We start from the raw sequence: 57,382 nt of genomic DNA, 5'->3' as shown, positions 1-57,382 counted from the left end.
AGGTCGAGCGACTGTCCGCCCCTTGCGGACGCAACAGCAGTAGCGGTGGCCGAACCTACAGTCCCCGGGGCTGTCGTAGTGCCGCTTGTGCTGGTCTCGCTGTCGTCCGCCGACGAACTGGAGCCGCCGGGATCGTCGCCAGTCCCTTTGTGCGAGCCGCCCTGGTTGCCGCCGGCGTCATGACCTCCGCCGCCCCCATGGCCACCAGAACCATGGCCGCCGTTGCCATGCCCTCCGCCTTGCTGACCACCGGTTGCAGCTCCTGCGCAAACTACCGCGATCGAGCAAGCTAAGACGAAATACGCACAGGTGAATCCACGCGATTGACGCAAGACGACCTCCATGGATGCGTCGGTCCAACCGTCTTTCCGCGGCGTGCAGTCAGAACGGCGCGAACCGCCGCTGCCCCCGAGGCAACCTCGCGATTGCCGCGCCCCCGAAAGAACTAGGGGATCAATCCGGTGTATCAAGCATACTTGGCCGGTAAGCACCGATGAGAGATCGCTTGGCTGGCGAGTGCCGTATCATTCGTGTCGAGGCCGACCGTCTGGATGACGCCACAGACGCCTTCATGACCCAATGACCGGAGTCCGAGGAGTGGCCTGGCCGAGGCCCCGGCGAATGCAGAGATCAGCGAATACGCTTACCGCGCCCAGGTCAGCGCACCTCCTCCGAGCCATCGGCGACACCCAGGCGATGTCGGTGGGATGGCCTCCAAAAGGCCCCCGGAGGCACGAAAAAGCTTCGCTTGAGCACTCGCCGCGATGGCGCGGCCAGACGGATCACCCCGCTTCAGCCGACCCGCACGACAAAATGCTTCGTCACCGGCTCGATGATCTTCCAGGTTCCCTTGAAATCCGCTTCCACGACGAAGGCATCGCCGGGGCCGACCTCGACCGGCGTGCCGCCGTCCGGCGTGATGATGATGCGGCCGGCGATCATGTGCACGAACTCATAGTCGGTATAGGTGGCGTGATAGGTGCCGGGTGTCGCCCGCCAGGTGCCCGACAACACCTTGCCGTCCTCGGTCGTGTGCTGGACGGCGGTTTGCATGGTCGGCCTGCCCTCGACGACGATCCAGCCAGCCAGATCGCCTGCGTCCGCGTGTTCGACGGTGCCGAATTTGAGGATTGTCTCGCGTGTCATGTGCTGAACTCCGTTTGGGGATTGCGTGGCGCTGTTTGCCTGGCCGGTCAGATAACCGATGCACCTGCCGCGAGCAATGCCGCCGCCATACGGCCGGCACCTTGGCTGACGGTGCATCAAACAAAAACCCGCCTGTGCGGCGGGTCACTGGCGCAAATCAGCACCATAGGCAAAAATGTACCATAGCTGAGGTCACCGAGTCAAGAAAAAATTCCTATCGCGAAAAAGCTGGCGGCGCAAAAGCTGCCAGCACTGGCTGCCATAAGGCCGTTTGTTGATTTGAAGTCAGAGCCCTGCCATGCGGCGCACGCCGCGCCCTCTCGACGGGCGGGTCAGGGTTTGTGGCGCGCCGAAACGAGTTCCGCCTTGCGCCTTGCCGTCTCCAGCCCGAGCCCGATGAAGGCGCGCGCGTGCTTGGCCAGCGCCATGTTGTCCGTCCACAGATTGCGCCAGATGGCGGTCTTCTTCGACAGGTGCTCATCGACGATTTCCGAAGAGAAGGATTCGAAGCTGAGATCGTCGCTGTAGCCGATCGCCGTCAGCGCATCGAAGATCGCGGCGAAATCGATATTGCCGGTGCCGAGGAAGCCGCGATGGCTTTCGCCGATATGGACATAGCCGATCTTGTCCGCGGCTTGATGGATGGCCAGCCCGACATCGGCCTCCTCGATGTTCATGTGGAACGTGTCGAGATGCAGGAAGATGTTGTCCGAGCCAGTGTCCTCGATGAAGGCCAGTCCTTGCGCGGCGGTGTTGAGCAGATTGCTTTCGAAGCGGTTGACGATCTCGAGGTTGAGCGTGACGCCGGCCGCCTTGGCTGTTTCGGCAACCTTGGCCAGCGTGCCGGCACTGCGCTGCCATTGATCGCGCGTCGGCGCCTCGACCTGCAATCCGTGGCTGGTCGAGAGAATGCCGGCGACCTTCCGGCCGCCGAGGTCACGCGTCAGCGCGATGGTATCGTTGAGGATTTCGACGCCGCGCGCGGCAATCGCCCTGTCGGCGCTCGAAATATCGCCGTCAACAGGCAATCCGATGCTGATCGCCACGCCGAGGCCAAGATCGGCGATGCGCCTGGCGAGCCCGCCGATGTCGACATCGGCGGGGTCGAGATAGGAGAATTCGATGAGATCGAAGCCGGCCTCCCTGGTGTTGGCCAGCGTGCGCTCCAGATCGGCCTGAGCCGAGCTCGCCGACCAGACGAAAGAATGGATTCCAATACGCGACATCATCGTCTCCGGTGCTGACAAGGTGCGGCCGGGTCATCCCGGCCGCACCGGTCTTGGAAGAATTTAGCGGGCTGCGGTCCAGCCCTTGTAGTCCTTCAGGTTCTCGGCCGTGATCAGCTTCGGGTCGAGCAGAACGGTCGGCTCCGCCGGCTTCTTGCCGGCCAGCAGCTCGGCCGCCATCGTCAGTGACTGGCCGGCCATCACATAGGGATCCTGCGAGGCCGAGGCCTTGATCATCGAGGTGCCGGAAGAGAGTTCCTTCTCGATATCGGGCGCGCCGTCGACGGCGGTGAAGATGAACTCCGAACGGTTGAGCTGCTTGGCAGCGAGCTGGGCGCCGATCGCCGTCGGGTCATTGATGGCAAACACCGCATCGATCTTGTCGAAGCGGGTGAGCAGCGACTGGAACACCTTCAGGCCGCCGTCGCGCGAGCCTTCGGCATTCTGGTCGTCGGAGAGGATCTTGATGTCGGGATGCTGCGAAAGCACGTTCTTGCAGCCCTTCACCCGCTCCAGGATCGACGACGATGCCGGTCCGTTGAGGATGACGTAGTCGCCCTTGCCGCCGGTGTGGTCGACCAGGTACTGGCAGGCCTCTTCGCCGGCCTTGACGTTGTTGGTCATCACGGTGACGTCGGCGCCCGGCGCCGAAACGTCGAAGGCGGCAACGACGATACCTGCGGCTTGTGCCTTCTTCACCGCCGGCGCGATCGCCTTGGCGTCGACGGCATTGAGCATGATCACGTCGACACCGGCGGCGATGAACGAATCGACCTGCGAGACCTGCTTGTTCAGGTCATAGTCGGCCGATACCGAGGTCACCTCGACCTTCGGGTTGATCTTCTTGGCCGCGTCCTCGATGCCCTTGATGGTGGCGACGAAGAAGGGATTGCCGAGCAGGCCGACCGAGATACCGACCTTGTTGAGGTCCTTGGCCGAAGCAGGCGCGATGGCGAGCGACGCGAGTGCGACGCCGCAGAGCAGTTTGGCGATGGTCTTCATTGCTTTCCTCCGATTGCCCCGCGCCTCTCACGGTGCGTTACACAAACCGGTCGTTGACGCCGGCGACTAAGGTCAATCACGTTCTTGCTCCTGCCTGGAGCCTGTAGCGGTCGAGGGCGACCGCCACGATGATGACCAATCCCTTGATGATGTACTGCCAGATGTCCGAGACACCGGCCAAGATGAGCCCGTTGGAGAGCACCGCGATGATCAGGCCGCCGATCAGCGTTCCCCAGATCGAGCCGACGCCGCCGACGAAGCTGGTGCCGCCGAGAATGACCGCGGCAATGGCGTCGAGTTCGTAGGACTGGCCCAGCTGCAAGCCGTTGGCGGCGTAGAGCCGGGCCGCCGACATGGCGCCGCCGAGGCCGGCCAGCAGGCCGGAAACGCCATAGACGAAGAGCAGCACCAGCGGCACCTTGATACCGGTCAGCCGCGCCGCTTCGGCATTGCCGCCGACGGCGTAGATCCAGGTGCCGAGCACGGTGCGCTTGAGCACCAGCCAGGACAGCACCACCACCGACAGTGCGATGATGACCAGCCACGGGATGCCGAACAGCGAACCGTTGCCGATGAAATCGAACGGCAGGTCCGAATTGAACACCGTGGTGTCCTGGCCGAGCAGGCGGGCGACACCGCGCACCGCGGTCAGCGAACCCAGCGTGACGATGAAGGGCGGCAGCTTGATGTAGGCGATGAGCAGCCCGTTGATGAGGCCGAAGCCGAGGCCGACCAGAATGGCCGCCGGCACGCCGAGCAAACCCCAGTCCGGCACCAGCGATACGATCACCGCCACCATCGCCGATGCGGCGAGGATGGCGCCGACGGACAGGTCGATGCCGCCGGTGAGGATGACGAAGGTCATGCCGGCCGCCAGCACGATGTTGATCGACGACTGCTGGGTGACGATCAACAGGTTGGTCTCGGTCAGGAAGCGCGGGTTCAGGAACTGGAAGCCGGCCGCCAGCAGGATCAGCACCGGCAGCATGCCAAGGGCAGCGAAAGCCGTGCGCAACCGTCGGCTCGTGCCGGTGGCCTGGCCGCCTGCGCTGATCTCGGTCGCCTTGTCGGTCATTGCTGAGCCGCTCCCGTTGCAAGTTCCATGATTTCCTCCTGGCTTAGCGGTTCGCCTTGCGATGCCGTCACCTCGCCCGATATCTTTCCGTCGCGCATCACCAGCACGCGATCGGCGACGCCGATCACCTCGGGCAGTTCGCTGGAGATCATCAGGATGGCGATGCCCTGCTTGGCGAGATTGTCGATCAGCCGGTAGATTTCCGATTTCGCTCCGACATCGACGCCGCGGGTCGGCTCGTCGAGGATGACGACCTTCGGCTCGGTCTCGAGCAGGCGGGCGAGCAGCACCTTCTGCTGGTTGCCGCCCGACAGCGAGCCGGCATTGGCCTGCACCGAACTGGTGCGGATGGAGAGATCGGCAACGGCCTTGGAAGCACGCCTTTCGGCGGCCGCGAAGTCGCGCAAGCCGCCGGCGCGCGAATCCCGCGCCAGCACGCCCATGCTGATATTGTCGGAGATCGACATGTCGAGGAACAGGCCGAGTTCCTTGCGGTCCTCGGTCAGATAGGCGATGCCGGCATCGAGCGCCTCGCGCGGCGAGCCGATGGTTACAGGTTTGCCGTCGAGTTCCAGCGTGCCTGAAATGTGCCTGTCGGCGCCGAAGATCAGCCGCGCAAGCTCTGTGCGGCCGGAACCGACCAGACCCGCCAGCGCCAGCACCTCGCCCTTGTGCAGGTCGAACGAACAGTTTTTCAGGAGACGGCCGTCGGACATGGCGCGCACCGAGAGCGCCACCGCGCGCTTTTCATCCGGCGGCCGATGATCCTTCTTGTAGAAAGCCGACAAATCGCGGCCGACCATCATCGAGACGAGGCGCGAGGCACTGAGGTCGGCACGCTCGAGCGTGCCGACATAACCGCTGTCGCGCAGCACGCTGACGCGGTCGGCAAGCTGGTAGACCTCTTCCATGCGGTGGCTGATGTAGATGATGGCGATGCCTTGCGATTTCAGCGTCGCGATGACCTCGAACAGCCGGTCGGTCTCGCGCGAGGTCAGCGACGTGGTCGGCTCGTCCATGACGATGATGCGCGCATTGGTCGATAGCGCGCGGGCGATCTCGACCAGCTGGCGCTCGCCGAGCGACAGGCTGGAGACCATGTCGCGGGCCGAAAAGGAAACGCCGAGCCGCTTGATGATCTCGCTGGCGCGCCGGGTGCACTGGTCGCGATCGACGATGCCGAAGCGTCGCGGCTCGTTGCCGAGGAAGATGTTCTGCGCCACCGTCAGATTGGGCGCCAGCGACAGCTCCTGATAGATCACCGCGACGCCGCTGGCGCGCGCCTTGATCGGATCGCCGGTCGCAGCCGGCATGCCGTCGATCAGGATCTCGCCGCCGGCATCCGGCCGATAGGCGCCTGAAAGCACTTTCATCAATGTCGACTTGCCGGCGCCGTTCTCGCCCATCAGGGCGTGCAGCTCCCCGGCATGGACGCTGAGCGAGACATCGTGCAAGGCACGGATCGCGCCGAACGTCTTGGAGATGTGGCGCATCTCCAGCACCGGCTGGCGCGCCGTCTCAGCCTGGGCAATCGCACTCATCGCGCGCCTCCCACTGCCGCACCGGCGACGCTCTGGTCCATCGTGGCGTCACGCCAGTTGCTGCGATAGCCTGCCAACCCGGTGAAACGCGACGCGTGCACCGGCTCTGGAACTTCGGCGGCGAATTCGCGCCCGACGCTCTCGAAGGCGAGCGCCGCTGCACCCGTGGCGCTGCCCTCCAGCGTGGCGCCCTGCAGGAAAGCCTGGCCGGGACGCAACTGCGCCAGCAGTCCGGCCAACACACCGCCTGTGTTCAGCCCGCCATCGACGATCACCGTGTTGTTCGAATGGATGAGGTCGAGCGACAGATCGACCATCAGCGCGACGTAGAGCAGCGCGGTGGCCGCGCGTTCCCCGGCATCGGGCATGCGCCCCACCAGCCGGCCGGACTGACTGGGCATCGGCCCGCCTGGCGCGAAGCTCGGCAGCGCCATGATGCCGGCATCGATCACCCGCTGCACCACCGGACCGGCGATCTCGCCTTGCCAGCCGCCGCTGATGGTTGCGAATTCGCGTCCGCCCATGAAGCGAATGGTCGGCACCGGGCCGCCGCCGACATCGACATTGACCAGCATGTCGCGATCCCGGTCGAGCGTGTCGAGCGGGCAATCCGGATTGAGCACGACGACCCAGGTGCCGGTCGAAACGACGGTGACCGGGCCAAGCTCCTGCCGGCGATAGGCATAGAGCGCCGCATTCGAATCATGGACGCCGTTGTGGATGGCGATCGGTCGCGCCGCAGCGCCGAGGCGGTGCTCGCCGATAACGGTGCCGGCGCGCTCGAAGCCAGGCATCCGGTCACGCCAGCCCTGCGCGTCGACCAGCGAGGAAAAGTCCTGGCTCCGCGGCGCCCACAGATGCGAATGGCAGCCGAGATAGGACACTTCCGAGACCGCCCGCCCGCCAAGGCGCCAGCTCCAGTATTGCGGATAGCCGAGGATCGATTTCGACGTAGCGAACGCGTCGGGATCGACCTCCTGCAGCCACAGCATGTGGCGGCCGTAGTTGAAGCCGAGCGGCAGCCGCGGCGAAAAGGTCTCCGAAAAGTCCGGAATGCGGCGATCGATCCGCGCGGCAATCTCGGCCGGCGGCTCTTGCTCGTAGTCGAGGATCGGATGCGTCAGCGCCGCTTCGTCGACCAAGGCAAAGGTGCAGCCATGGCCCGACACCATGACCCCTTCCACTCCATGACCGTCGACCGTATCGGCAACGGCGCTGAGCGCCCAATGGTGGAGCGCCGCCTCGTCGAGCACGCTGAAGCCGCCTTGGCGCATCCATTTCGGCTGTGTCCGGCGCTCGTCGATGATCCGCCCGTCCTGGCCGAAGACGAACAGCTTCGAATTGGTCTTGCCGAAATCGAGGACAGCCACCTTCACTGGATGGCTCCCGAGGCTATCCGCACCATGACGCCGGCGTCCTCCAGCATGCGCGCATCGGCGTCGGAGAGACCGTCGTCGGTGACCAGCGTGCCGATGCGGGAAAGCGGCAGCGCGACATTGCGCGCGTGGATCGACAGTTTGCGGCTGTCGGCCAGCACCACGATCTGGTCGGCGCAAAGGCTGAGATCGACGATCGAGCGTACCAGCAGCGGGTGCGATTCCATCACGCCTTCCTGGCCAAGGCCTTGCGCGCCGAGAAAGAACTTGGAGGCATAGAAGGGCACGGCCTGGCTGAGCGAATGGATGATGCCGGGTTCGCGATGCAGATCACCGCCCGCAACCGTCAGGCTGCAATGGCCGTGGTCGCTGAGATAGGCCGCCAGCGGCATCGAGTTGGTGTAGAGGCGGATGTTGCGCTCGGCGAGCTTGACGCCCAGATGGAAGCAGGTCGAGCCGCCATGCACGATGACGGCGTCGCCGTCGCGCACCATGGTCGCCGCGAGAGCGGCGATCTGCCGCTTGGCCTCGACCGCAAGGTCGCGGTTCTCGTCGTAGGGCCTGGCGTAGGCAACACCGGCCTGGGAAGCGCCGTCGAGCGCCGAGATGCCGCCATAGACCTTCCGCGCTTCGCCGGCCTCGTCGATCCTGTCGATATCGCGCCTGACCGTCGCGGCTGAAACGCCAAGCCGCTCCTGCAACTCGCGCACCGAAGCGAACGGACGATCCCGCAACAGTTCGACGATCTGACGCTGACGGCCGGAGTCGCTCAATTCTTTCCTCCCGGATGCCATTTTCCATGGCAATTGGCGTAACTTACTCAACATTAGTCGGATTGCAAGCGTGTTTGATGACAGTAGATCACTATTGACGTAGATCACTCGTTTCTGCGATATCAGCGCCAATTCGATCCCGGCAACGGGATTTCGCGCAGGACACGGCCGAGCCGTTGGAGGAAAAGCGCCATGGCGACCGAAGCTGACGCGCAGGAACTGGCGGCCTTGCGGGCGCTTTCGGCCAGCATAGGGCGGAGCCCGCATCTCACCCAGGCGGCAGGCGGCAACACCTCGCTGAAAGCCGGCGACACGCTGTGGATCAAGGCCTCCGGCACCTGGCTGAAAGACGCGCTCGTCGATGACATCATGGTGCCGGTGGCGATGGCGCCGCTGCTGAAAGCCGTCGAACAGCGCGATCGCGCCGCCGACCAGCCGCAGGGTTTCACCATTGCAGCGCTCAACCCGCGCGGCCTGCGGCCATCGATCGAGACCACGGTGCACGCTTTGATGCCGCAGCGCGTCGTTCTGCATGTCCATTGCGTCGACACCATCTCGCTTGCCGTGCAGGCCGATGGCGAGGCCGAGGTCGCCAAGCGGCTCGATGGCATCGAATGGGCCTATGTGCCCTATTTCCGGCCCGGCCTGCCGCTTGCACGCGGCATTGCCGAAAAACTGCGGCCTGGTGTCGACGTGCTGATCCTTGGCAATCACGGGCTGGTCGTCGCTGCCGAAACCGTCGCCGGGGCGGAGCTTCTGCTGCGCCGTATCAGGTCATTGCTGGCCCGGCCGGCGCGCGCGACCGCCGCACCCGACCTCGACGCCTTGGCCGCGCTTGCCGGCGACAGCGGCTACAGATTGCCGGCCGATGTCGAAGCGCATGCGGTTGCGCTCGACGCTGAGAGCCGCCGCATGGCGCAGGCCGGCAGCCTCTATCCGGACCACGTCATCTTCCTCGGCCAGGGCTCCGTCGTGGCGAAGCCAGGCGAGGCCGTGGCAGATGTCGTTGCACGACTGGGCACGTCGCCTGCGGCGATCCTGTTTCCCGGCGCAGGCGTGCTGATGCGCGGCGACGCCAGTGCCGGCGCCGATGCCATGCAACGCTGCCTCGCCGACGTGACGGCGCGCATCGATATCGCCGCGCGGCTGAACTATCTCACCGCTTCCGAGAATGACGAGCTGGTCAACTGGGACGCCGAGCAGTATCGCCAGAAGCTCAACGCGGCTGGCGGCTAGCATGGACATGATGCCACTTGTCATCGGCATCGACATTGGCACATCAGGTGCGCGCGCCGTCGCCATGCGCCCTGATTTTTCCATAGCCGGGCATTCGGCCGTTCCACTCGACAGGTTTGGCGGCGATGGCCGAGCCCCCACGGCGTGGTGGCAAGCGGTCAAGGCGGCGCTGACGGAGCTGCTTTCCGGCATCGACCGCACGGCGGTCCGCGCCATCGCCGTCGACGGCACCTCCGGCACGCTGCTGCCGGTCGACGCCGCCGGGCTGCCGCTGGCCGAACCGCTGATGTACAACGACAAGGTCGATGACGACGACATCCTGGCCGCGATCGCCCGCACCGCGCCGGCTGCAAGTGCAGCGCACGGAGCGACATCCGGCCTCGCCAAGGCCCTGCGCTTCCAGCATCTACCGGGCATTGCGGCAGTGCTGCATCAGGCCGACTGGATTGCCGGAAACTTCTCCGGCCGCTTCGACGTCAGCGACGAGAACAATGCCCTGAAGACAGGTTATGATGTCGAGGCCCGCCGCTGGCCGGAATGGATCGCGGCGACCGGAATGCGCATGGAGTTGCTGCCGCGCGTGATCGTGCCGGGCGAGGTCACGGGCGCCCTCACCGCGGAAGCCGGGGAACTGTTCGGCTTGCCGCGCGATGTGGCCGTCGTCGCCGGCACCACGGATGGCTGCGCCTCGTTCCTGGCGACCGGTGCCGCCGCGATCGGCGACGGGGTCACTGCGCTGGGATCCTCGCTGACCATCAAGATCCTGTCCGACCGGCCGATTTCGGCGCCGCGCTTCGGCATCTACAGCCACCGGCTCGGCAACGCCTGGCTGGCGGGCGGTGCCTCGAACTCAGGCGGCAAGGTGCTGGCCCAGCACTTTCCGCTCGCCCGTATCATCGAACTCAGCGCGACAATCGACCCGGAGACGGGCACCGGCCTCGATTACTATCCGCTTCCCGCCACGGGCGAACGGTTTCCGATCGCCGATCCGGCGCTGCCGCCTCGCCTTGCGCCGCGGCCGGCGGACGACGCCGATTATCTGAAAGCGATGTTCGAAGGCATCGCCGCGATCGAAGCGCTCGGCTATGACAGGCTTGCCGAGCTCGGCGCGCCCACGCTGATATCGGTCAGGAGCGTCGGAGGCGGGGCAGCGAACCCGGCCTGGACGGCAATCCGGCGTCGCAGGCTCGGCGTCGATTTCCTGCCCGCGCTTTCCGACGAGGCCGCCGCCGGCACGGCGCGGCTGGCGCTGATGGGTGCAAGCCGGGCAGGACTCCTATGAGCGCGAAAACGATCGAACGTCTCGACGGCCTCGGGCCGCTGGCGGAGCGCTATAATGTGTTCCTGCTCGACCAGTTCGGCGTGCTGCACGACGGCACGCGGCCCTATCCAGGCGCGGCGGCAGCGCTATCGGCGCTGAAACGCGCCGGCAAGACCGTGGTGCTGGTTTCGAACTCCGGCAGGCGGGCTCAACCCAATGAAAGCCGGCTCATGAAACTCGGCTTCGAACCGGGAAGCTGGGATCATTTCGTTTCTTCCGGCGAGGTGGCGTGGCGATCCTTTGGGGAGATGGCGGCGTCGGGAAAGCTGCGCCCGGGGACAAAATGCCTGCTGATCAGCCGCGACAATGACCGCTCCGCGATCGAAGGCCTGCCATTTGCGCTGACCGGGTCCGGCGATGAGGCCGAGCTGGTGCTGATCGCGGCCAGCGAGGGTGACCGCTTTGACCTTGACCATTATCGCAGGCTGTTCGCGCCGGCGGCGGAGCGGCGGGTGCCGTGTTTCTGCACCAATCCCGACATCATCATGCTGACGGCCGTTGGCCCTCGCTTCGGCGCCGGCCGGCTGGCCGATCTCTACGAAAGCCTGGGCGGCAGCGTTACCCGCATCGGCAAGCCCGACACGGCGATTTTCGACGCCGCGCTGGCGCTGGCCGGCGAGCCGGACCGTGGCACCGTGGTCTGCGTCGGCGACAGCGTCGAACACGACATATCGGGGGGAAACAGCACCGGCATCGCCACCGCGCTGGTGCTGAGCGGAATACTGGCGGACACACCGGATCTCGCCGCTGTTTTCGACGAACAGCAGGCCTGGCCGGACTACATCATGGACAGCTTCAGCTTCCGCTGACCGCTTCCAGCATGCGCCGCGCGCTCTCCTCGTCGGTGATCAGGATGGTTGGGGCGATGAGGGTCATGGCGCCGAGCAGCGCTTCGGTTTTCTCCTCGCCACCGGAGGTGAGGATGCGGATCGGTGCCTTGCGCAGACGGTCGACATCCACCGACATCACGTGGCTGTTGACGGGGTGGTCGACCAGATCGCCGTTGCGGTCGAAGAAATGGAACAGGAGGTCACCCACGGCGCCACGCGCAAGCAGGGCCTCCCGATCCGCCTCCTTGAGGAAGCCACCACGAGAGAAGGTGGTGGCCGAGGCGATCCCGCCGACGCTCAGCAGAACGGCATCGAGCACGTCGGCCATTTCGAAAATCTCCTGCAGGCCGCAGCGCTCGATCAGGGCGATCTTGGTCTCGACGCTGTCGACCACGGCTGGTGTCGGCATCAGATAGCCGTCGCCCTGGAATATCTGAGCGAAGCGCCAGGCGAACTCGGCTGGGTTGACCCGGCGCACGACGCCGACACCGCCAAGCAGCGAAATCACCTTGAAGTCGGTGAGCGACTTGGCGCTGATGAAAGGCAGGCTCGAGAACAGCGTCTGCCCCCAGCCGACACCGACCCGCATGCCGGACTTCATCGTGTCCGACAGGAAGCTGCCGGTTTTGGCACTGATCGCTGGTATGGGATCGGCATCGGCTGCCGAAAGCGGCGCCACCAGCGCCTGCTGCAGCCCGAACGTCTTCTCCAATGCGCGCTCAAGCCGCACGATTTCCGACAATTCGCTCTCGATGGTGATCTTCACTTCGTTGCGCGCCCGGGCATCCGCCAGCATGCGCACGATGGTGACGCGACCGACGCCGAGCACGTCGGCGATCTCGTTCTGCGTCATCTGTTCGACGAAATACATCCAGGCGGCGCGAATCCTGAGGCGATCCGTCCGGCTTTCGCTGGCGACCTGCTCGGTTGCCTCGCCTCGACCGTCTTCGCTTTCGCCCTGTCGTCGTCTGCCCAAGTCTGTCTCTCCCCCTGCGGCGACGGACGAGGGCGCCGCCGCCGATTCTGCATGCTGGTCTAGTATCGCCTATTGATCTACCTATCGATAGGAACAATGTAGAGAGTGGCGGCTGCCCCGGTCGGCTATCCGCAGCAAATTTCAAGGCGATCCGCGATGCTCCGACAAATCTCCGAAGATGTCCGCGTCAATCTGAAGGACCGGCTGCGGGAAGTCCGCGAAATCATCCGCCAGAGCCGCCATGACGGCAGCGGCGATGCCAGCATCCTGCGCGAAGCAACCAGCCATCTGCCGCCGTTTCCAGGCAAGGGCATCGAAGGCCTGCTCAGCCATGCCGCGAGTGCCGTCGACGAAGCACTGTCGATCGCCGAAGCTTTCGTCCCGCATGAGCGCCCGATCAAGGTGGACGGCACCACGGTGAAGGGCCTCGGCACCTATTTCCCGGTCGGCAACGAGGATCGCCAACTGGACGCCGAGCGCCTGTTCCGGCGCGATATGTATTATCTGACCAAAGCGGTGCTTGCCGGCCTGAACATCGACAATGCCCGCATCCACGAAGCCGATTTCGCGGCCGTCCATGCCACGATGCGCAAGCGGCATGGCGATCTCCTGGCCGCATTGGCCGCGCCGGGTGCCGGACTGCAGGCAATCGCGGCCACCTGCTCGGCGCTGCTGGTCGAGTGCCTCAATCAGCGTCCCGTTCGCTTTGCCGAGACCGTGCCGGGAACGCCGGCGGGCGGCCGGGCGCTCGACATAAGCTGCCTGGCGCCGCTCGCTTTGGCCTGCGGCCTGGCGACCACCGGCAGCGACGGCGCGCCGGAGCCGGACATGCTGGAGATCGCGATCCTGGCGGCGGATATTCGCCACGATCGCATCGTTCAGGCTTGCGCCAAGGCAAACCCGATCGCTGAGCTGACACCGGTCTTCGCCACCTTGCTTGCCCATCTGCCGTAGTCAGCCGGCCTGGGCTAGCCTTCAGCGGCCATGGCCATGATCGCTTTCTTGGCGCGCTGGATCGAAGCCGGGCTCATCGAGAGTTCGGTCAGCCCCATCTTCACGAAGGTCGCAATCAGATCCGGACGGCCGGCCGCCTCACCGCACATGCCGACCATGATACCGGCGGCGACGCCGGCTTTTGCCGTCATTTCGATCGCCGATATGACGGCCGGATTGGTGACATCGTTGAGCTTGGCGACGGTCGGATTGAGCCGGTCGGCGGCCATGATGTACTGGGTCAGATCGTTGGTGCCGATCGAGAAGAAAGCGACCTCCTTGGCCAGCGCCGGGGCGATGAGCACGGCGGCCGGGGTTTCGATCATGACGCCGAGATCGAATGATGCGTGCGGCACGCCTTCGGCTTTCAGCTCGGCCGTGCATTCGTCGACCAGCACGCGCGTCTGCCTGACCTCCGAGAGGTCGGACACCATCGGCAGCATCACCTTGATGTTGCCGTGCACGGCTGCGCGCAGCAGCGCCCGCAGTTGGCGCTTGAAGATGTCGGGCCGGTCGAGACACATGCGGATGCCGCGCCAGCCGAGGAAGGGATTCTCCTCGTCGGGAAATTCGATGCCGGCAATCGGCTTGTCACCGCCGATGTCGAGCGTGCGCACAATGACCGGATAAGGCGCAAAAGCCTTGGCCAGCGCCGCATAGGTCTCGGCCTGCATGTCTTCCGAGGGCAGATGCATATGGCGCATGAACAAAAGCTCGGTGCGGAACAGGCCGATGCCCATGGCACCAGCCTCTTGCGCCGCTTCGATTTCCTCGAGTGAGCCGATATTGGCCGCCACCTCGATGATCCTGCCGTCGGCGAGCTTCGGCGTCACCGTCTTGAAGACGGTCAGCCCGGCGCGCTCCTTTGCCGCCGCTTCGACGCGGCCGGCGAAATCGGCACGGGTCGCCTCGTCGGGGTCGATGATCACATGGCCGGCATTGCCGTCGAGCGCGACGTCTCGCGCGGTACGCAAGGCATTGACCTGGTCGCCGAGGCCGAGCACTGCCGGAATGCCGTGCGAGCGCGCGATGATGGCGATGTGCGAGGTGGCGCCGCCATGGCCGCACACCACGCCGCCGATACGCTTCAGCGGCGCGCGTGCCAGATCCCAGGCGCCGATGTCGTCGGCGATCAGGATAGCCCCTTCGGGGATGTTTTCGAGGCTGACATCGTCTTGGCCCAGCAACACCAGGCAAATCTGCCGCCCAACGGCGTGGACATCATCTGCCCGCGCGTTGAGATAGTGATCGTCGACGGCGCTGAATTCGGCGGCAATGGTGGAGGCGGCGGTGATGACGGCGGAAACCGCGTCGTTGCCGCCCTTGATCAGGCCCTCGGCCTCACCAGTCAGGCTGTCGTCGGCGGCGATATCGCGCAGCGCGGCGACGATGCCGCGGTCTCCAGCCGACAGGCTGTCCTGCGCCAACGCATGATCCATGCGGGCCTGGACCGCGCCGACAGCCGTGCGGAACCTGTCGATCTCGCCTTTTATCTCCTCGGCCCGCAACATGCGGCCCTGTCCGGCGATATCGGGTGGGAAATGCGCAAAGGCCGGGCCGATGGCGAAACCTTCGCTGGCGGCCACGCCACGCAAGCGGTTTGCCCCGCCAGGTGCCGCCGGCACGGATCCCGGCGCGGGTGCCGCTTCCTGCCCGGCATCGTTGGCTGGGCTCTGCGCTTCCGCTTCATCATCGAGGCCGGCCCGCGGATTCTCGAGATAGCCGATCAGCGCCTCGAGCGCCTCGATGGCATCGGCGCCATTCGCCCGCACCGTGACTTCCTGGTTCTCCTTGACCGCCAGCAGCATCAGCTTGACCGAACTCTTGGCGCTGACCGCCTTGCCGTCCTTGATCAGTTCGACGTCGGATTCGAAGCCCTTGGCGAGCTTCACGAACCGCGTCGCGGGACGGGCGTGCAAACCTTCATGCACTCTGACGATGGTCGAGCGTTCCATGGCAAATACTCTGGTTTTGGGCGCCGCTCCCAACATGGGCCGCGGCGCGAATGCTGTCAGGCGGCGATGGTGATGATCGCGCCGGTCTTCAGGGCGGCCACGAGCGCTTGCGGATCGACTTGCGACGCACAGATCTCGCCCGGTCTCTCGGCCTCGGTAGCGCCGTTGAACGAAATGACGACATGACCCATTTCCAGCACCTTGCTCCACGCGCTGGAGCCGACCGCTGTGATAACAGCGGCAACCGGGCCGAGGGTGATCGAAGCGCCCTTGGCGGGCGCTCCGTCACTTGGTCCCTGCTCCGCCTTGTGGAGCACCGAAACCTCGGCAAGCTCCGGCGGCGAGCCATCCGCAAACAGGATGACCACGCCCCCTTCGGCAAGGTCCGCCACTTCGGGGCCGATGGCAGTGACCCGTGTTCTCAAAAGAACCGTCATATGGCGAACCTCATTTTCTCAAACTTTCCCTAGAGCGGTGAACCGCTCTATCTCTTTGTTTTGACGCAGTTTCCAAGGGAAAGCATTGTGCGCTTTTCCCGGAATTGCCTTAGAACACGATCAGGCTGACGACCCAGGCGATCAGCACCGAGACCGGACCCATGATCTGGCGGCTGATGAGCACCGCCGGAACGCCGATTTCGATCGTCTTAGGCTTGGCCTCGCCGAGCGCCAGGCCGACGGGGACGAAGTCGCAGCCCACCTGGGTATTGTAGGCAAACAGCGCCGGCAGTGCCATTGCCGGCGAAATCGTGCCGTTGGCGATCTGCGGGCCGATGATGGCGACGCCGATGACCTGCGCGATGACAGCGCCTGGCCCGAGGATGGGCGACAGGAACGGCAGGCCGCAGATCGCCGAGATGATCAGCAGGCCGACGATGTTGTTGGCCAGCGGACCCATCGGCTGCGCCAGCACATCGCCGATGCCGGTATACAGGATCAGACCGATGAGCATGGTCACGAAGGCCATGAACGGCAGCACGTTGCGGATGACCTGGTCGATGGTGCGGCGGCCGGCATTGAAGAAGATGCCGACGATACGTCCCATGACGCGGCCGATCGTGCTGATGAGGCCGATCAGCCCACCTTCGCTCGGCAGCGGCTGTGGTGCCGCGGTCGCATTGTTGTTTGAACTCATCGCTGCTGCTCCCCCTGCAGTCGTGATCGTTTCGGATCCGTCCGCCATTGTGATGTTGGCCGGCTTCACGCCCGAAACGTAGATGTCCTCGGTGATGAACTGGGCCAGCGGCCCGGATTGACCGACCGGCGTCAGATTGACGGTCGGGATACGTTTGCGCGGATAGACGCCGCATCGTGCGGTGCCGCCGCAATCGACGACGACAACCGCCATCTCGCTTTCGATCGGCGGTGCCCTGAAGCCGTCGACGGCCTCGGCGCCGGTCATGTCGGCGATGAGCTGCGCCACCGGGTGAATGCCACCACCGGTGACGGAAACCACCTTGCTGCGCTGTTCGGTCGGCTCGATGATGAGCGGGCCACCCCAGCCGGTTTTGCCCTGGGAGATTTTTACGGCTTTATATGTCTTGGCCATGATGTCCTCCCCGCCCTTACAGCTCGACGCCTTGGCGGCGTGCCATGATCGCGGTGATGCGTTCGGTCAGCATGCCCTTGAGCAGGATGACGACGAGGCCGACGATGGCGTACCAGATCGCCACCTTGACGTGGTAGCCGGCGACGACGACGCCCTTCTTTTCCAGCTCCAGCAGCGCGACGAGAATGCCACCCCAGACGAAATACTCGCCGGGATTGATGTGCGGGAACAGGCCGAGCGGCGGGTGCACATAGGACACGGCCGCGTCATAGAAGGCTGGCTTGTGCTTTTCTTCCAGGAACGATCCGAACGTATAGGCCATCGGATTGGTGAGGAAGAACACCGCCAGCAGCGGCAAAAGCGTGTAGCGCGTCAGCGCGATCCGGCCGGCGCCGCGCGCCAGGCCATGCACGCGCTCTTCACCGACCAGTTCGGTGACGGCATAGAAGGCCGTCATCAGCACGACCAGCGTCGGAATGATGCCGGTGACGAAGCCGGCGAAGACCTCGCCGCCCTTCTGGAAGATGCCGATGAAGTACTTGCCGATGGCGGTCAGCCAGCCGAGCTGCTCTTCCTGCTGGACGTCCTTCAGCTTTTCCTTGAACTGATCGACGGTGATCGGTCCGCTGTCCGCTTGTGCGAGGACAACGAGATGGTCGGAGGCATGCTCGACAGCGAGCTTGCCATGCAATGCGGCATCCGAAACCATGGCACCTGCGACATGCAGATTGTGCACGGCCATGTCGGCATGCTGCGCCAACAACGAAAATACAGACATTTCTCCTCCTTATGCCACCCGCCGGTTGATCCCAGTCGGTGCGCGGCGTCCTCTATCCCTTTGATTTAGAGCCCGAAATCATCCGGCTCTAAGCCCTTGCTACGTTCAAACCGGACAGGCCCGGCTTCTTCCCCGGCTCCGACCGTGTCTTGTCGATCTGCTCGATCGCCCGTTTCACGGCCTCGGCCACACCGGGTTCCCCCTCCCCCATGATTGCAGGGTTGGACCGGAGTCGATCGAGGGGAACACCCTCGAATTCTTCATGTCTCTTGAACTTGGTGAAGACGGAACGGCCGCTCATCACCATCAGGCGGCGCACGACCAGATCGGGCGTCACCACCACGAGCGCGATGGTGCCCTTGGCCAACCGGCCGCGAAAATTGCCGGCTCCGACGAAGCCGTCCTTGTACTGGTCGGTGACGCCCCTGAAGACATCCGAATAATGCCGCATCTGCAGCCAGACGCCGAGCGACTGCAGCGCCCACACGATAACCAGCAGAAGCAGTCCCCACTGCCAAATCGCCATTCGGTTCTCCTCCCGAAGCCTCAGTTGAATCGCACCTTGGACCGGCGCGTGACAACAGCAAAGTGAGAACATTTGTTTCCGAGAATGTCAATATGTATGATATTGGCCTCTGAAGCGGTCATCCACAGGGCCGCTGACAGATTTCGGCGGCGGCGCGCTTGTGCTAGGCTGACCGGGAAACAGGATACGAGGAAACATGGACCTGCCCTTCAGGGACGAACTGGCCTTGATGCCCGATCTTCGCCATCGGCTGCGGCAGTTGCGCTGGTTCCGCGCCACCTTTCGCGGCAGCGCCAAGGTGGTCTCGGACACGTTCGGCGTGCGCTTCGAGATCGACGAGGCCAAGCTCACCAGGGCCTTTCTCGACTGGGTCGAGATCATGGAGGGGCAGAAGCGCTTCGCCGCGATCGACCGCGCCGACTTCATCGTCTTTGCCGCCGGCCTCGTGCTGCGTGAGCTGATAAAACAGGCGCCGGCCAGGGAAATCTCCGGCCTCACGCAGCTGATCGAGACGGAAACGAACGCCGGCACGCTGGAAATCGTCCGCTTCTGGCCGGAGGGTTTCCTCTACACCAACTACTGCGTCTCGGTGATTTCGGCGATCCACGAGCAGGAATTCGGCACGACACCCGGGATCGACAAATGCGCCGACGATTTGCGCACCTGGTGGTCCTATCGCGAGAATGTGACCGAGATGCCGGCCTATGCGGTGGCTTTCCTCGACCGCTTTCTCGGCGCCGAACCGAACTGGATCACCCCGGATCGCGCGCAGTCCCGGCAAGCCATGCAACGGGCGCTCGTGTCTTCCCGTGCGAGCGATGCGTTGCGCCAGCTTTGAGCCCGCTCTTCGCGCCCCCAAAACCGCACGTGCTATTGAACATTTGACTTTTTGCCGATAGCGATGTGCGAAAATTGACTCGAGAGGGAAACGCGTGGCGCGACCAAGGCCTATTATTTTCGATTGCGACGGCGTTCTTGTCGACAGCGAGCCTCTGGCCGCCCGCGCCTATGAGCGCGTCTACGAAAAGCACGGCATGCCCGGCGTCAACACCAGCGTCATCGCCCAATGCATCGGCATGAAGCAGTCCGATATCATCGCCAGGATCAAAGATTTGACCGGCCACCAGTTTCCGGCGGCGGCGGACGGCGACATCTGGGCCGAGACCAAGGTGCTGTTCTCGCAGGAATTGAAGCCGACACCGGGAATCACTGCCTTTCTGGAGGCGCTTGCAGGCGACCGCTGTGTCGCCTCGTCCTCCTCCGTCGAGCGCATAAACCACAGCCTTGCGGTGACCGGGCTGGCGCGTTTCTTCGGCGATGCGATCTACAGTTCCTCGATGGTCAAGAACGGCAAACCCGCGCCGGACATCTTCCTCTTCGCGGCGGACAAGATCGGCGCCAATCCCGTTGACTGCATCGTCATCGAGGACTCGCCCTTCGGCATCCAGGGCGCGATCGCCGCCGGCATGACGGCGATCGGCTACACCGGTGGCGGCCATACCTATGCCGAGCACGCCGCGCGGCTGACGGCTGCCGGTGCCGATTTCGTCTGCGCCGACTGGCAAGAAGTTAGCCGGCAATTGGCTAGGTTTGGTGTGCCGGCCTAGTTTAGACGATACTTTGTGAATCCACGGCTGGCCCATTCGCCAGGCGGCACGAGTGAGCCCACACGGAAGTTGAAGGACAGGACCCTCGTCGCATCGGCGTCGACTTCGCATCGGAAATTTAGGTTGTACCAAGCGTTTCTGGTGCTGAAGGCGGCCTGCGGAGGATTGAGAACATTGCCTTTGTCCAGCGTAATGGTTGGCACCCATTTGACCGTATAGTCGGCACTTTGCAGTTCCCGGCTCAGAACGTTGCCGCAAAGGGTGGCCACCCGCTGACCGCGCGGCACATTCTCCATGGAGCTTGTAGCGAACGCATTGCCGGTTGCCCCTTGCGAGTAAAGCTTTCTGACGCCCGGAAGGCCGGAATAGATTGGTGATCCTGCAACGTCGTCGTTGGTGGGATTTGACCTTCCAGCATTCCCGATCGGCGCTTTGAAAGCTCTTGCGGGTTTGAACGTCATTGTCTTGGCAGGTTTGGACTTTGCCTTTCCAGTCGAAGCTGGAGGCGCCGGCTTGTCACCGGTCTCAGCCGTCAATGGCTTTGGCGTCACGACGGCTTGCTTTTCGTCAGGTTGCGGTGCGAGTTCTTGTTTGTCCGGCTGCTGTTTGTCGGTGTCCTCGGTCGCCTGCTTTTCCTCGCTTTGCGCGGGCTTTTCGTCCGGCGCAACGGTGGCCGGCTTCTCGTCAGGCTTGCTGGGGTCTGCCTTCTGCTGTGGCGTTGCAGCCGGGGCGGGCTCCGTCGGCACGGGTGTCGGCGCGACAGGCGGCTTTGCAGCCTCATCCTTGGCCGGCGACGGCGTGTTGGGTTTAGCGCTGCTTCCGTCGAGCGATTTCTCCGGCCCGGTATCTTTCTGGCCGTACTGGAAAACGCGCTTCAGAACCTGGTCGTCTGGCGGTTTCGGCGGCGGCGGCTTTTGTTCAGGCGGCTTTTCAGCCTTCTTTTCAGGTGTCGGTTCCGGCGGCTTTGGAGCAGGTTTCGGCTTGGGCTTCTCGGGCGGCGGCACGATCGCGACATTGACGGGCTGTTCCTGCTGAACCGGCTGCTGCTCGGGTCTCGGCAGGCCATAGATCAGAAACGCCGCGATGAGCGCATGCAGGATCAGCGATGCGGGCAAAGCCCACAGCAAATGCCGCCGCCGTTCTCCTGTTTCGCCCTTCATCCGCACCGATGTGGAATGAAATAGCGGCGGCTTCAAGCATAGGTAGTGGATTGGCTTGATTTAACCGCTGACAGGTTGGTGATCGGATGACGACGCGCAGACCTCAGGTCAGCCAGTTTGCCGCTGGCGCGGGATCCCGTCCAGAAACCGTTCGTCCAGCCGCGTCTCGCCAAGCCAGTTCAGCCGGTTGATGCTGATGAAGCCGGCATCGATCGCGTCGTTCTCGTCGCCCGGCTGGCTGTCGTGAGCCCGCCCGCGCGGCACGGTGATGACCGTGCGGTCGCCGTCGCTCTCCACGATCTCGGCCTTGCGGGCGATCTTGTCGCGACCGATGCGCGGCTGGCGGATTTCGGCCGGCAGCGAGGTCGGCAGGTTGATGCTCAGCCAATGACCCTCAGCGGCCCAGTCGGCGCGCGATTGCCACAGGGACACGATCAGCGCGCCAAGCCATTGGTCGTCGCCATCGGTGAAATCAGGATTTTTCACGCGTGAGAAGCCAATGGCCGGAACGCCCCAGAAAGTGGCCTCCCGCGCAATGCCGAGCGTGCCGGAATAGGCAAGGTCCTCGGCAACGTTGCGGCCATCGTTGACACCCGACAGCACCAGATCTGGCTTCTTCGTATCGGCGAACAACCAGGTCATGGCGCTTACCACGCAATCGGCCGGGGTGCCGGAACAGGCGTACCAGTTCGGTTTGAGGCGCCGCATGGTCAACGGCCTGGCAATCGTCAATGACGAGCCGGCGGCGGTGCGCTTGCCGTCGGGCGCGACCACCCAGACATCGCCGCTCAACGCGCTGGCGGCCGCGACCAGACGGGCAAGCCCCGGCGCTTCGATGCCGTCATCGTTGCAGATCAGAATTCTCATCGTTTTCTTGCCTCCGACACCACTATGCGCTGGCCGGTGCGGCATTGCGTGCGCAGCGAGGGGATGTGGGATTGCAGGTCGCCGAGAAGATCCGGCGTGCAGGAATGGCCGAGTGCCGCGGGACGGCCGGCCTTCTCCCAGATATCGACATTGCCCGACAGCGTCGGATGGGTCGGCATGCGTACCCAGTCCGCCCGACCGGCCTTGTGCAACACATCGCCCGGCGAACCTGACGGCAGATGCCCGGTAAGCAGCACCGGAAAACCGGAATGGTCGGCACGCGGCAAGAGGCGCGACGATGGGCCGGCTTCACCCATGCCGTCATCCGCCAGCAGCGGCATGGACGGCAGGGGATCGGCATCGGTCCAGTCGGCTGCGTCTTGCAGGCGGCGGCGCAGCAACGTTGAAACGCCCGGCAACAGGGCTGCCGTGGCGCCGATCTGCGCTTCCAGGGACGAGCGCATGCCGGCATGGATGGCGAACGGCCCTGGCAAGGCCGCGATCAGCTCCAGCGACCGACCCGAGAGCGGCGTCGGCAAAAGACACCCGCCCGAATGCCTCGCAACCCATTGCGAGATTTCGCGCGCACGCGCCGCCCCCGGCACCGGATCGGCGCCGTAGGAAGCATCGAGGACAAGCAGGTCGCAGTGCGGGATCGTGTCCATGACGAAGACATTGCTGTCCGGCACCACATCGGCGGAATAGGCGACGCGGCTCTCGCCATCGTCCACGGCAAACCAGACGCCGCCCACGACATGCCCGGAGCGTCCCGTCCGGATCGTGAAATTGCCGCTGTTCAACGTGTCGCCGGGTTCGAACAATTCGAGGCGATCTTCGGGAAAAGGGAACCGCCTGAAATCCTCGGGCTCAGCATAGCCGGCGAGCGTGGCAGGCGCCTCGTCGCGGGTCTCGGCGGTCATGAAGATCGGACCGGCATAACCGCGCGACAGCAGCCAGCTCAGCGCGCCGATATGATCCTCATGCGCATGCGAGACGAACAGCGCATCGATGTCGGCGACCGAGCCGTTCAGCGCCGGATAGTAGTCCGCCCCCGAGGCGCCGACCTTGATGCCGACGTCGAGCAGGATGCGATCCTTGCCGCTGCAGACAGCAAGGCTGGTGCGGCCCTTTTCGCCAAAGCCGCCGAGCAGGTCGAGCATCATCACGATGCCGCCCCCGCCGCCGGGATCAGCCAGCCGGAGCGTATCCGCAGGCGTGCCTGGGCTCCGCTCTCCAGCGCGACTGGATCGGGCTGTTCGAAATGCAAGGTGAGGTCGGGATTGGTCGAAGGCGTGAATTCGATGCGCGCCGAGCCACCCTGGTAGATCACCCGCTTGACCAGACCATCGAAGCCGGGACCGTCCGGCGACACGTCGAGATCGGCCGACCGGCAGCAGACCTTTGCCCCGGTTCGCGGCCGCTCGCCTGGCCGGCAGCGGACAACCAGTTCCGCGCCGAGAACGCGGACCTTGCAGTGCCCTCTTTCTTCCGCGCTCAACACATCCGCAGGCAGCAAAATGCCCTGCGAAATGAAGGAAGCCACCATTTCATTTGCCGGCTCATGATAGAGTTCGCGTGGCGTCGCCAGCTGGGCAAGACGCCCGCCATCCATCACCGCGATCCGATCGGCCAGCGCCATCGCCTCGGCCTGGTCATGGGTGATGTAGACGATCGTCGTGCCCGTGCGCTTGTGGAAGGACGCGAACTCGTCCTCCATCGAAGCCCTCAGATGCACGTCGAGATTGGCCAGCGGCTCGTCGAACAGAACCAACGAGGGCGCGGCGACAAGGCAGCGCGCCAATGCCACGCGCTGGCGTTGGCCGCCGGACAGATTGGCCGGCCGACGCTCGCCCAGCCCTTGCAGATTGACCAGGGCGAGTGCGTCTTCAACCTTCTGGCGCGCGACGGCCTTGTCGAGCTGCGCCACCTTCAGCGAATAGCCGATGTTTTCGGCGACCGTCATGTGCGGCCACAGCGCGTAGTTCTGGAAGACGATGCCGACGCGCCGCTTTTCCGGCGCGACGCTGCCGCCCTTGCCCGACACGACCTCGCTGCCGATACGGATCTCGCCTGACGTCACCTTCTCGAATCCGGCAACGAGCCGCAGCAGCGTGGTCTTGCCGCAGCCGGACGGCCCGAGCACTGCCAGGAACTCGCCGTCGCCGACATCGATCGATACGTCCTTGACGGCATCGAAATTGGCGAAGCTCTTGGTCACATTGTCCAGGCTCAATCGCGCCATGGCAGCACTCCGGTCGGAAGGTAGGGGGCAAGCAGATTGGTCACCAGCATCAACAGGAAAGTGACCGCCACAGTGATGACGGACATCGCCGCCGCATAGTTGGAATCGCCGCCCTGCTCGAAGGAAAACATCACGACACCGATCGTCTCCGACCCGGACGACCACAGCAGCGCCGAGACGGTAAGTTCGCTGAGCGCCGTCATGAAGATCAGTAGTCCGCCGGCGATCGCCGCCGGTGCCACCAGGGGAAAGATGATCGTGCGCATGCGCGTGAACAGCCCGGCGCCCGCTACTTGCGCCGCCTCCTCCAGCGCCCGGTCGATCTGGTGATAGCCGCTGATGGTCGGCCGCAGCGCCAGCACCAGGAAACGGGCGAGATAGGCGTAGAGGATGATCCAGACGGTGTTGTAGAGCTGGATGCCGGTGAGCGGGATCGGCCGCAGGAACATGAGCAGCGAGGCGATCGCCAGCACCACGCCGGGCAAAGCATAGGGCAGCTCGACCGACAGATTGAGCAGCCGCACCCAGCGCTGCTTGCCCCATGCGATCAGATAGCCGATCGGCACTGCGACCAGGACCGCGAAGAAGGCCGCCGCGATCGACAGCCAGAAGCTGTTGAAGAAGGCGCGGCTGGCCGCGTCATGCTCGAACAGCACGAAGCGATAATTGTCGAGCGTTGCCGTCTTGGCGGTGAGCGCGATGCCGTAGCCCGGCACCAGCGATGTCAGAACCAGCCCGAACAGCGGCAGGAACAGCACCACGATGATCAGCAGCCACATGCCGGCCTGGACCGTAGGCCGCCAGCGACCGAGTTCATAGGGTTCGGCCGAAAGCGACGTGGAGCTGATGCGATAGTCGCGGCGGCGGCTCATGATCTCCTGGGCAAGGATACCCGCCATGGCGATGATGCCGATCAGCACCGATAGGAATGCGGTTTCGCCGAGCACGGCGGGGCCGCCGCCGGCCAGCTTCTGATAGATCAGCGTCGGCAGCACGAGATAGTTGGCGGGAATGCCGAGAAAGGCCGGAATGCCGAAATTGCCGACGCATGAGACGAAGGCAAGGGCAGCGGCCGCCATGATCGACGGCGTCATCAAGGGCAGCACGATGGTGACCAGCACGGTGAACCAGCCGGCACCGCCCGCCCGCGCGGCTTCGACCAGCTCGCGCGGCAGCTTGCGCAGCCCGGCGCGCACCAACAGGAAAACCAGCGGGCCATACTGCACGCCGAGCAGCAGGATGATGCCCGATGTCGAATAGAGCGGGTTCCTGGTACCGAGCGGCGGTGCCGCCCCGAACAGCTTGAGGAACGGGCTTGCCGGGCCGAACAATTGCAGCCAGGCCAGCGCCGTCACCTGCGGCGCGATCATCAAGGGCATGACGTAACAGAGCACCATGGCGCTGCGAGCGCGGATATCGGTCAGAGTGACGAGGACGGCCACCAGCGTTCCAGACAGCACCGCAAGCAGGGTGCCGCCGATACCGACGACCAGTGTGTGCCAGGTGGCGATCCAGGTCGCCGGACTGGCGAGCCCCGCCTTTATCGCGACGGTCGACAGCGTGCCGCCGGGCGCCACGATCTCCTTGATCAGGCGCAGCATCGGCAGCAGGGAAAGCAGGACGATGACGATGGCTACCGCCGCCGTCAGGACCATTTCCTGGCCCCGGCTTTCCCTGATCCGTGTTGACATGATTGCGTTTCCTGGGGTCGATCAGCCGATGCGATCGGGGTTTTGCCCGTCAGGGATACCGCTGGGACGGCACCCCTGACTGGATTGCCGGCTCAGCCCCCGAACAATTCCGAGAACTTCGCCTTGTCGGCGTCGGTTTTGGCGACGATTGCCTTGGTGTCGAACGGCATCACCTTGACCTTGACGCCTTCCGGCAGCCATTCGGGGCGGCCGACCGAGGCGCGCGCCGGCAGATAGCCCATCGAAAGCGCAAGCTTCTGGCCGTCATCGGAAAGAATGAAGTCGACGAACTTCTTGGCGCCGTCGACATTCCTGGCGGTCTTCATGATGGCGACCGGTTCGGTCACTGCCGGCACACCTTCCGAGGGGAACACGAACTCGACCGGGGAACCCTTCTTCTTGGCGTTCATCGCCATGAAGTCGACCAGGATGCCATAGGGCTTTTCGCCCGATGCCACCGCCTTCAGCACCGCACCATTGCCGCGCACGCTGACGGTGTTGTTGGTCTTCAGCTTCTGGAAGAAATCCCAGCCATAATTGGCGTCGCCGACGAAGCCCGAAAGCAGGTAGGCGGCGGCACCCGAATAGAGCGGGCTCGGCATGACCAGGCCATCGGCATAGGCGGGCTTGGCAAGATCGGCCCAATGCTGCGGCTTCTCGGCCGCGGCGGTGTTGTAAACGATGCCGGTGGTGATCAGCTTGCTGCCGAAATAGGTCTTGTCGGCGTCATAGGCATCCGCCTCGATGCCATCGAGCTTTGCCTCGGGATAGGGCAGTAGCCGGTCGTCCTTCTTCAACAGCTCCATCGAGACCGCATCGGCGATCAGAAGCACGTCGGGCTGCGGGCTGCCGGCGGCAAACTCGGCCGCCATCTTGGTGAGGATGTCGCTCGTTCCGGAGCGATAGATATTCACATCGATACCCGGCTGCGCCTTCTTGAAGGCATCCACGGTCTTGGCCGCGTCGGCTTCCGGCTGGGACGTGTAGAGCGTCAGTATTTCGGCGTTTGCCACGCCGGCAAACAAAGTTGCCGCGAGCGCCAGCTGGCTGGCCAGCAGCTTGATGAAGTGCGTCTTCAATGAGACCTCCTGTCTTTCTGTGCATGACCGGTCCGGCTCTGGCCGGCTCCCCGTCTCTTCCTCCCTGCACGGCGCATATGACTGGTGGATGACACAGCGCGTGAAACCCACAAAATATGTTCATATGTACGATGTCAATTACAAATGAACAGAAATGTGCGACAATCGACACGCCGCAGATCCGGCATCAGTTGACATCCGGCCGGTATTTCCTTGATGAGCACCGGTCAGGCCACGGCTCATGAGGGACAGGAACCGATGACCACAGAAAAACCCAGACAGGCTCGCCTGCCGATGGTCTCGTCGGACCTTACCGTCAAGACGGCATGGCTCTACTATGTCGAAGGTTTCACCCAGGAACAGATTGCCGAAAAGCTCGATGTCTCCAGGGTGAAGGTCATGCGTACGCTGGCCTCCTGCACCGCCGAGGGCATTGTCGTCACCATGATCAACGCGCCGACCGCCGGGCAGGTGGCGCTCGAGCGGGGACTGGAAAAGCGCTGGGGTCTGAATGCCGCCGTCGTCATCCCGACGCCTTCGGCGCATGACCATCTGGAGAAAGCCATCGGCCATGCCGTCGCGGCCTATCTCGGCGAGCAGATGCAGGACGGCATGACGCTCGCCATCGGTGGCGGCGCGACCCTGCATGCCAGCCTCGGCTTCCTTGCCCGCCGGCAGTTGAAGCGTGCCTGTGTGGTGGCGCTCGTCGGCAGCCTGCCGCACTCGCAATGGATCAATCCGTCCATCGTTGCCGCCAAGGTAGCCGATGTCTTCGAGGTCGACAGCTACCAGATCACCGCGCCGGTCACGGTCGACAATTCCTCGCTGCGCGATCTCCTCTGGGCGCAGCCGACCCTGCAGGATGTACGCCAACGCGCGGCCGCCGCCGACATCGCGCTGCTCACCGTCGGCGACATGTCGCCGGACGCCACCATCTTCCGGCATGGCATCGTTCCGTCATCGCTGATCGCTCCGTTGAAAGCGAAGGGCGCGGTCGCCAACATGCTGTGCTATTTCGTCGATGCCAATGGCCGTTTGGTGGACCACGAGGTAAACGGGCGTGTCATGGCCATCGATCTCGATGTGGTCGGCAAGGTGCCGAATGTGGTTCTCGCCGCGGGCGGCAAGCGCAAGGTCGCGGCGATCCTCGCCGCACTGAAAGCCGTCGACACCAATGTGCTGATCACTGACAGCGATACCGCCACGGCGCTGCTTGCCAAGGGCGGTTAGATCAGCCCGCGCTCGCGCAAAAAATCCTCGACGCCGACATGGGTCATGGATTCGAATTCGGCGATCGCCTCGGCCACCCGCTTGCGCTGCGCCGCCAACAGTGTGAACACCTGCTTCATCTCGCCGGAAACACCAAAACGGCTCCACCGCTCGGCGATATGCGTGGGCAGACCGATGTCGGCGCAGAACGCGTCCAGACTGTCATAGCCGAGGCTGGCGACGAGCTGCCTGGTCTCCTCCGCCGACATGCGAGGCTCGAAGGCGTGGTCGTGCAGGCGCTGCGCCACCAGCTTGATGTCGGATGGCGACGCACCCATGACCTTGCCGAACAGGGTTTTGACGTCAGATGGGTCGAATGCAGGCATATTTGGCCTCCCTGGATCGCAATCCAGATAGAACATGGGTCAAGGGTCAGCGCCTGACAAGTCGTTTCTGTCGCAAGCCGGCGCATCAGTCGGCGCCGGCTTCTGCTTGGTGGATCAGACCAGCAGGCCCATCGGATTTTCAAGGAGGTTCTTGAAGGCGACCAGCAGTTCGGCACCCAGCGCACCGTCCACGGCGCGGTGGTCGGTCGACAGCGTCACCGACATCACGGTGGCTATTCTGATCTCGCCGTTCTTGACCACTGCCCGCTCCTCGCCGGCGCCGACTGCCAGGATGGTCGCGTGCGGCGGGTTGATGACCGCGGCAAAATCCTTGATGCCGAACATGCCGAGATTGGACACCGCCGTGGTGCCACCCTGATACTCTTCCGGCTTCAGCTTGCGGCTGCGGGCGCGACTGGCGAGGTCCTTCATCTCGTTGGAGATGGTGGACAGCGTCTTTTCGTCGGCTTTGCGGATGATCGGTGTGATCAGCCCGCCGGGGATCGACACGGCAACGCCGACATCGGCGTGCTTGTGCTTGACCATGGCGCTTTCGGTCCACGAGGCATTGGCATCGGGCACCGCCTTCAGCGCCATCGCCATCGCCTTGATCACCATATCGTTGACCGACAGCTTATAGGCCGGAGCATCACCCTTGTCGGTCTTCTTCACCGGGGCTGCCGCATTGATCTGCGTGCGCAGCGCCAGCAGCGCATCGAGCTCGCAGTCGAGCGTCAGGTAGAAATGCGGAATGGTGGTCTTGGCCTCGACCAGGCGGCGCGCAATGGTCTTGCGCATACTGTCATGCGGGACAAGGTCGTAGGAGCCCTGTTCGAACAGTTTCAGGACCTGATCGTCCGACATCGCCTTTACCGGCGCGGCAGGAGCAGCAGCCGGCACGCCAGCCGGAGCCTTGGCGGCAGGCGCCGTCTGGGCGCCGCCACCGGCAATGGCCGCGTCGACATCGGCCCTCACCACCCGGCCATACGGGCCGGTGCCAGATACGGTCGAGAGGTTCAGGCCGGCCTCACGGGCCAGGCGCCGGGCAAGCGGTGTTGCACGGCCGGCCGATGGCGATTGGCCGATCTCCGCCCTTGTGGGGGAGATGCCAAGTGGCGGCAAAGAGGGTAGGGCAGAGGGGTGCGTGACAGAATGAGACGTTGGCGCGACAGCGCCCCCCTCTGTCGACTTCGTCGACATCTCCCCCGCGGGGGGGGAGATTGGCGCCTTGTCCTGCTTGGCCGCAGCAGCATCAGCCCCATAGGCCTCACCGTCGGCATAGATCCACGCCACGGCAGCGCCGACCGCAATATCGACACCCTCTTTGCCGGTGACATCGCGCAGGACGCCGCTGGCCGGCGCATCGATTTCCATCGCCGCCTTGTCGGTCTCGATCTCGAACAGCACATCGCCCTTCTTGACGTGCGCGCCCTCCTCGGCAAACCAGCGCGAGATCTGTCCGGTCGCCATGTCCATGTCGACCTTGGGAAGAATGACTTCGGTCGGCATGGTCTAGCGGACCCCTTTCACGAGGTCGCGCGCGGCGGTGATGATGTCCGGAATTTGCGGCACCGTCGCCTTCTCGAGTTCCGGATTGTAGGGGATCGGCGTTTCGGCGCCGCCCAGCCGCACGATCGGCGCGTCGAGATAGTCGAACGCTTCGCTCTCGGCGATCATGGCGCTGACCTCGGCGCCGATGCCCAGCGTCTTGACCGCTTCGTAGACGCATAGCAGCCGCGACGTCTTCTTGACGCTGTCGATGACGGTCTGCTTGTCCATCGGCCGGATGGTCCGGAGATCGACGACTTCGACGTCGATGCCTTCGCTCTCCAGCACGGCTGCCGCGTCGAGCGCCTTCTGCACCATGATCGAGGTGGCGACGATGGTGAGATCCCGGCCCTCGCGGCGGATATCGGCCTTGCCGATCGGCACGGTGTAATAGCCTTCGGGCACCGGGCCCTTCATCTTGTAGAGCAGCTTGTGCTCGAAGATCATGACCGGATCGGGATCGGCGACCGCCGCCAAAAGCATGCCCTTGGCATCATAGGGGGTCGCCGGCTGGATGACTTTCAGACCCGGCACATGGCCGAGCCAGGCTTCGAGGCTCTGGCTGTGCTGAGCCGCCGCACCGGTGCCGGAACCGGCGGGAAAGCGCATCACCACGGGAACCGAAACCTCGCCGCCCAGCATGAAGCGCATCTTGGCCGCCTGGTTGACGATCTGCTCCATGGCAAGCGTGGCGAAATCGGAAAACTGGAACTCGAAGATCGGCCGCATGCCGGTGAGGGCAGCGCCCACCGCGACGCCCGCGCCGCCCAGTTCCGAAATCGGCGTGTCGATGACGCGGTCAGCGCCGTAACGTTCGACCAGGTCGCCGGTGACCTGGAAGGCGCCGCCATAGACGCCGATATCCTCGCCCATCAGGAAAACGCGTTCGTCCATGTCCATGGCGATCGCCATGGCTTCCTGGATCGCCTGGGCGTAGCTCAGTTCACGCACCATCGCGTCCATCACGCCTGCTCCGTATACACGTAATTTCCCGTCTCGCTGATATCGGGCGAAGGGCTCGCCTTGGCGAACTCGATGCCCTCGGCGATCTCTTGCGCCACGGCATCGCGAATGGCCTCGATGCCCTTGTCGTCGATGAAGCCGAATTCCCTGAGCTCGCTTTCGAACAGGGTGATCGGATCGCGGTTCGACATCCAGTCCTCGATCTCTTCCTTGGTGCGATAGCGGTTGCGGTCGCTCTTGGAATGGCCGCGATGGCGGTAGGTCTTGGACTCGATCAGCGTCGGCCCCTCGCCGGCGCGGGCTCGGGCAACAGCCTGATGAGACGCCTCGGCGACCTCGGAGAAGATGTTGCCGTTGACGATGACGCCCGGCATCGAATAGGCGGCGGCGCGCTCGGCGATGTTCTTGACCGCGGTCGAGCGGGCTGTCGATGTCGACATGCCGTAGCCATTGTTCTCGCAGACGAAAATGACAGGCAGCTTCCAGACCGCCGCCATGTTGAGCGCCTCGTGGAAAGCGCCTTCATTGTTGGCGCCATCGCCGAAGAAGGAGACCACGACCTTGCCGGTCTTCATCATCTTGGAGGACAATGCCGCCCCGACGGCGATCGGAATACCGCCACCGACGATGCCATTGGCGCCGAGATTGCCCTTGCCGACATCGGCGATGTGCATCGAGCCGCCACGGCCCTTGCAGTAGCCTGTGGTCTTGCCGAAGAACTCGGCGAACATGCGCTTGACCTCGGCGCCCTTGGCAATGCAGTGGCCGTGACCGCGATGCGTCGAGGTGATCTGGTCATCCTCGGCAAGCGGCATGCAGATGCCCATGGCGCTGGCTTCCTGGCCGATCGACAAATGCATGGTGCCATGGATGAGGCCGCGCGTGTAGCACTCCTCCGCACCCTCTTCGAAGCGGCGGATCAGGTACATCTTGTGGAGCACCTGCTTGAGCTGCTCGGCGCTGTACTGGCGGTAGACGAAGGGCAGATTGGCGCGACTGTCAGTGACGGCTTTGCTGGCTGTGGCCATGATCACGCTCCCCCGGTCCCATAGACGAGCTTGTCCTGGCGAGCGCGCAGTTCGGCGATCTTGGAGCCCGCCGCGGGCGCTGCATTCGCGTAGGTTATGAGTTCGCCCTTCTTGATCGGCGCGGTGACCGAGCCGCCCTGCAGCAGGCCGCAGGGAATGGCCTTGGCGGCGCGCGCCTCAGGCGTCGTCATGATCCAGGCGCGGTAGCAATATTCGCCGATCGCATCGAGCTTCTCGCCGGGCTTCATGTCCTTCTTGGCCACGGCGGCGACTTCGGCCACCGGCTTGGCCAGCGGCACCATGTCGGCCTTGCCGTAGAGCACGACGCGCGCGCAGGTCAGCGGCACCTCGAGCGAGGTCAGGTGATAGGGACGATGGAAAGTGAAATACGGGCCTTTGCCCATCTTCAGATCTTCCATGCGCTCGGAGATGCGCGGATGCGACATGTCGGCAACGACGAAGACGCCGGGCGCGACACCCTTGCCGATCGAATAGTCGACGACGCCGACCTTCGACAGAACGCCGCCATCCTTCTGCGGCACCAGCACCTTGGACAGTTCGCCAAGCGTCGCCGCCGGGCCATGCATGCCGGCCTTGTCTGGAACCAGGCCGGTGGCATTGGCGATTGCCGCCATCTCGACCATGGTCTTGGAGCCGTCGACGAATTCGACCAGCATGCGGACATTCATGTGCCGGCGCTTGGCTTCCTCCTCATAGTCCGGGGGAATAGCGTCGATGTTGAGCGGATTGTTCTTGCCCTTGCCGGCGGCAACGATCGGGTGACCCATGGCCGAGACGAACTCGATCAGCTCCATGCAGGAGGACGGCTCATCGCCGGCGCCCAGTGAATAGGTGACGCCGAGCCGGTCGGCCTCGCTTTTCAGATAGGCGCCGATGGTGACGTCGGCCTCGACATTCATCATCACCAGATGCTTGCCATGTTCCATGGCGCGCAGCCCGATCTCGGCGCCAACGGCGGGAACCCCGGTGGCGTCGATGACGACATCGATCAGATCATTGTTGATGACAAGGTCGGCGTCGTTGGTGACCGCGACCTTGCCGGCTTCCATCGCCGACGTCATAGCCGAAGCATTCGACACTTCGCGCGCATGCCCGGTTTCCTGGAAAGCGATATCGACGGCCTTGCTGGCAGCCGGCAGGTTCAGTTCGGAAATGGCGCCGATCTCGATGCCCGACATATGGGCGACACGAGTGACGATGTCGGTTCCCATCTCGCCCGAGCCGATCAGGCCGATGCGGATAGGCTTGCCCGACTTTGCGCGTTCCTCGAGATCGCGGGCAAGACCCGTCAACGAAACATTGGAAGCCATACCGCTCGTTCCTCCCATAATGCAGGCTTGTTCGATTGCCTGACGGGTATTGAACATCTGTATTTCTGTCAAGACTAATGTCCATATTTCCGTGCTTTTTGGACACTTTCACCGTAGTCCGGCGGGACGAGAAAGAGGCTGGGAAACCCGATGCCGCGCAGTCGCCGTCAGTGCGCGGATGGGCATCGGTTGGGATCGTTCAGTTCAGCAACGGCGCAGCCTGTTGCGCTGCCGTGCAATAGGCCGGCACATGCGACTGGCGGCATCTTGGCCCTCGCGGGAAGTCCTGCTCAGTGTCCCGCGAAGCCTGCCGGAGGCGGGCAACCCGCCGCGTCGATCGCAAAATCATGGAAATGCACGACCACGCCATCCGCATCAATTAAGATCACGGCATAGCCGGGTGCTTTTCTGCCAGCGCCCAGCGGCACCAGCAGGCAAACGGAACGCTTGGATTACCCTCTACTGTGCCGTCCAGCCGCCATCCATCGGCAAGGTGGTGCCGGTGACCTGCCTGGCCGCGTCCGAACACAGGAACAGCGTCAGCGCGGCGAGCTCGTCGACGGTGACGAATTCCTTGGTCGGCTGGGCGGCGAGCAGCACATCGTGCTTGACCTGTTCCTCGGTCATGCCGCGCGCCTTCATCGTGTCTGGAATCTGCCTTTCGACCAGCGGCGTCCAGACATAGCCCGGCGCGATCGCATTGACGGTGACGCCGTCGAGCGCTGCTTCGAGCGCTACCGTCTTGGTGAGGCCCGCAATGCCGTGCTTGGCCGACACATAGGCCGACTTGAACGGCGAGGCGACCAGCGCATGCGCCGAGGCGGTGTTGATGATACGGCCCCATTTGCGCGTCTTCATGCCCGGCAGTGCCGCCTTGATGGCGTAGAACGCGGCGAGCAGATTGATGCGGATGATGGCTTCCCACTTGTCATCGGGAAACTCCTCGATCGGCGCGACATGCTGGATGCCGGCATTGTTGACCAGGATATCGAGACTGCCGAAGGCAGCCTCGGCCTCACGCATCATGGCGCTGACCGCCGCGCCATCCATCATGTTGGCACCGGAATAGCGGCACTTGACGCCGAAATCCCTCTCGATGCCGGTGCGCTCCTGCTCGATGGCAGCCGCATCGCCAAGGCCGTTGATGGTGACATTGGCGCCTTCGGCGGCAAAGGCGCGGGCGATGGCCAGGCCGATGCCGCTGGTCGAGCCGGTGACGAGGGCGTTCTTCGAAGACAGGAAACCCATGATGATCTCGCAAGAGGTGGGAGGGAACGAACGGGGCCGCCTTTGTGCGCCGCACCATGACAGTGCCATAGCCATATGTCGGTGCGATTACAGGATTGAGACGGCCGTCGACAGGCCTCTTGGGCGGCTGTCCGGCGGCTGACACGGCACTGTCATGGTGCCGTGCAACATAATCCGGAGCGCATTCGCGCAGTCATTCCTGAACCAAAATGGGGCTACAGCCTTGCAGATCGCCGATGTCGTGAAGCGCGCCTATGCGATGCCGCTGACCAACCCCTCCTTTCCGCCCGGGCCGTACCGTTTCTTCAACCGCGAATACGTCATCATCACCTACCGCACGACGCGCGAGGCGCTAGAGGCTGTCGTGCCGGAGCCGCTGGAGATCGACGAGCCGCTGGTCAAATACGAATTCATCCGCATGCCTGACTCGACCGGTTTCGGCGACTACACCGAGACCGGCCAGGTCATCCCGGTGCGCTACAAGGGCCAGCACGGCGCCTACGTCCATTCGATGTATCTCGACGACGACGCGCCGATCGCCGGCGGCCGCGAACTGTGGGGCTTTCCCAAGAAGCTTGCCAATCCCAAGATCGTGCATGAAGGCGAGGTCATCGTCGGCACGCTGCACTATGGCAGCGTTCTGTGCGCCACCGGCACGATGGGCTACAAGCACAAGGAAGCCGATCACGGCTCTGTCCTCGCTTCGCTGGCCGCGCCCAATTTCCTGATCAAGATCGTCCCGCATGTCGACGGCACGCCGCGCATCTGCGAACTGGTCCGCTACCACCTCACCGACATCACGCTGAAGGAAGCCTGGACTGCGCCCGCCGCGCTCGATTTGCGGCCGCATGTCATGGCCGACGTGGCGCGGCTGCCGGTGCTCGACATCGTATCCGCCGTCCACTTCACCGCCGATCTGACGCTTGGGCTGGGCGAAGTGGTTCACGATTATCTCGCCGACCGCACCTGAGCTGCACAAGCCTTTCAGAGCCCAAACAGAAGTCGGAGACCAAAGCCGTGCTCGAACGCAATCGCAACAAGGAGGCCACCGCCACCATCGCGGAGATCTCGGCGCAGTATGACCGCGTCGCGCTGGTGTTTCAGGGAGGCGGCGCGCTCGGCGCCTACCAGGCTGGGGTGTACCAGGCATTGGCAGAGGCCGGCTGCGAGCCGAGCTGGCTTTCCGGCGTGTCGATCGGCGCCATCAATGCGGCGATCATCGCCGGCAATGAATCGAGCCGCCGGCTGCAGCGCCTCGAGCAATTCTGGCAGACGATTTCGGGTCGCAAGATCTGGGCCTATACGCCGGAAGGCGACATCTACCGTGATATCCGCAATCGCACCAGTTCGTGGATGACCATGGTCATGGGGCAGCCGGGCTTCTTCAAGCCGCGCAATCCTAACCCCTGGATGGAGCAGCCCGGCGCCGAGGGCGCCACCAGCTTCTACGACACGGCCGAGCTGAAGGAGACGCTGCAAAGCCTGATCGATTTCGACATCCTCAACGACGGCAAGAAGCGGTTGAGCGTCGGCGCGGTCAACGTCCGGACCGGCAACTTCGTCTATTTCGACACCGACAAGGTCCGCATCGAACCGGAGCACATCATGGCCAGCGGCGCGCTGCCGCCGGCGTTCCCGTCGATCCGCATCGAAGGCGAATATTACTGGGACGGCGGCATCGTCTCCAACACGCCGCTGCAATATCTGCTCGACCAGGAAGAGGACCGTTCCTCGCTGGTTTTCCAGGTCGACCTGTTCAGCGCGCGAGGCGTCCTGCCGCGCAGCATGCCGGACGTGCTGTCGCGCCACAAGGACATCATGTATTCGAGCCGCACACGGCAAAACACTGACAATTTCAAACGCATCCACGGTCTCAAGATGCGCCTGCTCGATGCACTGAAACGGGTGCCGAAGGAGTTGCGGACGCCGGCCGAGGAAGCGCTGATCGAGGACTATTCGGACGCCGGCACCGTCAACATCGTGCACCTGATCTATCAGCACAAGGGCTATGAGGGTCACGCCAAGGACTATGAGTTCTCAGGCACCTCGATGCGCGAGCATTGGGAGACAGGGTTGGAGGACACGCAGCGCACCTTGCGCCATCGTGAGTGGCTGACGATGCCGACCAATGTCGACGGTGTGGCCATCCATGACCTGCATCGCGAAGACCCGACGTAGCCAGGCCGGTTATGCCCAACGGTTCAGCGTTGTTGGCCAGGATTCGTTTGAACGGCCATCGCCGACGCTCGAGATTGGCCGACGCCTCCAAACTTCGTCATCCCTGGGCGAAGCAGGAGCGAAGCTCCGTCGCGGAGACCCTGGGATCCATGCCGTGATCTTTGCCACGGAGTGCAGCGGAGCAGAATTCTGCACCGCGGCAACGCTCAGGAGTCGCGGCATGGATCCTATGGTCTGCGCCGCGTCGCTTCGCTCCCTGCTCCGCCACAGGATGACGAAGCGAAAGGCGTTTCGGCCAATTTCCTAGGCATGTTCCACGTCAACAGAAACGAATACGTCTTCGCCCCTTGAACGCAGTGCTCTCTTAAAGAAAAAAGGCAGCGCCGGTCACCCGGCGCTGCCTTTTCTTTGGACGCTTATACGCTCGGCTCAGAACACCTGGCGGAAGATGATGAACAGCACGAAGGCCAGCGTGATCGAGCACGGCAGCGTCAGCACCCAGGCAAGCAGCAGATTGCGCACCGTCGCCCATTGCAGCCCCGAACCGTTCGCCGCCATCGTTCCGGCAACGCCCGACGACAGCACATGCGTCGTCGACACCGGCAGTCCCAGCCGATCGGCCATGCCGATGGTCACCATCGCCACGAGTTCGGCCGCCGCACCCTGGCCGTAGGTCAGATGGCTCTTGCCGATCTTCTCGCCGACCGTGACGACGATGCGTTTCCAGCCGACCATGGTGCCGAGGCCGAGCGCCAGCGCGACGGCGACCTTCACCCAGATCGGGATGAACTTCGTCGCGTTGTCGACGGCCTTGTGATAGTCGGTGACCGCTTTCAGATCGGCCGCCTCCATCGGCAGCAATTGCTTCTTGTCGATCAGCTTGAGCGCTTCGCCGATCAAATAGATGTCGTTGCGGGCGTTGCTGACCAGATCGGTCGGCACCGTCTCGACCGAGGCATAGGGCTGCAGGCCAGCCGTCGTGTTGTGGATGTAGGTCTGCAGCGCAACCGTCGTCTGGTCGCTCCATGTCCTGGTGCGCACGGCATCCTGGACGGCGGCCTTGGCATCGGTGACGGTGACCCCGGGCTTGGCATATTTGCCCAGCGCCGTTTCGACGCTGACCGAGGCAGACTTGTAGGCTTCGAGATAGTTGATGTCGGGGGTGCGGTTCAGCGCATAGGCCGTCGGCACGACGCCGATCAGGATCAGCATGATCAGGCCCATGCCCTTCTGTCCGTCATTGGAGCCATGCGCAAAGCTGACGCCGGTGCAGGTGAAGATGAGCAGGCCACGGATCCACCATGGCGGCGGCGTGTTGCCCTTCGGCGCCTCGTAGAGCGCCGGATTGCGCACCAGCAGCTTCATTACATAGAGCAGGATCGCCGCGGCGAAGAAGCCGATGATCGGCGACACCAGCAGGGTGACGCCGACATTGGTCGCCTGCGACCAGTCGACGCCGCTGGTGGCGCTGCCGGCGGGCGCCATGAACTGGTTGGCAAGGCCGACGCCGATGATCGAACCGACCATCGTGTGCGAGCTCGACGCCGGCAGTCCGAGGAACCAGGTGCCGAGATTCCACAGGATCGCCGCCACAAGCAGCGCGAACACCATGGCGAAGCCCGAGGACGAGCCGACCTGCAGGATCAGCTCGACCGGCAGCAGCGACAGGATGCCGAAAGCGACCGCGCCGCTGGAGGTGAGAACCCCCAGGAAATTGAAGGCGCCCGACCACATGACGGCGAATTCGGCCGGCATCGAGCGCGTGTAGATAACCGTCGCCACTGCATTGGCGGTGTCATGGAAGCCGTTGACGAACTCGAAGCCGAGCGCGATCAGCAAGGCGATGCCAAGCAGGATCCACGGCACGGTCTTGGCCACCGCAAGATCCTGGCTGAGCGCGTAGCCGACATAGGCGATGCCGACGAGCACCAGCACGCCGAAGGCCGGCAGGAACCACTTCGCGCTGCCCGATTGATCCAGCGGATGATCCGGTCTCGGAATGCCCGCCTCGCTAGAAACTATGTCCACCATGTCCCACTCCAGATGCATTGCAGCAAAGAACTGGGAAGACGCTATGTCCGCACGATGAACCCTGTGTGACGCCGGCGAACGCCGCGTTCACGAACAGGCCCGCCGAAAAGCGGGTGGGCGGCGCCTATTTGGCAATCTCGAGCAGGGACGATACCAACAACTGGCGCTCGTCTTTCGACAGGACATCCGAATCGAAGAGGTTCATGCTGCGCAATCCCTCGATGGCGAGATAGCAGATCAACAGCGATTTGAGATCCGGCGTCTCGCCCTTCAGCCGCTCGAAAAGCTGCCGCTTGAAGGTCTTTATCGGCATCATGAAATCGGGATCCTCGGCGATGGCCGAGAAGATCCAGGACGCCGACGGCTGCTTTTCCTCGCAATCATTGGCCGACAGCCTGATGTAGACGGCCAGGGGATTTTCGTCCTTGTCATTTGTGCTGGCGGCTTCCAGCGCGTGCTCGAACTCGCGCAGATAGCCTTCGACCAAACCTTGCATCAATTTGGCCTTGGTCGGGAAATTGTAGAGGAGCCCTCCCTTCGACACGCCGGCACGGCTGGCGACGGCATCCAGCGACAGGCTGCCTGGTCCGGATTCCCGGGCAACATCAGCCGCCGCGGCGAGAATCTTCTCGCGCGAATTCGGTCTTTGGGCTCTCATGGTGCCTCCCATCGCAAGCTTAGGCCCAATTGACAAGACCGTCCAGACGGTACAGGAAGACCGCCATTATTTGAAATCGGGACCCGCAGTCGGTATGTGTCCCGATATCCGCGCTTCGCGCCGGATTTCGACTGAGGGGACTTCCTTGTTCAAGCGCATACTCCGTATCTTTATCATTGTTCTGGTTCTGGCCCTGCTCGTCGTCGTGGTCGGCGGCATCGTCGGCTTCAACTTCCTGCGCGACAACGGCATCAAGCAGTACTTCGCATCGATGAAGCCGCCGGCGGCAACCGTTTCGACGACCATCGCCAAGCCTTCGGCCTGGACGCCAGGCGTCGAGGCGATCGGCACGGTCAAGGCGGTGCGCGGTGTCGACCTGACGGTCGAGACTACCGGTATTGTCAAGGACATCCTTTTCCATGCCAACCAGAAGGTGGCGGACAATGCGGTTCTGCTGCAACTCGATGACGCCGTCGAGCGCGCCGACCTCGACGCACAGAAGGCGCAGGCCGCGCTAGACCAGACCTCACTTGCCCGCGCCATCGAACTGACCAGGCGTGGCGTTGGCTCCGACTCGACGCTGGACACGGCGCGTGCGGCGGCCTCGGCCTCGGCATCCCAAGTCACCAAGCTGCAGGCCGTGCTCGACCAGAAGCAGCTGACGGCGCCTTTCGGCGGCACGGTGGGTATCCCGAAGATCGATGTCGGCCAGTATCTGGCGCCCGGCACCGCCGTGGTGACATTGCAGGACCTCGACACGATGCGGGTCGATTTCACGGTTCCCGAACAGCAACTCGCCTTGCTCAAGATCGGCCAGACGATTCGATTGGGCTTTGGCGGCGAGGACAGGCCATTCGCAGGCGCCATTCGTGGCATAGACCCGAAGATCGACTCGTCCAGCCGGCTGGTGAACATCCGGGCGGAAGTCGCCAATCCCGATGGCAAGCTGACCCCCGGCCAGTTCGTGCAGGTGCGTGTCGAGCTGCCCGAAGAGCAGAACGTGCTGACCCTGCCGCAGACGGCGCTGACGACAAGTCTCTATGGCGACTACATCTTCGTGGTGCAGCCAGCCAAGCCCGCCGAGACAGCGCCAGCTGCCAAGCCGGAGGAAAAACCCGCTGCGCCGGCAGCCGACAAATCGGCTGACGCCAAGCCTGCGGACACCAAGCGGGCCGATGCCATGAAGCCGGCGGCTGATGCAGCCAAGCCTGCCGCCGATGCGGCAAAGCCAACTGACAAGGCTGCCGACGGGGCCAAGCCGGCGGCGGAAGGTGACAAGCCCGCGCTCGTGCTGTCGCAGGTGTTCGTCAAGCCCGGCCGCCGCAATCAAGGCATGGTCGAGATCGTCGAGGGGCTGAAGGCCGGCGACGAGGTCGTCACCGCCGGTCAGAACCGCCTCTTCAACGGCATGTCCGTCGTTGTGGACAACACCATTGACCCGACCAAATCGGCGAACAAGCAGGCCGACCAGCAATGAGCTTTTCAGATCTCTTCATTCGCCGGCCTGTTCTTTCGACGGTCCTTGCTTGCATGATCCTGCTCCTGGGTTTCCAGGGCATCTTCAATCTGTCGATCCGGCAGTATCCGAAGGTCGATGAAACGGCCATCACGATCACCACGGCCTATCCAGGCGCCAGCGCCGATCTGATCCAGGGCTTCATTTCCGCCCCGATCGCCCGCGCCGTCGCCTCGACCGAAAACATCGACTACGTCACCTCGTCCAGCCGCCCGTCCTCCAGCACCGTGACGGTGCAGATGAAGCTCGGCTCGAACCCCGACGTCGCGCTGACCGAAGTTCTGTCCAAGGTCCAGGGCGTGCGCGGCACTTTGCCGGACGCGTCGAAGGACCCTGTCATCGTCAAGGGCACCGGCCAGCAGTTCGCGATGATGTACATCTCGATGCAGAATCCGAACATGACGAAGGAGCAGCTGACGGAGTATATCGAGCGCGTCATCAGACCGCGCATGTCGACGGTCGAAGGCGTCGCCGACGTGCAGATCTTCGGCGCCCAGGAATACTCGATGCGCGTCTGGATCGATCCGGTCAAACTTGCGGCGCGCGGCGTGACCGCCTCCGAACTGCTGACGGCGATCAACAATTCCAACTTCCTGTCGGCGCCCGGCAACACCCAGAACGAATATGTCGTTTCCTCGATCACCGTGCGCTCGACATTGCAGACGCCGGAGGCATTCGCCGAGCTGCCGCTGCGCTCGACCGACGGCAATGTGGTGCGGTTGCGCGACGTGGCTCGCGTCGAACTCGCCGCCGAGAACACCGACACCAGGGTCTCGTTCAACGGTAAGCCAGGCACCTTCCTCGCCATCTTCCCGACGCCGGCGGCCAATCCGCTGACCACGGCGGCTGCGCTCACCAAGCTGGTGCCGCAGATTCAGGAGACACTGCCGAAAGGCATGACGATCGAGGTCGTCTACGACGCGACCGGGCAGATCAGCGCCTCGATTGAAGAGGTGTTCAAGACCATCGGCGAGGCGGTTGCCATCGTCGTCGTCGTCATCCTTCTGTTCCTTGGCTCCTTCCGGTCGGTGATGATGCCGATCATCACCATCCCGTTGTCGCTGATCGGCGTCTGCTTCCTTTTGTTCGCGGTTGGCTACTCGATCAACCTTCTGTCGCTGCTGGCCATGGTGCTGGCGATCGGCCTGGTCGTCGACGACGCCATCGTGGTGGTGGAGAACATCCACCGTCACATGGAAGAAGATCACATGTCGCCGATGCAGGCTGCGTTCAGCGGTATGCGCGAAATCGCATCAGCCATCGTTGCCATGACCATGACGCTGGCCGCCGTGTTCGCACCGCTGGCATTTACCGGCGGCCTGACCGGCGCGCTGTTCCGTGAATTCGCGGTCACGCTCGCCGGCTCGGTGGTGCTGTCGGGTGTCATCGCCATCACCATCACCCCGATGATGTCGGCACGCCTCTTGAAGTCCGGCACGCCGGGCCGTTTCCAGCGCATTGTCGACGGCACCTTCGCGCGCGTCGAGCATGTCTATGAACGCGCCGTCACCGGATCGCTGAACTATCGCCCATTGACGCTGATCATCGTGCTTGCGCTTGTCGGCGTCACCGGCTTCATGTTCACCAAGACCTCGAGCGAACTTGCGCCGGAAGAGGACCAGGGCTTTCTGCTCTCGATTGTGACGGCGCCGCGTTATGCGACGTCCGATTACACCGAGACATACGTCAACCAGATCCTCGGCCTGGTGAAGGATATTCCCGAAACACGGGCGCAGTTCTCGGCCGTCGCCTTCGGCGGCACGACAAACAGCGCCTTCGTCGGCTATGCCTTCAAGGACTGGGCGGAACGCAAGCGCAATTCGAAGGAACTGCAGGCTGACATTACGGCCCGTATCGCCAAAGTGGCCGGTGTCGAGGCCTTCGTCTTCGCACCGCCGACGCTGCCGGGCTCCGGCGGCGGCCTGCCCATTTCCATGGTGGTGCGATCGACCGGCGCTTCCTCGGAAGTGTACGAGGTGGCCGAGCAGATCAAGAACAAGGCGCAGGCCTCCGGCCGCTTTATCGTCGTGCAGAATTCGATGGCTTATGACGCACCGGAGGTGACGGTGACCATCGACCGCGACCGCGCCGCCGCGCTGAACCTGCCGATCGCCGATATCGGCCGCACGCTGACCTTGCTGGTCGGCGGCGCCGAAGTGGCGCAGTTCGACCGCGATTCCAACAGCTACGACATCATCCCGCAGGTGCCGCAGGAGTTCCGCGACGACCCCGACAAGCTCGGCGAATATTTCGTACGCAGCGTGACCGGCGAGATGGTGCCGCTATCGGCGGTGGTCAAGATTTCGACCAATGCGGCGCCGGCGGCGATCGAGCAGTTCAACCAGCTGAATTCGTCGACGATTTCGGCGCTTCCGCTGCCCGGCGTCACCACCGGCGACGGGCTGAAGGCGCTGGAGGACATCGCCAAGGAGAGCCTGCCCGACACGTTCTTCATCGATTATTCCGGTCAATCGCGACAGGAAAAGGAACAGGGCAACACCATCCTGATCGCTTTCGCGGCCGCAGTTGTCGTCATCTATCTGGTGCTGGCGGCGCAGTTTGAAAGCTTCCGTGACCCGCTGATCATCATGATGGCGGTGCCGTTATCGATCTTCGGCGCGATCGTGCCGCTCAATCTGGGCCTCGGCACGCTCAACATCTACACGCAGGTCGGCCTGATCACACTGATCGGTCTGATAACCAAGCACGGCATCCTGCTGGTCGAGTTCGCCAACCAGCAGCGTGAAAAGCATGGCATGCGGCGGCGCGATGCCATCATCGCCTCGGCCAAGGTGCGCCTGCGGCCGATCCTGATGACGACGGCGGCGATGGCGCTCGGCGTTGTGCCGCTGATCACGTCCAGCGGCGCTGGTGCCGCGGCCCGCTATTCGATGGGCCTGGTCATCTTCACCGGCATCCTGGTCGGCACCATGTTCACGCTCTTCGTCGTGCCCATGTTCTACACCTTTATCGCCAGCAAGGACCTGCCTCATCTGGCGGAGAAGCCGGACCCCAAGCTGATGCCGGCACTGCCGAGCTAGGACGGTCTAGGGAGTCCCGCCCAGAAATGCGCGGGGCAAATCGATGGAAACAGAAGAAAAGAGGCCGGGAAATTCCCGGCCTCTTTTCTTTTTGGCTGGGCTCGATACCGCCGGTTTGAACTGTACGCAATACCGCAGCGTTTTCCGGAGGGAGCTTTGAGGCGTGGCAGCATGCTGCCACGCCACCGTTTCCAGCCTGCTACTTGACGATGACGATGCTGGTGTTGGTCGCCCCGAAGGTTTCGACGAGCTGGTAGAAATCGGCGGCGTTGTCGGGGTGCAGCCGCACGCAGCCATGCGAAGCCGGCTGGCCGAGGCGCTTAATCGCATAGGTCGCGTGCACCGCATAGCCGCCGCTGAAGAAGACCGAGTGCGGCATCGGGGCGTTGTCGTATTTCTTCGAATACCACATTTCATGCATGCGGGTCGGCTTGAACGAGCCGGTCGGCGTCACATGGGCCCGGTCGCCGGTGGAGACTTTCCAGGCGAAGGTCGGCCGGCCGTCGACGGAGACTTCCATGATCTGCTGCGAAAGCGAAACGCGCGCCACGATCTTGTTGGCGGCATGCGCGGCGCCCGAGCCGAACAGCAGTGCGGCACCGGTCAGAGCGGCGGCGGCGATGTTGATGAGCTTGGCGGAAATGGCGGTATGCATGAAGAAAATCCCCTCTCTCTGCCGGTCCAGCCGGCTCCAATTCGATGGCTGCTTATCCCAACGTCATGTTTCGGAGAGATTTCGCAAAATGCGCATTTGTGTTTCGAATCTGTTTCCACTGGTTAACAAACGCCAACCCCGTAGAGCCGTCGGTGGCCGCAAGCGAGACCCCTAGCAAGACCAAGGTCAGGAACATGGGTATCCGTCGCTAAACGAAAGTGCGAATTAGCAGTATTCGAAAGGACCGCCGTAGATCTCGAAACCGAACTGCAACAAAGCGAGGTTTCAAGCGGCATGATCCGGATACGGGCCGCAAGCAAAGTTGACGCAACGAAAACAGCCGGTAACGAACATGGGAACGAAATCGAACGCGCTGTCCTGGCTTTTCAGGATCAGCATCGCGGCAGCGGTCATCGGCGGCGTCGGCACGGTTGCCGGCACCCCGCTGACAAGCCTCGGCGCGATGACTTCAGGCGAGATTTCGACCCTGCACGCCGCACTGTTTTTCGCCACGGTCTGGATTGTTTCCAGCCTGCGCATCGCCCGGCTAAAGGCCCTCTGGCGGGTCGGCCTTAGGCTGACGGGTTTGCGCGGCGCCTCCGGCAACTTGCTGCCGAGAGGACCGAAGGCCCGCGCCGAGACGGGGGGTTCCGTGGGCGGCGCGGGCGCTTCGGGGGTATCCTGAAGCGACCCGCAACAAACCATTTTGGGGAATTGGTACGATGAAAACGAAATTTGCCGCTTCGGTGCTTTCCGCACTGCTTTACGCCCAGGGCCTGCTCGGCTTTGCCGGCCTTGCCACCGTGCTGCTCAGGGACCGCGCCCACGCTGGCGAGCTGACCATGGGCAGTGACATGCCGGTAGGTCCATCGCTTCTGCTGGTACGCTGAGCGCCAAGAGCGTCGGGGCCGGAGATGGAAAATCCGATGCCCGAAACCAGAGACTGCGTCAGTGCCCGGCAATCAGTCCGCGAATTGCCGCGGCGGATCGAACCGGTAGCCGGCGCCGCGTATGGTGGTGATGGTTTCGGTGTCGAGTTTGCGGCGCAGCCGCACGATGCGCGAATCGATCGAGCGATCGAAGGCATCGGCGTTTTCGGCAGGCGCCGCGGCGATGATGTCGTCGCGCGTCAAAACCTTGCGCGGACTGGCCAGGAACAGCCTGAGCAGCGCCACCTGACCGGGCGAAAGCTGTTCTTCCGTGCCGGAGCGATGCATGACCATCGCCGATTTCAGATCGACGGTCGCGTTCTCCAGCACGATCAGTTCCTGGGTGCCCCTGCCGCGGCGCGAAAGCAGGCCGCCGACACGGGCGGCCAGTTCACGGACATTGAGCGGGCTCTCGATGACGTCGGCCGCACCAAGCTCCAGCGCCAGCACCTTGTCGACAAGATCGGCCGGGCGGCAGATCAGGATGAAATCCGGTCCGCCCTCACCGCCTCCTCCTTGGCCGCCATAACGTCTGAGCAGGTCCCGCCCCTCCGCCTGGCTGAGGCTGTCGCCGACGACGACGACGTCGATGCCCTTTCCCGACAGCAGAGATTCGGCTTCCCAGGGCTGGCGTGCCTGATGCACGTCATGGCCGCGCCGTTCAAGATGGTCGGCGAGTTCGGTCGCGACCACTTCGGCTACCGAAACGAGCGCAATGACGGATCGTGCGGCCATGTTTTCCAACCGTTCCCTGGCAACCCCGATATGAGTGCTGGACATGATGTTTATACCCAATCTACTTTCCACTGAAAGTGGGAGCGAAAGCATCGTGCGGGCAAGAATTGTCATCGTCGAGGATGAGCCCGACCTGAGGGACGCTGTCGCCGAATACCTTGGCGCCGCCGGATATGACGTGGCCACCGCTGAAAGTGCGGCCGCCGCGCGCAGCCTCGTTGAAACGCAGTCGTTTCATCTTGCCATTCTCGACATCGCCATGCCCGGCGAGGACGGCCTCTCGCTTGGCCGCTGGCTGCGTTCGAAACTGCCGATCGGCATCATCTATGCGACCGCGGCCGGCACCGCGCTCGACCGCATTGTCGGGCTGGAACTCGGTGCCGACGACTACATCGTCAAGCCTTACGAATTGCGCGAGGTGCTGGCCAGGGTGCGCAGCGTGTTGCGCCGGGTTCCCCAGCCCAAAGAGCTGCAGGACAAGAGGGCCGGGGCGGATCGCCGTTCCGTTGCCTTCGGCCCCTTCCAGGCCGATCTCGACGGCAGGCTGGTCACCGGCGCCAATGGCGTGGTGATCGACATGGCCAAGAGCGAGTTCGACGTGCTGGAGATTTTCCTCACCCGCGCCAACCGGCTGCTGAGCCGCGCCGCTATCTCCGAGGCGATCGGTTTCACCGAAGATCCGGAATCGTCACGCGCGGTCGACATTCGCATCATGCGGCTGCGCAAAAAGATCGAGGCCGATCCCGCCAATCCGAAATTCCTGCGCACGGTGCGCGGCGAGGGCTATATCTTCTCGCTGCCGGCCGGCGACGGCAACTGAGCACCGGGCCAGAAGGATGTAGTTGCTCGCCGGCCGAATTGGCGCGACTCCGGAATGACAGCACAAGATGATCGCTGAAGCAGCAAGCACCGATATGCAAGGGTTCAGGCAGGGCGCGGCGATGGCGGCCGTGCGCGTCGTTCGCCGGCTGCGCGAGGCCGGCGACTGGCAGCGCGAGATGGACGGCATACTGGAAACGCTCTGCCGGGCCATGGATTGCCAGCGCGGCATCCTGTTTCGCTTGCGCGAACTGCCTGGCCAGGGCTTCGCCCAATCCGTCGCCGCCTACTGGATCGACCCTCTTTTCGGCGGCGAACTGGCATCACCGACCGTCATCATGCAATCGATCGTCAATTCCGACCCGCTGCTGGAGCGGCTTGCCGAGGACGAGAGGCAAGGCAAGATCTTCGCCGGTCATACGCGCGACCTCGAAGGCTTCCTGAGGACCGATTTCGAGAAGCAGAACATCAAATCGTTCCTCTCGGTCTCGGTCTTCGCGCACGGCCATCTCTGGGGCACGCTGGCGGTCAATGACTGCATCAACGAGCGTGCATGGACCGACGAGGAAGAGGCGACGCTGCACATCATCGCGCTGGCCATCGGCGACGCCATAGAGCGCTCGCCCTCCGACGCCCACGCCAGCGAGGTCATTCGCCGCACCATGCTGCAGGCCTCGCTCGACGCCATTGTCGTCATCGACGAGACCGGCTCGATCATCGAATTCAATCCGGCCGCCGAGAAGATGTTCGGCTTCCAGCGCAGCGACATCCTCGGCAAGGACCTGCTCGATACGATCGTGCCGATCTACTACCGCAAGGGCTACGCCTCAGGAGCCGAATACATGTCCGGCCGCGGCGCGCCGATGGTCGGCCAGCGGCTCGAGACGGTGACCCAGAATGCCGCCGGCGAAGTGTTCCCGATCGAGCTGACGGCCACCGAGATGCGGGTTGCCGACCGCCGCCTGATCTTCGGCTCCATCCGCGACCTGCGCGACAAATTGCGCGCCGAGGAGGAAATCGGCCGGCAACGCGAGAAGCTGCACCAGAACGAGAAGATGGCGGCGATGGGTTCGTTGCTGGCCGGTGTGTCGCACGAGCTCAACAACCCGCTGGCCGTGGTTGTGGCGCAATCGACGCTGCTGCACGAATTCGCCTCCGATCCGCAAACCAAGGTGCGCGCCGAAAAGGTCCGCGCGGCCGCCGAGCGCTGCGGCCGCATCGTCAAGAGCTTCCTGTCGATGGTCCGCCTCCATCCCGCGGCACAAGCCGAGACCGACCTCAACCAGGTGATCCGGGCGGCACTTGAAGTGACCGCCTATGGCGCGCGCTCAAGCGGCATCATCATCGACACCGATTTCGCCGCAGGCCCGCTGCTGGCCATGGCCGACGCCGACCATGTGACGCAGGTGGCGGCCAATTTCCTCATCAACAGCCAGCACGCTTTGGCTGGCATTGCCGGCGACCGGCTGATCAAGGTGCGGACGTTCCGCAGCGACCGGGATCATCCCTGCTTCTCGGTCGAGGACAATGGGCCCGGCGTGCCGGAAGCGATCCGCGGCCGCATCTTCGAATCCTATTTCACCACCAAGCCGGTCGGCGTCGGCACCGGCATCGGCCTGTCGATCTCGAAATCGATCATCGAGCGGCACAATGGCAATGTCTGGTTCGAGGAAGTGCTCCCGAGAGGCGCGCGTTTCGTCGTCCAGCTGCCGGCCATCGTGGCCGGCCTCGCCACCGCCGGCGACAACCAGCCGCGATCGAGCGGCCTGCGCCATGCCTTGATCATCGACGACGAGCCGGATGTCGCCGGCTCGCTCTCCGACATCCTCGAACTGATGGGCATCAAGTCGCGGATCGTGCCGGTCTGGGAATCGGCCGCCGCCACCTTGAGCGGCCATATGCCGCCGGACATCGTTTTTTCGGACCTGCGCATGCCCGGCGTCAGCGGCATATCGATCTATCGTGAGTTGCTCGCCGAAAAGCCCGATTTGGCGCGGCGTTTCGTGCTGGTCACCGGAGACCTGATCGGTGCCAAAGCCGAAATCGAAGCCTTGCCGGCGCACCAGCGACCGCAGATTCTGGAAAAGCCGTTCAGCACGCTGGATGTGCGCAGCGTGCTCTCCGCCATCGCCGAACAGGCGGCCTTGAAAGGATAAAAAAAGAGGCTCCCGGGGGCGGGAGCCAAAAGGAGCGCACTGGAGGGCGCTCGGGGAGGTCAGAGCATGGTCCACAAAACGGGAACGGTTTTCGGGATCATGCTTCGACGGAAATCAGAAAATATTCGGCGTGCCGGTCAACGGCGCGGCATTGGCGATCATGCGGATCGCCCGGCTTTTGTGTGTTCCGGACTGTTCGGCGATGGCGCGCAGGCAATCCATGCTCTCGGCACCCCAGGCCTGGCCCTTGCAGGCGAAGTCGGTCAACGGCACCGGCAGACGCGCGGTCCTGGTCGTCGTCTGCGCGCCGTCGATGAGATTGACCGGCGGATTCAACGAAGCGAAGGCCGGCCCGATTGTCGGCGTGAACGCCATGCCGACGAAGGCGCAAGCAGCCAGCACCATGAACATCGCCATGGGGTGGTCGCTGGCCCGCTGGCGCAGCGCCAGTTTCGGACGGCGGTCATTGCGCTCTGGAGCCTGAAGGCGGCTCTCGCCGCGGATCGTCTGGATTTTCGCATGCATTACCTTCCCCTTCGCTGAGTTTCTTTTGGCGGTGAAATGAACTTATCCGCGCTCTGTAACGGTGATGGGGTGGCGAAGGATTGGCACTGTAACGAATTCGAAACAGCATTTCGGGCGAAGTCGGGCAAAATCGGGTATGGCTTCGACGGCGCCAGGGCTCGAGGCGCAACTTGACCGATCTTACCGAACAGTCTTTCGAAAAGATCAGGCTCAGCCCGGAGCTTGAAGCTCGGCAATGATCTTGTGCGCGGCGATGCGCCCGGCAATGATGGCGCCCTCGACATACCCCGGAAACGATGGCGAGAGTTCTGAAGAGGCGAGATACACCGGCGGTGCGCCGGCAAGGATCGTTCGCTCGGCGCCTGTCGCTGTAACATCGACAATAAGATCGCTGTACGCGCCGCCGCTCCAGCGATCTCCTATCCAGTCACGCAAACTGAAATCGATGACGTCACCGGCGTCCGGACCAAGGGCTGCCTCCAGCCGGCCGGTCACCTCCGCACGCAGTTCCGCCTCGCCGAGGTCGCGCCAACGCAGCGCGAGCGAGCCGCCGGCGAACACGACGAGCGCCGCATGCTCCGCATCCTTGCCGGCGTCGCAGGCAAACAGCCCCGGCGGCTCGAGCCACATCACCATGCCGCTCAAACCCCGCGCCCGCCAAAACGGTTTGGCATAGCGCACCAGGATCTTGATAGCCGCGCCGCTTTCCCAGGCGCCGAGTGCCCGCCCCAGTCCGGCCGGCAAAGCGGGGGCAAAGGCGAGCTCCGTCACCTTCGCCGGCGGGACGGCCACCAGAACCGTGCGCGCCTCGACGGCACCCCCGGCCGAAACGACAAGAACACCTTGCGAACTGTGCTCGATGCGCGTGACCGGCTCGCTTAGCCGCAACCGATCGCCAAGGTCTCGGGCCAGATCGTCGGCCAGCGAATGCATGGTTTCGCGCACAGAATATTGCAGTTCCGTCACCTCGTTGGTGACCCGGCGGTCATTGCCGATCAAATACCAGAGAGGAATCTGGTCCAGCGCCATGCACCAGAGACCTTCGATCATCGAACGGAAAGCCATCCTTGCATCGGCCGAATCGTGCTGGCAGGCAAGCCAGTCGGCGACGGTCAGTCCGGCAATCGAGGCATCGTCCGGATCGATCCCGTTCATGCGCTCGCGGATCGCCATCGCGGCATGATAGGTCCGCTCTGCTCGTTGTGCGGACATCGTCGGCTGGGTGATGAAGTCGCCATCGACATGGGTTTCAACCAGCGTCTTGCCGCGCGCCTCGACCATGGCCATCAATTCCGGCATGTCCTCGCACAGGAACTGGCCACCACTATCGATGCGTTCGCCAAGTCCGTTCAGTCGGGACTCCACGCGTCCGCCGACGCGGTCGCGTGCTTCGAGCAGGATGAAATCGATGCCGGCCTTCTTCATCTCAAGCGCCGCCGACAGGCCGGTGAAACCCGCACCGACGATGACGACATCGGTTCGCTCGAATTCGCCGCCCTCATCCGTGAAGGTCTTCAGCATTGCCGGCTATCCACCCAATCGCATCCGGCTTTCACCGACGAACTATGTCCTTATCGACATATGCCGCAGGCTGTCTCTAACCTATCGTTTTCCCGAGCATATTGAGCCAGTTGCGATAGGCGATTTTTTCGATCAGCGCGCGGCCGAAACCGCGTGCCGCCAATGCATCGATCAGCTTCGGCAGGCCGGCGACATCGCCGATGACGGCCGGGATCATGGCGCCGTCGAAATCGGAGCCAAGACCAACGCCGTCCTCACCCAGCGCCTGCAGCAGCGAATCGATATGGCGCACCATGATATCGAGGCTGGTGTCGGCATTCATGCGACCGTCCTCGCGCAGGAAGCCGGTTGCGAAGTTCAGCCCGACCATGCCGCCGGTTTCGCGGATCGCGCCGAGCTGCCAGTCGGTCAAGTTACGCGAATGGCCGCAGATCGCGTGCACGTTGGAATGGGTCGCCACCAGCGGCGCATCGCTGAGTGCGGCGACATCGCGAAAGCCCTTCTCGTTGAGATGCGACAGGTCGATCATGATCTTCAACTGGTTGCAGGCCTTGACCAGCGCCTTGCCGGCATCGGTCAGGCCAGGGCCGGTGTCGGGCGAAGACGGGAAGCGGAACGGCACGCCGTGGCCAAAGGCGTTCGGACGGCTCCAGACGATGCCGAGCGAGCGCAGGCCGGCTTCATGCAGCACGTCGAGCATGGTGAGCTCGGGATCGATCGCCTCGACCCCTTCGATGTGGAACACCGCCGCGATCGACCCTTGCGCCATGGCGTTGCGCACATCGCCGGCGCTGCGGCAGACGGTGAGCGCTCCGGCCCGTTCCAGCCTGAACAGGATCGAGGCCATCGCGATGGTCGAGGTCAGCGCCTCATCGCGGGGAACCTCGGGCGGCAGCGGTTCTGCGGCGCCCGGCGCCAGGGGCACGGCGCCGCGCCTGGATTTCTCGACAGGCGGCGGAAAGATGGCGAACATGCCCCCGGCGAAGCCGCCGGCTTTCGCGCGTGGCAGGTCGATATGGCCGCCCGATTTCCCCTCGATGAACAGTTTTTCGACGTCCGTGTCTTTCGACTGATGGAGTCTGAGCAACGTATCGTTGTGGCCGTCGAAGACGGGAACGAGATCGGTTTCGGTCATTGGGGGATCATTCGGTTCGTTTGTCGGCGCGGCTAAGATATATCCTATCTACTTAGGCAGGATGCGCCACCCGCGCAAATGCCAAAGCCGCCCCGGTGGGATGGCAGCCGCTTACCGCGCCGTTTCCAAGCAACGAATCCCTACCGCTTCAGCACGTCGGCCCATTCCTGATGGCGGCGGAACTGGGCGTTGGCGAACGGGCAGAGCGGGATGATCTTCTTGCCCGCCGCACGCGCATCCTCGACGGCGCGGGTGACAAGCCGAAGCCCGGCACCCTGGCCGCGAAAGACGTCCGGCACTTCGGTGTGGTCGATGATGATCTGGTGCTCACCGATCTTGGTGAAAGTCATCTCGGCCTCGGCGCCATCGGGTCCACGCAGGACGTAGCGGCCCTTGGAACCGCGATCCTCAAGTTCGATCTCAGGCAGTTGGTCAGGCATTGCTATGCTCCTTGGGCAGTATCGGCAAAGAACCGCCGTGCCGCCTCGATCTCGTTTGGCCGCACCTCGTGCCCGCCATCGTGCCATTCCACTGTGACATCGGCGCCGTCGGCACGCAAATAGGCCTCGAGCCGCGTGGTCAGGTTCGGTGGGCAGATCGGATCGCGCTTGCCGGCGGTCACCAGGATATGGCGGCCGGCGAGGCTGCCCTTGACCTCAGGTTCGAACGGGATCAGCGGATGCATCAGCACCGACGCGTCGAACAGCGCTGGAACCGCGAACACCACCGAGGCCAGGACATTGGCGCCGTTGGAATAGCCGAGACCCAGCACGGCCGATGGCTTCGCTGCTTCAACATGGGCCTTGACGAAGCCCGCCATCTTGGTCGTCGCCCGCGCCAGGTCGTCCATATCGTAGATGCCCTCGGCGGCGCGGCGAAAGAAGCGCGCGGCACCTTGTTCCGACACATCACCGCGCGGCGAGACGATGGTTGCCTGGGGCGCGAGATCGCGCCCCAGCGACAGAAGCTGATTCTCATCGCCTCCCGTGCCATGGAAGACGAACAGCAATGGACCGCCCGGCGAACCGGGCAGCACCTTGTGGATGTAAGCGTCCTTGCTCATGGCCTCAGCCTTCCAACTTCTGCAGATGCTGTTCGAGATAGGGCCGCAGGTGCTGGTGCTGCGTCGGCAGCTTCAGCGCCTCGCCCAGATGAGCGGTATCCTCGTCGCGATCGAATCCCGGCTCGTTGGTGGCGACTTCGAACAGCACGCCACCCGGTGTGCGGAAATAGATCGCCCAGAAGTAGTCGCGGTCGATCACCGGCGTCACTCCATAGCCGGTATCCATCAACGCCTTGCGCACTTCCAGCTGCCTGGCGCGGTTCTCGACCGCGAAGGCGACGTGATGGACGGAGCCGGCGCCGAGATCGGCGAAGGCCGTGCTCGGCAGCGATTCGATGTCGATGACATCGGCGCCATTGCCGTTCTTCACCGCCAGCCGCCTGAGATTGCCGGACTTCTCGATTTCCTCGTACCCCATGAACTTCAGCAGCTCTTCCGTGGCGCCGCCATCCTTCAGCCTGAGCGACACGGAATGAAAGCCTCGGATCGCCTCATCCGTGGGAACGCCGCCTTTCGACCAGGGTGCTCTGCTGTCGCTCTTGCACTCGACCAGCGCGAGGCCGTCACCATCCGGTCCGGCAAAAGCCAGGCGCTTCTCACCGAAGGTTTCTTCGCGCGAGAGGCCGGTGACGCCCTCATCGGCAAAGCGTTTTTCCCAATAGCCAAGCGTGCCTTCCGGCACCGAGTAGACGGTGGTTCCGACTTCCCCGACCCCATGCCGGCCCTTGCCGATGTCGGGGAAGGGGAAATAGGTCATCACCGAACCCGGCGTGCCGGCCTCGTCACCGTAATAAAGATGGTAAACATCAGGCGCGTCGAAATTGACGGTCTTCTTGACCCGGCGCTGACCGAGTTTCCTGGTGAAGAAATCGTTGTTCTGGCGGGCATCCCTGGCCATCGACGTAACGTGATGCAGGCCCTTGATCTGGTCGAGCATTGTCTTGCTCCTTCCCTTGGTACATGTGCGGCCCTCGCCGCTGTCCACGCCAATATGAGGACCAGGGCAGTTTCCGCAAAGGCGGCAAACACAGAATGGACTGTGTCATAAAAGTGAACGATGGAACAAGGTTCGTTCACCAATTGGCTCGCAGGTCAGACTTGCGCCATGGCCAGAATTCGGTTCCATAAACGGCGTTCGACATCCCGGGACAAAGGTATCGTGAGTGAGTGGAAAAGCCAGGCGGCCTAACATTCTCCTGATCACAGGCGACCAGTGGCGTGGCGATTGTCTGTCCGCCGCCGGTCATCCGGTCGTGCAGACGCCGCATGCCGACGCTTTGGCCGCGGAGGGCGTGCTGTTCAAGCGGCATTATGGCGGCGCGGCGCCCTGCTCGCCCGCCCGCGCCTGCCTCTACACCGGCCTCTACCAGATGAACAACCGCGTCTGCCGCAATGGCACGCCGCTCGACGCTCGCCACGGCAACATTGCGCTTTCGGCTCGCGCCCTGGGCTATGATCCGACGCTGTTCGGCTACACCGATGTGTCGCTCGATCCGCGCCTGCTGGCGCCAGGCGATCCGCGGCTGCAAAGCTATGAAGGCGTGCTGCCGGGCTTTACGGTGCGCCAGTTGCTGCCCGAGCATCAGAAGCAATGGCTATCCTGGCTGGAACTACAAGGTGTCGACGCCAGCGCCGGATCCCCCGACATCCATCGCCCGGTGGCCGACGGCGCGGTCGGGACCACCGTCAGCAACGCGCCGCCCGTCTACTCCGGGCAGCAAACCCCGGCGGCCTTCCTGACCGGCGAATTCGCGCGTTGGCTTGGCGAACAGGAGCACGCCGCGCCGTGGTTCGCGCATCTTTCCTTCATCAGCCCGCACCCGCCCTTCATAGTGCCGGAGCCCTACAACACAATGTACGATCCGGCTGACGGCCCGGCCTTCCGGCGCGCGGCAAGCTGGCAGGAGGAGGCGGAAAACCATCCCTATCTAGCCTATGATCTCGGCCGGCAGAAACAGATGAAATTCCGCCCCGACGCCAGCGGCAAGGTGCACGACTGGAGCGAAGACGATTTTCGCGTCCTCCGCGCGATCTATTACGGCATGATTTCCGAGGTCGACGCCCAGCTCGGCCGCATCTGGCAAGCGGTCAAGGCGGCCGGCGCGTGGGACGACACCATCATCGTGCTGACCTCGGACCATGCCGAGATGATGGGCGACCATTTCATGCTGGGCAAGGGCGGCTATTTCGACGGCAGCTACCACATTCCGCTGATCATCCGCGATCCGCGCCACGGCAAGGCGGCCGGCGGCAAGGTCGACAGCTTCACCGAAGCGGTCGACATTTTGCCGACGTTTCTCGACCTGCTCGGCGAAGAGCCCGCGCCGCATCTCGACGGCAGGTCGCTGAAGCCGTTCCTGAGCGGAGAGGTCCCGGCGGCGTGGCGCGATGCCGCGCATTGGGAGTTCGATTTCCGCTCGGTTGCCGCGGGCGAGGCCGAACGCCATTTCGGCATCGCCTCACGCCAATGCAATCTCGCCGTTATCCGCACGGAACATTTCAAATATGTGCATTTCGGCGGCAACCTGCCGCCGCTGCTGTTCGATCTGGAAAACGATCCGGACGAATTGGACAACCTCGCGGCCGACCCCAGCCATCTCGCCGTGCGGCTGGAATTCGCCGAACGACTGCTCGCCTGGCGGGCCGAACATCTCGACCAATCGCTGGCACTGGCCGAATTGGCCGAGAACGGCCTCGTCGGCCACGCCGCTGGCCTGCCTCCACGCCACACATGAACACAGGCCCGCATCGTTGCCGGCGCGGGCCTGTATCCGACTGGGTGGAAACTACCTGACGATCATGCGCTGCTGATCGCGCTTCTCGGCATAGCTGCCCTTGTCATAGGCGGTTTGTGCCTCGAGCTGTTCCTTGGTGAAGGTCGTGTACAGGTATTTGTTGCCCGCCTTGTCGGTCATGAATTTGAGATTATCCATGCCGACCGCGACTTCCTTCTCGCCAATGCCGAGGAAGCCACCGACATCGACGATCACCGCATCGGCCTTCTTGTCGGGCGCAAGCACGACATCGCCGATCTCGCCGACCTTGGCGTCGTTGGCGCCATAGACAGTCGTGCCCTTGAGGTCATCGGCGCGAATCTCACCAACCGGCATCTCGGTCAGCGTCGACTTGTCGATGGCTGCGGTCTTTGTCTGGTCCGGAGCCGAGGCATCGGGGGTCGTGGGCGCCGGAGCCTGTGCCGTCTTGTCGGACGGAGCGACGGCAGGGGCTGCGGCGGGCGCGACTGCTGCCGGCGCATTCGAAGCCGTCGTTGCCGGCGCCGGGTCATAGGCCTTGCGGTTGAAATCCGGCTGCGCCTGCAATTCTTCCTTGGTGGTCTGGGCGACCAGCCAGCGGTCGCCATTCTTCTCGGCCCACTGCGCCTTCGAGAAGTCATAGGTGACGTTCTTGGCGCCAAGGCCTAGGAAACCGCCGACGCCGATGACCAAGTACTGCGCCTTGCCATCCTTGGTCAGCACAATGTCGTTGACGTCGCCGATGTTCTGGGCGTCATCGCCGGTGCCGTTGTAGACGTTTTCCCCGATGATGTTGGTGGCGAGATTGCCGTCGGCGCGCTTGACTGGTTCTGCCGAAGCGGCGTTCATGTCGACAGGCTTTTGCGCTGTGTCCGTCGTCGCGGGTGCTGCCGGCGCTGTTGCGTCGGTCGATGCCGCAGGTGCTGGGGTCGGGCTGTAAGGCTTTTTATCGAATTCTGCCTGCGCCGTCAGTTCGTCCTTGGTCGTCTGGGCCACCAACCAGCGG

52 protein-coding genes are annotated in these 57,382 nt (G+C 63.7%); 16 read left to right on the top strand and 36 right to left on the bottom strand.

Annotated elements, in window-relative coordinates:
• Positions 1–792: 792 nt before the first annotated feature.
• The 7 genes from EN949_RS02180 to EN949_RS02150 form a co-directional block, all read right to left on the bottom strand.
• Complete coding sequence (locus EN949_RS02180; protein ID WP_024503728.1) at positions 793–1,146, bottom strand: cupin domain-containing protein; 354 nt, start codon at positions 1,144–1,146, stop codon at positions 793–795.
• Positions 1,147–1,478: 332 nt separating this feature from the next.
• Positions 1,479–2,372 (bottom strand): sugar phosphate isomerase/epimerase, encoded by an 894-nt coding sequence (locus tag EN949_RS02175; RefSeq protein WP_063169118.1) that lies wholly within the window; start codon positions 2,370–2,372, stop codon positions 1,479–1,481.
• A 63-nt stretch (positions 2,373–2,435) separates the two neighbouring features.
• Entirely contained in the window at positions 2,436–3,374 is a 939-nt protein-coding gene (locus EN949_RS02170; RefSeq protein WP_013529341.1) for an ABC transporter substrate-binding protein, read from the bottom strand.
• 76 nt (positions 3,375–3,450) lie between these two features.
• A complete protein-coding gene (locus EN949_RS02165) occupies positions 3,451–4,449 on the bottom strand; it encodes a COG4158 family protein (RefSeq protein ID WP_027162931.1) in 999 nt (332 codons plus the stop codon).
• Positions 4,446–5,990, bottom strand: a complete 1,545-nt coding sequence (locus tag EN949_RS02160; RefSeq protein ID WP_024503725.1) for a sugar ABC transporter ATP-binding protein — start codon at positions 5,988–5,990, stop codon at positions 4,446–4,448. Before EN949_RS02160 ends, EN949_RS02165 begins: the two co-directional genes overlap by 4 nt.
• Positions 5,987–7,366 carry an FGGY-family carbohydrate kinase gene (locus tag EN949_RS02155; protein ID WP_063169119.1) on the bottom strand — a complete coding sequence of 460 codons (1,380 nt, stop codon included), beginning with the start codon at positions 7,364–7,366 and terminating at the stop codon, positions 5,987–5,989. Before EN949_RS02155 ends, EN949_RS02160 begins: the two co-directional genes overlap by 4 nt.
• A complete protein-coding gene (locus EN949_RS02150) occupies positions 7,363–8,139 on the bottom strand; it encodes a DeoR/GlpR family DNA-binding transcription regulator (protein ID WP_013529337.1) in 777 nt (258 codons plus the stop codon). The genes EN949_RS02155 and EN949_RS02150 overlap by 4 nt, the downstream gene beginning before the upstream one ends.
• Before the next feature lie 192 nt (positions 8,140–8,331).
• On the opposite strand from EN949_RS02150, the gene EN949_RS02145 reads away from it, so the two are divergent.
• Genes EN949_RS02145 through EN949_RS02135 form a run of 3 tightly spaced genes read left to right on the top strand, consistent with a single transcriptional unit; the run spans position 8,332 to position 11,505 of the window.
• Positions 8,332–9,375 (top strand): class II aldolase/adducin family protein, encoded by a 1,044-nt coding sequence (locus tag EN949_RS02145; RefSeq protein ID WP_063169120.1) that lies wholly within the window; start codon positions 8,332–8,334, stop codon positions 9,373–9,375.
• A gap of 7 nt (positions 9,376–9,382) precedes the next feature.
• Entirely contained in the window at positions 9,383–10,657 is a 1,275-nt protein-coding gene (locus tag EN949_RS02140) for an FGGY-family carbohydrate kinase (protein WP_063170348.1), read from the top strand.
• Entirely contained in the window at positions 10,654–11,505 is an 852-nt protein-coding gene (locus EN949_RS02135) for a TIGR01459 family HAD-type hydrolase (RefSeq protein ID WP_063169121.1), read from the top strand. The genes EN949_RS02140 and EN949_RS02135 overlap by 4 nt, the downstream gene beginning before the upstream one ends.
• On the opposite strand, the gene EN949_RS02130 is transcribed toward EN949_RS02135, so the two are convergent.
• The gene (locus EN949_RS02130) at positions 11,492–12,502 is read right to left on the bottom strand and encodes a sugar-binding transcriptional regulator (RefSeq protein ID WP_013529333.1); all 1,011 of its coding nucleotides are present in this window, start codon (positions 12,500–12,502) and stop codon (positions 11,492–11,494) included. The genes EN949_RS02135 and EN949_RS02130 overlap by 14 nt on opposite strands.
• 156 nt (positions 12,503–12,658) lie before the next feature.
• On the opposite strand from EN949_RS02130, the gene EN949_RS02125 reads away from it, so the two are divergent.
• Entirely contained in the window at positions 12,659–13,456 is a 798-nt protein-coding gene (locus EN949_RS02125) for a hypothetical protein (protein WP_063169122.1), read from the top strand.
• 14 nt (positions 13,457–13,470) lie between these two features.
• Here EN949_RS02125 and ptsP read toward each other — a convergent pair whose 3' ends face one another.
• The 5 genes from ptsP to EN949_RS02100 form a co-directional block, all read right to left on the bottom strand.
• Positions 13,471–15,450: a phosphoenolpyruvate--protein phosphotransferase gene (ptsP, locus tag EN949_RS02120; protein ID WP_063169123.1), complete on the bottom strand. Its 1,980-nt coding sequence runs from the start codon at positions 15,448–15,450 to the stop codon at positions 13,471–13,473.
• Between the two features lie 56 nt (positions 15,451–15,506).
• Positions 15,507–15,887: a PTS glucitol/sorbitol transporter subunit IIA gene (locus EN949_RS02115; protein WP_013529330.1), complete on the bottom strand. Its 381-nt coding sequence runs from the start codon at positions 15,885–15,887 to the stop codon at positions 15,507–15,509.
• Positions 15,888–15,996: 109 nt separating this feature from the next.
• Complete coding sequence (locus EN949_RS02110) at positions 15,997–16,998, bottom strand: PTS glucitol/sorbitol transporter subunit IIB (protein WP_013529329.1); 1,002 nt, start codon at positions 16,996–16,998, stop codon at positions 15,997–15,999.
• A gap of 16 nt (positions 16,999–17,014) precedes the next feature.
• Positions 17,015–17,776 (bottom strand): PTS glucitol/sorbitol transporter subunit IIC, encoded by a 762-nt coding sequence (locus EN949_RS02105; RefSeq protein ID WP_013529328.1) that lies wholly within the window; start codon positions 17,774–17,776, stop codon positions 17,015–17,017.
• Positions 17,777–17,864: 88 nt separating this feature from the next.
• The gene (locus EN949_RS02100; protein ID WP_013529327.1) at positions 17,865–18,302 is read right to left on the bottom strand and encodes a transcriptional regulator GutM; all 438 of its coding nucleotides are present in this window, start codon (positions 18,300–18,302) and stop codon (positions 17,865–17,867) included.
• A gap of 196 nt (positions 18,303–18,498) precedes the next feature.
• Between EN949_RS02100 and EN949_RS02095 the strand changes: the two genes are divergently transcribed.
• On the top strand, positions 18,499–19,140 hold the full coding sequence (locus EN949_RS02095; protein WP_063169124.1) for a hypothetical protein: 642 nt from the start codon (positions 18,499–18,501) through the stop codon (positions 19,138–19,140).
• Positions 19,141–19,234: 94 nt separating this feature from the next.
• Positions 19,235–19,909: an HAD family phosphatase gene (locus EN949_RS02090; RefSeq protein ID WP_024503715.1), complete on the top strand. Its 675-nt coding sequence runs from the start codon at positions 19,235–19,237 to the stop codon at positions 19,907–19,909.
• Here EN949_RS02090 and EN949_RS02085 read toward each other — a convergent pair.
• The 6 genes from EN949_RS02085 to EN949_RS02060 all read right to left on the bottom strand — a co-directional run bounded on the left by EN949_RS02085 (position 19,906) and on the right by EN949_RS02060 (position 26,948).
• On the bottom strand, positions 19,906–21,069 hold the full coding sequence (locus EN949_RS02085) for a DUF930 domain-containing protein (protein ID WP_063169125.1): 1,164 nt from the start codon (positions 21,067–21,069) through the stop codon (positions 19,906–19,908). The two genes, EN949_RS02090 and EN949_RS02085, sit on opposite strands and share 4 nt — an antisense overlap.
• Before the next feature lie 108 nt (positions 21,070–21,177).
• Entirely contained in the window at positions 21,178–21,936 is a 759-nt protein-coding gene (locus tag EN949_RS02080; protein ID WP_027162942.1) for a 5'/3'-nucleotidase SurE, read from the bottom strand.
• The gene (locus tag EN949_RS02075) at positions 21,933–23,099 is read right to left on the bottom strand and encodes an MBL fold metallo-hydrolase (RefSeq protein ID WP_063169126.1); all 1,167 of its coding nucleotides are present in this window, start codon (positions 23,097–23,099) and stop codon (positions 21,933–21,935) included. Before EN949_RS02075 ends, EN949_RS02080 begins: the two co-directional genes overlap by 4 nt.
• A complete protein-coding gene (locus tag EN949_RS02070; RefSeq protein WP_063169127.1) occupies positions 23,099–24,178 on the bottom strand; it encodes an ABC transporter ATP-binding protein in 1,080 nt (359 codons plus the stop codon). The genes EN949_RS02075 and EN949_RS02070 overlap by 1 nt, the downstream gene beginning before the upstream one ends.
• Positions 24,166–25,869 (bottom strand): iron ABC transporter permease, encoded by a 1,704-nt coding sequence (locus EN949_RS02065; RefSeq protein WP_063169128.1) that lies wholly within the window; start codon positions 25,867–25,869, stop codon positions 24,166–24,168. Before EN949_RS02065 ends, EN949_RS02070 begins: the two co-directional genes overlap by 13 nt.
• Before the next feature lie 92 nt (positions 25,870–25,961).
• Entirely contained in the window at positions 25,962–26,948 is a 987-nt protein-coding gene (locus EN949_RS02060; protein ID WP_063169129.1) for an ABC transporter substrate-binding protein, read from the bottom strand.
• Between the two features lie 258 nt (positions 26,949–27,206).
• Here EN949_RS02060 and EN949_RS02055 point away from each other — a divergent pair, with 258 nt between their 5' ends.
• Entirely contained in the window at positions 27,207–28,178 is a 972-nt protein-coding gene (locus EN949_RS02055) for a sugar-binding domain-containing protein (protein ID WP_027162947.1), read from the top strand.
• On the opposite strand, the gene EN949_RS02050 is transcribed toward EN949_RS02055, so the two are convergent.
• The 6 genes from EN949_RS02050 to EN949_RS02025 all read right to left on the bottom strand — a co-directional run bounded on the left by EN949_RS02050 (position 28,175) and on the right by EN949_RS02025 (position 34,661).
• The gene (locus EN949_RS02050; protein WP_013529317.1) at positions 28,175–28,543 is read right to left on the bottom strand and encodes a hypothetical protein; all 369 of its coding nucleotides are present in this window, start codon (positions 28,541–28,543) and stop codon (positions 28,175–28,177) included. The genes EN949_RS02055 and EN949_RS02050 overlap by 4 nt on opposite strands.
• 114 nt (positions 28,544–28,657) lie before the next feature.
• Entirely contained in the window at positions 28,658–30,052 is a 1,395-nt protein-coding gene (locus EN949_RS02045) for a pyruvate dehydrogenase complex dihydrolipoamide acetyltransferase (RefSeq protein ID WP_063169130.1), read from the bottom strand.
• Between the two features lie 3 nt (positions 30,053–30,055).
• Complete coding sequence (locus tag EN949_RS02040) at positions 30,056–31,054, bottom strand: alpha-ketoacid dehydrogenase subunit beta (RefSeq protein ID WP_027163140.1); 999 nt, start codon at positions 31,052–31,054, stop codon at positions 30,056–30,058.
• Complete coding sequence (locus EN949_RS02035; protein WP_063169131.1) at positions 31,054–32,082, bottom strand: thiamine pyrophosphate-dependent dehydrogenase E1 component subunit alpha; 1,029 nt, start codon at positions 32,080–32,082, stop codon at positions 31,054–31,056. The genes EN949_RS02040 and EN949_RS02035 overlap by 1 nt, the downstream gene beginning before the upstream one ends.
• Positions 32,083–32,084: 2 nt before the next feature.
• A complete protein-coding gene (locus EN949_RS02030; RefSeq protein WP_127371042.1) occupies positions 32,085–33,413 on the bottom strand; it encodes an NAD(P)H-dependent oxidoreductase in 1,329 nt (442 codons plus the stop codon).
• Between the two features lie 459 nt (positions 33,414–33,872).
• Entirely contained in the window at positions 33,873–34,661 is a 789-nt protein-coding gene (locus tag EN949_RS02025) for a 3-hydroxybutyrate dehydrogenase (protein ID WP_127367238.1), read from the bottom strand.
• 223 nt (positions 34,662–34,884) lie between these two features.
• On the opposite strand from EN949_RS02025, the gene EN949_RS02020 reads away from it, so the two are divergent.
• Both EN949_RS02020 and EN949_RS02015 read left to right on the top strand, forming a co-directional pair.
• On the top strand, positions 34,885–35,631 hold the full coding sequence (locus EN949_RS02020; protein ID WP_027163143.1) for an acetoacetate decarboxylase: 747 nt from the start codon (positions 34,885–34,887) through the stop codon (positions 35,629–35,631).
• A 47-nt stretch (positions 35,632–35,678) separates the two neighbouring features.
• On the top strand, positions 35,679–36,839 hold the full coding sequence (locus EN949_RS02015) for a patatin-like phospholipase family protein (protein ID WP_024503027.1): 1,161 nt from the start codon (positions 35,679–35,681) through the stop codon (positions 36,837–36,839).
• A gap of 429 nt (positions 36,840–37,268) precedes the next feature.
• Here EN949_RS02015 and EN949_RS02010 read toward each other — a convergent pair whose 3' ends face one another.
• Both EN949_RS02010 and EN949_RS02005 read right to left on the bottom strand, forming a co-directional pair.
• Positions 37,269–38,870 (bottom strand): inorganic phosphate transporter, encoded by a 1,602-nt coding sequence (locus EN949_RS02010; protein ID WP_024503026.1) that lies wholly within the window; start codon positions 38,868–38,870, stop codon positions 37,269–37,271.
• 124 nt (positions 38,871–38,994) lie between these two features.
• Positions 38,995–39,528, bottom strand: coding sequence for a TetR/AcrR family transcriptional regulator (locus EN949_RS02005; RefSeq protein WP_024503025.1), 534 nt, complete (start codon positions 39,526–39,528; stop codon positions 38,995–38,997).
• Between the two features lie 145 nt (positions 39,529–39,673).
• Here EN949_RS02005 and EN949_RS02000 point away from each other — a divergent pair, with 145 nt between their 5' ends.
• A complete protein-coding gene (locus EN949_RS02000; RefSeq protein ID WP_127371043.1) occupies positions 39,674–41,005 on the top strand; it encodes an efflux RND transporter periplasmic adaptor subunit in 1,332 nt (443 codons plus the stop codon).
• Entirely contained in the window at positions 41,002–44,085 is a 3,084-nt protein-coding gene (locus EN949_RS01995) for an efflux RND transporter permease subunit (RefSeq protein WP_013529306.1), read from the top strand. The genes EN949_RS02000 and EN949_RS01995 overlap by 4 nt, the downstream gene beginning before the upstream one ends.
• A 199-nt stretch (positions 44,086–44,284) precedes the next feature.
• Here EN949_RS01995 and EN949_RS01990 read toward each other — a convergent pair whose 3' ends face one another.
• Entirely contained in the window at positions 44,285–44,740 is a 456-nt protein-coding gene (locus tag EN949_RS01990) for a L,D-transpeptidase (protein WP_013529305.1), read from the bottom strand.
• A gap of 352 nt (positions 44,741–45,092) precedes the next feature.
• Here EN949_RS01990 and EN949_RS01985 point away from each other — a divergent pair, with 352 nt between their 5' ends.
• Entirely contained in the window at positions 45,093–45,425 is a 333-nt protein-coding gene (locus tag EN949_RS01985) for a hypothetical protein (protein WP_024503024.1), read from the top strand.
• 37 nt (positions 45,426–45,462) lie between these two features.
• Positions 45,463–45,630 carry a hypothetical protein gene (locus EN949_RS01980; RefSeq protein ID WP_013529303.1) on the top strand — a complete coding sequence of 56 codons (168 nt, stop codon included), beginning with the start codon at positions 45,463–45,465 and terminating at the stop codon, positions 45,628–45,630.
• Positions 45,631–45,702: 72 nt separating this feature from the next.
• Here EN949_RS01980 and EN949_RS01975 read toward each other — a convergent pair whose 3' ends face one another.
• The gene (locus tag EN949_RS01975; RefSeq protein WP_127367577.1) at positions 45,703–46,404 is read right to left on the bottom strand and encodes a response regulator transcription factor; all 702 of its coding nucleotides are present in this window, start codon (positions 46,402–46,404) and stop codon (positions 45,703–45,705) included.
• Positions 46,405–46,450: 46 nt separating this feature from the next.
• Between EN949_RS01975 and EN949_RS01970 the strand changes: the two genes are divergently transcribed.
• Together EN949_RS01970 and EN949_RS01965 are read left to right on the top strand one after the other, a co-directional pair.
• The gene (locus EN949_RS01970) at positions 46,451–47,224 is read left to right on the top strand and encodes a response regulator transcription factor (RefSeq protein ID WP_181172685.1); all 774 of its coding nucleotides are present in this window, start codon (positions 46,451–46,453) and stop codon (positions 47,222–47,224) included.
• A 67-nt stretch (positions 47,225–47,291) separates the two neighbouring features.
• Positions 47,292–49,379, top strand: coding sequence for an ATP-binding protein (locus tag EN949_RS01965; protein WP_027163147.1), 2,088 nt, complete (start codon positions 47,292–47,294; stop codon positions 49,377–49,379).
• A 114-nt stretch (positions 49,380–49,493) separates the two neighbouring features.
• Here the strand turns inward: EN949_RS01965 and EN949_RS01960 are convergent, their stop codons facing one another.
• From EN949_RS01960 to EN949_RS01935, 6 genes are all read right to left on the bottom strand, one after another.
• A complete protein-coding gene (locus tag EN949_RS01960) occupies positions 49,494–49,904 on the bottom strand; it encodes a hypothetical protein (RefSeq protein ID WP_127366715.1) in 411 nt (136 codons plus the stop codon).
• Between the two features lie 210 nt (positions 49,905–50,114).
• A complete protein-coding gene (locus EN949_RS01955) occupies positions 50,115–51,425 on the bottom strand; it encodes a flavin monoamine oxidase family protein (protein ID WP_127366714.1) in 1,311 nt (436 codons plus the stop codon).
• Between the two features lie 76 nt (positions 51,426–51,501).
• On the bottom strand, positions 51,502–52,560 hold the full coding sequence (locus EN949_RS01950; protein WP_127366713.1) for a dipeptidase: 1,059 nt from the start codon (positions 52,558–52,560) through the stop codon (positions 51,502–51,504).
• A gap of 140 nt (positions 52,561–52,700) precedes the next feature.
• The gene (locus EN949_RS01945; RefSeq protein ID WP_013529296.1) at positions 52,701–53,000 is read right to left on the bottom strand and encodes a GNAT family N-acetyltransferase; all 300 of its coding nucleotides are present in this window, start codon (positions 52,998–53,000) and stop codon (positions 52,701–52,703) included.
• Positions 53,001–53,002: 2 nt separating this feature from the next.
• The gene (locus tag EN949_RS01940) at positions 53,003–53,623 is read right to left on the bottom strand and encodes an alpha/beta hydrolase (RefSeq protein WP_027163149.1); all 621 of its coding nucleotides are present in this window, start codon (positions 53,621–53,623) and stop codon (positions 53,003–53,005) included.
• A gap of 4 nt (positions 53,624–53,627) precedes the next feature.
• The gene (locus tag EN949_RS01935; RefSeq protein WP_127371621.1) at positions 53,628–54,560 is read right to left on the bottom strand and encodes a VOC family protein; all 933 of its coding nucleotides are present in this window, start codon (positions 54,558–54,560) and stop codon (positions 53,628–53,630) included.
• 226 nt (positions 54,561–54,786) lie between these two features.
• Between EN949_RS01935 and EN949_RS01930 the strand changes: the two genes are divergently transcribed.
• Positions 54,787–56,358 (top strand): alkaline phosphatase family protein, encoded by a 1,572-nt coding sequence (locus EN949_RS01930; RefSeq protein WP_127370938.1) that lies wholly within the window; start codon positions 54,787–54,789, stop codon positions 56,356–56,358.
• A gap of 51 nt (positions 56,359–56,409) precedes the next feature.
• On the opposite strand, the gene EN949_RS01925 is transcribed toward EN949_RS01930, so the two are convergent.
• Positions 56,410–57,382 (bottom strand): PRC-barrel domain-containing protein (locus EN949_RS01925; RefSeq protein WP_245472360.1); only part of this gene is annotated, 973 nt, incomplete at its 5' end.

Source organism: Mesorhizobium sp. M7A.F.Ca.US.007.01.2.1 (assembly GCF_003998165.1).
GTDB lineage: Bacteria > Pseudomonadota > Alphaproteobacteria > Rhizobiales > Rhizobiaceae > Mesorhizobium > Mesorhizobium ciceri.
This window is presented reverse-complemented; position numbering and strand designations above follow the sequence as displayed.

Bases quoted from the DNA above. Each gene is read 5' to 3' on its own strand.
- EN949_RS01975 (WP_127367577.1), bottom strand. From the start codon at position 46,404: ATGGCCGCACGATCCGTCATTGCGCTCGTTTCGGTAGCCGAAGTGGTC.
- EN949_RS02010 (WP_024503026.1), bottom strand. From the start codon at position 38,870: ATGGTGGACATAGTTTCTAGCGAGGCGGGCATTCCGAGACCGGATCAT.
- EN949_RS02075 (WP_063169126.1), bottom strand. From the start codon at position 23,099: ATGATGCTCGACCTGCTCGGCGGCTTTGGCGAAAAGGGCCGCACCAGC.
- EN949_RS01955 (WP_127366714.1), bottom strand. From the start codon at position 51,425: ATGCTGAAGACCTTCACGGATGAGGGCGGCGAATTCGAGCGAACCGAT.
- EN949_RS02045 (WP_063169130.1), bottom strand. From the start codon at position 30,052: ATGCCGACCGAAGTCATTCTTCCCAAGGTCGACATGGACATGGCGACC.
- EN949_RS02135 (WP_063169121.1), top strand. From the start codon at position 10,654: ATGAGCGCGAAAACGATCGAACGTCTCGACGGCCTCGGGCCGCTGGCG.
- EN949_RS02085 (WP_063169125.1), bottom strand. From the start codon at position 21,069: ATGAAGGGCGAAACAGGAGAACGGCGGCGGCATTTGCTGTGGGCTTTG.
- EN949_RS02050 (WP_013529317.1), bottom strand. From the start codon at position 28,543: ATGCCTGCATTCGACCCATCTGACGTCAAAACCCTGTTCGGCAAGGTC.
- EN949_RS02170 (WP_013529341.1), bottom strand. From the start codon at position 3,374: ATGAAGACCATCGCCAAACTGCTCTGCGGCGTCGCACTCGCGTCGCTC.
- EN949_RS02115 (WP_013529330.1), bottom strand. From the start codon at position 15,887: ATGACGGTTCTTTTGAGAACACGGGTCACTGCCATCGGCCCCGAAGTG.
- EN949_RS02035 (WP_063169131.1), bottom strand. From the start codon at position 32,082: ATGGCCACAGCCAGCAAAGCCGTCACTGACAGTCGCGCCAATCTGCCC.
- EN949_RS02125 (WP_063169122.1), top strand. From the start codon at position 12,659: ATGCTCCGACAAATCTCCGAAGATGTCCGCGTCAATCTGAAGGACCGG.
- EN949_RS01995 (WP_013529306.1), top strand. From the start codon at position 41,002: ATGAGCTTTTCAGATCTCTTCATTCGCCGGCCTGTTCTTTCGACGGTC.
- EN949_RS01980 (WP_013529303.1), top strand. From the start codon at position 45,463: ATGAAAACGAAATTTGCCGCTTCGGTGCTTTCCGCACTGCTTTACGCC.
- EN949_RS02160 (WP_024503725.1), bottom strand. From the start codon at position 5,990: ATGAGTGCGATTGCCCAGGCTGAGACGGCGCGCCAGCCGGTGCTGGAG.
- EN949_RS02110 (WP_013529329.1), bottom strand. From the start codon at position 16,998: ATGGCCAAGACATATAAAGCCGTAAAAATCTCCCAGGGCAAAACCGGC.
- EN949_RS02100 (WP_013529327.1), bottom strand. From the start codon at position 18,302: ATGGCGATTTGGCAGTGGGGACTGCTTCTGCTGGTTATCGTGTGGGCG.
- EN949_RS01945 (WP_013529296.1), bottom strand. From the start codon at position 53,000: ATGCCTGACCAACTGCCTGAGATCGAACTTGAGGATCGCGGTTCCAAG.
- EN949_RS01990 (WP_013529305.1), bottom strand. From the start codon at position 44,740: ATGCATACCGCCATTTCCGCCAAGCTCATCAACATCGCCGCCGCCGCT.
- ptsP (WP_063169123.1), bottom strand. From the start codon at position 15,450: ATGGAACGCTCGACCATCGTCAGAGTGCATGAAGGTTTGCACGCCCGT.
- EN949_RS01950 (WP_127366713.1), bottom strand. From the start codon at position 52,560: ATGACCGAAACCGATCTCGTTCCCGTCTTCGACGGCCACAACGATACG.
- EN949_RS02040 (WP_027163140.1), bottom strand. From the start codon at position 31,054: ATGGACGCGATGGTGCGTGAACTGAGCTACGCCCAGGCGATCCAGGAA.
- EN949_RS02105 (WP_013529328.1), bottom strand. From the start codon at position 17,776: ATGTCTGTATTTTCGTTGTTGGCGCAGCATGCCGACATGGCCGTGCAC.
- EN949_RS02175 (WP_063169118.1), bottom strand. From the start codon at position 2,372: ATGTCGCGTATTGGAATCCATTCTTTCGTCTGGTCGGCGAGCTCGGCT.
- EN949_RS02145 (WP_063169120.1), top strand. From the start codon at position 8,332: ATGGCGACCGAAGCTGACGCGCAGGAACTGGCGGCCTTGCGGGCGCTT.
- EN949_RS02025 (WP_127367238.1), bottom strand. From the start codon at position 34,661: ATGGGTTTCCTGTCTTCGAAGAACGCCCTCGTCACCGGCTCGACCAGC.
- EN949_RS01935 (WP_127371621.1), bottom strand. From the start codon at position 54,560: ATGCTCGACCAGATCAAGGGCCTGCATCACGTTACGTCGATGGCCAGG.
- EN949_RS02005 (WP_024503025.1), bottom strand. From the start codon at position 39,528: ATGAGAGCCCAAAGACCGAATTCGCGCGAGAAGATTCTCGCCGCGGCG.
- EN949_RS02065 (WP_063169128.1), bottom strand. From the start codon at position 25,869: ATGTCAACACGGATCAGGGAAAGCCGGGGCCAGGAAATGGTCCTGACG.
- EN949_RS02180 (WP_024503728.1), bottom strand. From the start codon at position 1,146: ATGACACGCGAGACAATCCTCAAATTCGGCACCGTCGAACACGCGGAC.
- EN949_RS02055 (WP_027162947.1), top strand. From the start codon at position 27,207: ATGACCACAGAAAAACCCAGACAGGCTCGCCTGCCGATGGTCTCGTCG.
- EN949_RS01940 (WP_027163149.1), bottom strand. From the start codon at position 53,623: ATGAGCAAGGACGCTTACATCCACAAGGTGCTGCCCGGTTCGCCGGGC.
- EN949_RS02030 (WP_127371042.1), bottom strand. From the start codon at position 33,413: ATGGCTTCCAATGTTTCGTTGACGGGTCTTGCCCGCGATCTCGAGGAA.
- EN949_RS02095 (WP_063169124.1), top strand. From the start codon at position 18,499: ATGGACCTGCCCTTCAGGGACGAACTGGCCTTGATGCCCGATCTTCGC.
- EN949_RS02070 (WP_063169127.1), bottom strand. From the start codon at position 24,178: ATGGCGCGATTGAGCCTGGACAATGTGACCAAGAGCTTCGCCAATTTC.
- EN949_RS01970 (WP_181172685.1), top strand. From the start codon at position 46,451: ATGTTTATACCCAATCTACTTTCCACTGAAAGTGGGAGCGAAAGCATC.
- EN949_RS02165 (WP_027162931.1), bottom strand. From the start codon at position 4,449: ATGACCGACAAGGCGACCGAGATCAGCGCAGGCGGCCAGGCCACCGGC.
- EN949_RS01960 (WP_127366715.1), bottom strand. From the start codon at position 49,904: ATGCATGCGAAAATCCAGACGATCCGCGGCGAGAGCCGCCTTCAGGCT.
- EN949_RS02080 (WP_027162942.1), bottom strand. From the start codon at position 21,936: ATGAGAATTCTGATCTGCAACGATGACGGCATCGAAGCGCCGGGGCTT.
- EN949_RS02140 (WP_063170348.1), top strand. From the start codon at position 9,383: ATGATGCCACTTGTCATCGGCATCGACATTGGCACATCAGGTGCGCGC.
- EN949_RS01985 (WP_024503024.1), top strand. From the start codon at position 45,093: ATGGGAACGAAATCGAACGCGCTGTCCTGGCTTTTCAGGATCAGCATC.
- EN949_RS01965 (WP_027163147.1), top strand. From the start codon at position 47,292: ATGATCGCTGAAGCAGCAAGCACCGATATGCAAGGGTTCAGGCAGGGC.